41 protein-coding genes are annotated in these 47,707 nt (G+C 43.0%); 18 read left to right on the top strand and 23 right to left on the bottom strand.

All coding sequences use genetic code 11. The annotated features are described in order from the left end of the window. Window positions 1-581, top strand: a 581-nt coding sequence (locus JWQ85_RS11565; RefSeq protein ID WP_299468053.1) for a hypothetical protein, incomplete at its 5' end; no start/stop codon positions are given. A gap of 6 nt (window positions 582-587) precedes the next feature. On the opposite strand, the gene JWQ85_RS11570 is transcribed toward JWQ85_RS11565, so the two are convergent. The 4 genes from JWQ85_RS11570 to JWQ85_RS11585 form a co-directional block, all read right to left on the bottom strand. Beyond that, on the bottom strand, window positions 588-1,073 hold the full coding sequence (locus JWQ85_RS11570) for a hypothetical protein (RefSeq protein WP_299468055.1): 486 nt from the start codon (window positions 1,071-1,073) through the stop codon (window positions 588-590). A gap of 44 nt (window positions 1,074-1,117) precedes the next feature. Continuing rightward, window positions 1,118-3,304, bottom strand: coding sequence for a penicillin acylase family protein (locus tag JWQ85_RS11575; RefSeq protein WP_299468057.1), 2,187 nt, complete (start codon window positions 3,302-3,304; stop codon window positions 1,118-1,120). A gap of 840 nt (window positions 3,305-4,144) precedes the next feature. Next, window positions 4,145-5,227: a DUF3810 domain-containing protein gene (locus JWQ85_RS11580; RefSeq protein WP_299468059.1), complete on the bottom strand. Its 1,083-nt coding sequence runs from the start codon at window positions 5,225-5,227 to the stop codon at window positions 4,145-4,147. A gap of 121 nt (window positions 5,228-5,348) precedes the next feature. Continuing rightward, a complete protein-coding gene (locus JWQ85_RS11585; RefSeq protein WP_299468061.1) occupies window positions 5,349-5,864 on the bottom strand; it encodes a DUF2911 domain-containing protein in 516 nt (171 codons plus the stop codon). 260 nt (window positions 5,865-6,124) lie between these two features. On the opposite strand from JWQ85_RS11585, the gene JWQ85_RS11590 reads away from it, so the two are divergent. Beyond that, the gene (locus tag JWQ85_RS11590; RefSeq protein ID WP_299468063.1) at window positions 6,125-7,777 is read left to right on the top strand and encodes a glycosyltransferase family 39 protein; all 1,653 of its coding nucleotides are present in this window, start codon (window positions 6,125-6,127) and stop codon (window positions 7,775-7,777) included. A gap of 11 nt (window positions 7,778-7,788) precedes the next feature. Here JWQ85_RS11590 and JWQ85_RS11595 read toward each other — a convergent pair whose 3' ends face one another. The 4 genes from JWQ85_RS11595 to JWQ85_RS11610 form a co-directional block, all read right to left on the bottom strand. Continuing rightward, window positions 7,789-10,200 carry an MG2 domain-containing protein gene (locus JWQ85_RS11595; RefSeq protein WP_299468065.1) on the bottom strand — a complete coding sequence of 804 codons (2,412 nt, stop codon included), beginning with the start codon at window positions 10,198-10,200 and terminating at the stop codon, window positions 7,789-7,791. A gap of 387 nt (window positions 10,201-10,587) precedes the next feature. Continuing rightward, window positions 10,588-10,779, bottom strand: coding sequence for a hypothetical protein (locus JWQ85_RS11600; RefSeq protein WP_299468067.1), 192 nt, complete (start codon window positions 10,777-10,779; stop codon window positions 10,588-10,590). 58 nt (window positions 10,780-10,837) lie between these two features. Further along, window positions 10,838-13,315, bottom strand: a complete 2,478-nt coding sequence (locus JWQ85_RS11605; RefSeq protein ID WP_299468069.1) for an outer membrane beta-barrel family protein — start codon at window positions 13,313-13,315, stop codon at window positions 10,838-10,840. Between the two features lie 105 nt (window positions 13,316-13,420). Further along, window positions 13,421-13,834, bottom strand: a complete 414-nt coding sequence (locus JWQ85_RS11610) for an EamA family transporter (protein ID WP_299468071.1) — start codon at window positions 13,832-13,834, stop codon at window positions 13,421-13,423. Between the two features lie 177 nt (window positions 13,835-14,011). Between JWQ85_RS11610 and JWQ85_RS11615 the strand changes: the two genes are divergently transcribed. Then, window positions 14,012-15,040, top strand: coding sequence for a fatty acid desaturase (locus tag JWQ85_RS11615; protein WP_299468073.1), 1,029 nt, complete (start codon window positions 14,012-14,014; stop codon window positions 15,038-15,040). Between the two features lie 72 nt (window positions 15,041-15,112). After that, window positions 15,113-16,021, top strand: a complete 909-nt coding sequence (locus tag JWQ85_RS11620) for a hypothetical protein (RefSeq protein ID WP_299468075.1) — start codon at window positions 15,113-15,115, stop codon at window positions 16,019-16,021. 49 nt (window positions 16,022-16,070) lie between these two features. Here JWQ85_RS11620 and JWQ85_RS11625 read toward each other — a convergent pair whose 3' ends face one another. Further along, window positions 16,071-16,790 (bottom strand): hypothetical protein, encoded by a 720-nt coding sequence (locus JWQ85_RS11625; protein ID WP_299468077.1) that lies wholly within the window; start codon window positions 16,788-16,790, stop codon window positions 16,071-16,073. Between the two features lie 13 nt (window positions 16,791-16,803). Continuing rightward, entirely contained in the window at window positions 16,804-17,700 is an 897-nt protein-coding gene (locus JWQ85_RS11630) for an AraC family transcriptional regulator (RefSeq protein ID WP_299468079.1), read from the bottom strand. Between the two features lie 211 nt (window positions 17,701-17,911). On the opposite strand from JWQ85_RS11630, the gene JWQ85_RS11635 reads away from it, so the two are divergent. From JWQ85_RS11635 to JWQ85_RS11655, 5 genes are read left to right on the top strand one after another with little or no spacing between them, the layout of a single operon-like run. Further along, a complete protein-coding gene (locus JWQ85_RS11635; RefSeq protein ID WP_299468081.1) occupies window positions 17,912-18,565 on the top strand; it encodes a sigma-70 family RNA polymerase sigma factor in 654 nt (217 codons plus the stop codon). Next, a complete protein-coding gene (locus JWQ85_RS11640; protein WP_299468083.1) occupies window positions 18,562-19,869 on the top strand; it encodes a hypothetical protein in 1,308 nt (435 codons plus the stop codon). The genes JWQ85_RS11635 and JWQ85_RS11640 overlap by 4 nt, the downstream gene beginning before the upstream one ends. A 7-nt stretch (window positions 19,870-19,876) precedes the next feature. Continuing rightward, window positions 19,877-20,419: a YceI family protein gene (locus JWQ85_RS11645; protein WP_299468085.1), complete on the top strand. Its 543-nt coding sequence runs from the start codon at window positions 19,877-19,879 to the stop codon at window positions 20,417-20,419. Between the two features lie 22 nt (window positions 20,420-20,441). Next, complete coding sequence (locus JWQ85_RS11650; RefSeq protein WP_299468087.1) at window positions 20,442-21,386, top strand: DUF5777 family beta-barrel protein; 945 nt, start codon at window positions 20,442-20,444, stop codon at window positions 21,384-21,386. Between the two features lie 22 nt (window positions 21,387-21,408). Then, complete coding sequence (locus JWQ85_RS11655; protein WP_299468089.1) at window positions 21,409-21,852, top strand: ubiquinol-cytochrome c reductase iron-sulfur subunit; 444 nt, start codon at window positions 21,409-21,411, stop codon at window positions 21,850-21,852. Window positions 21,853-21,952: 100 nt separating this feature from the next. On the opposite strand, the gene JWQ85_RS11660 is transcribed toward JWQ85_RS11655, so the two are convergent. From JWQ85_RS11660 to JWQ85_RS11680, 5 genes are all read right to left on the bottom strand, one after another. After that, window positions 21,953-23,200, bottom strand: a complete 1,248-nt coding sequence (locus JWQ85_RS11660; RefSeq protein ID WP_299468091.1) for an FAD-binding oxidoreductase — start codon at window positions 23,198-23,200, stop codon at window positions 21,953-21,955. A gap of 77 nt (window positions 23,201-23,277) precedes the next feature. Continuing rightward, window positions 23,278-24,279 carry a 4-hydroxyproline epimerase gene (locus JWQ85_RS11665; RefSeq protein WP_299468093.1) on the bottom strand — a complete coding sequence of 334 codons (1,002 nt, stop codon included), beginning with the start codon at window positions 24,277-24,279 and terminating at the stop codon, window positions 23,278-23,280. A gap of 69 nt (window positions 24,280-24,348) precedes the next feature. Then, a complete protein-coding gene (locus tag JWQ85_RS11670; RefSeq protein WP_299468095.1) occupies window positions 24,349-25,920 on the bottom strand; it encodes an aldehyde dehydrogenase (NADP(+)) in 1,572 nt (523 codons plus the stop codon). Between the two features lie 238 nt (window positions 25,921-26,158). Beyond that, the gene (locus JWQ85_RS11675) at window positions 26,159-27,106 is read right to left on the bottom strand and encodes a dihydrodipicolinate synthase family protein (RefSeq protein ID WP_299468097.1); all 948 of its coding nucleotides are present in this window, start codon (window positions 27,104-27,106) and stop codon (window positions 26,159-26,161) included. A gap of 74 nt (window positions 27,107-27,180) precedes the next feature. Then, window positions 27,181-29,187, bottom strand: a complete 2,007-nt coding sequence (locus JWQ85_RS11680; RefSeq protein ID WP_299468099.1) for a glycoside hydrolase family 127 protein — start codon at window positions 29,185-29,187, stop codon at window positions 27,181-27,183. 316 nt (window positions 29,188-29,503) lie between these two features. Between JWQ85_RS11680 and JWQ85_RS11685 the strand changes: the two genes are divergently transcribed. The 6 genes from JWQ85_RS11685 (at window position 29,504) to JWQ85_RS11710 (ending at window position 35,071) form a co-directional block, all read left to right on the top strand. Continuing rightward, window positions 29,504-29,941, top strand: a complete 438-nt coding sequence (locus JWQ85_RS11685) for a hypothetical protein (protein WP_299468101.1) — start codon at window positions 29,504-29,506, stop codon at window positions 29,939-29,941. Between the two features lie 173 nt (window positions 29,942-30,114). Next, window positions 30,115-30,474, top strand: coding sequence for a hypothetical protein (locus JWQ85_RS11690; RefSeq protein WP_299468103.1), 360 nt, complete (start codon window positions 30,115-30,117; stop codon window positions 30,472-30,474). Window positions 30,475-30,585: 111 nt separating this feature from the next. After that, window positions 30,586-30,957: a hypothetical protein gene (locus tag JWQ85_RS11695; protein ID WP_299468105.1), complete on the top strand. Its 372-nt coding sequence runs from the start codon at window positions 30,586-30,588 to the stop codon at window positions 30,955-30,957. Between the two features lie 116 nt (window positions 30,958-31,073). Beyond that, a complete protein-coding gene (locus tag JWQ85_RS11700) occupies window positions 31,074-33,422 on the top strand; it encodes a TonB-dependent receptor (protein WP_299468107.1) in 2,349 nt (782 codons plus the stop codon). A gap of 2 nt (window positions 33,423-33,424) precedes the next feature. After that, window positions 33,425-34,858 (top strand): PepSY domain-containing protein, encoded by a 1,434-nt coding sequence (locus JWQ85_RS11705; RefSeq protein WP_299468109.1) that lies wholly within the window; start codon window positions 33,425-33,427, stop codon window positions 34,856-34,858. A 3-nt stretch (window positions 34,859-34,861) separates the two neighbouring features. Next, window positions 34,862-35,071: a heavy metal-binding domain-containing protein gene (locus JWQ85_RS11710; RefSeq protein WP_299468111.1), complete on the top strand. Its 210-nt coding sequence runs from the start codon at window positions 34,862-34,864 to the stop codon at window positions 35,069-35,071. A gap of 66 nt (window positions 35,072-35,137) precedes the next feature. Here JWQ85_RS11710 and JWQ85_RS11715 read toward each other — a convergent pair whose 3' ends face one another. Beyond that, window positions 35,138-36,457 carry a PQQ-binding-like beta-propeller repeat protein gene (locus JWQ85_RS11715; protein ID WP_299468113.1) on the bottom strand — a complete coding sequence of 440 codons (1,320 nt, stop codon included), beginning with the start codon at window positions 36,455-36,457 and terminating at the stop codon, window positions 35,138-35,140. A gap of 109 nt (window positions 36,458-36,566) precedes the next feature. Here JWQ85_RS11715 and JWQ85_RS11720 point away from each other — a divergent pair, with 109 nt between their 5' ends. From JWQ85_RS11720 to JWQ85_RS11730, 3 genes are all read left to right on the top strand, one after another. Further along, window positions 36,567-37,274: a DsbA family oxidoreductase gene (locus JWQ85_RS11720; RefSeq protein ID WP_299468115.1), complete on the top strand. Its 708-nt coding sequence runs from the start codon at window positions 36,567-36,569 to the stop codon at window positions 37,272-37,274. Between the two features lie 140 nt (window positions 37,275-37,414). Further along, on the top strand, window positions 37,415-37,894 hold the full coding sequence (locus JWQ85_RS11725; protein ID WP_299468117.1) for a hypothetical protein: 480 nt from the start codon (window positions 37,415-37,417) through the stop codon (window positions 37,892-37,894). Between the two features lie 93 nt (window positions 37,895-37,987). Then, entirely contained in the window at window positions 37,988-39,136 is a 1,149-nt protein-coding gene (locus tag JWQ85_RS11730; RefSeq protein WP_299468119.1) for an MFS transporter, read from the top strand. A 1-nt stretch (window position 39,137) separates the two neighbouring features. Here the strand turns inward: JWQ85_RS11730 and JWQ85_RS11735 are convergent, their stop codons facing one another. The 7 genes from JWQ85_RS11735 to JWQ85_RS11765 all read right to left on the bottom strand — a co-directional run. Continuing rightward, window positions 39,138-39,407 carry a hypothetical protein gene (locus JWQ85_RS11735; protein WP_299468121.1) on the bottom strand — a complete coding sequence of 90 codons (270 nt, stop codon included), beginning with the start codon at window positions 39,405-39,407 and terminating at the stop codon, window positions 39,138-39,140. A 193-nt stretch (window positions 39,408-39,600) separates the two neighbouring features. After that, window positions 39,601-40,722: a glycoside hydrolase family 26 protein gene (locus tag JWQ85_RS11740; RefSeq protein ID WP_299468123.1), complete on the bottom strand. Its 1,122-nt coding sequence runs from the start codon at window positions 40,720-40,722 to the stop codon at window positions 39,601-39,603. 11 nt (window positions 40,723-40,733) lie between these two features. Next, window positions 40,734-42,002 carry a glycoside hydrolase family 27 protein gene (locus JWQ85_RS11745; protein WP_299468125.1) on the bottom strand — a complete coding sequence of 423 codons (1,269 nt, stop codon included), beginning with the start codon at window positions 42,000-42,002 and terminating at the stop codon, window positions 40,734-40,736. 6 nt (window positions 42,003-42,008) lie between these two features. Continuing rightward, the gene (locus tag JWQ85_RS11750; RefSeq protein ID WP_299468127.1) at window positions 42,009-43,784 is read right to left on the bottom strand and encodes an alpha-L-arabinofuranosidase; all 1,776 of its coding nucleotides are present in this window, start codon (window positions 43,782-43,784) and stop codon (window positions 42,009-42,011) included. Window positions 43,785-43,789: 5 nt separating this feature from the next. Beyond that, complete coding sequence (locus JWQ85_RS11755; RefSeq protein WP_299468129.1) at window positions 43,790-45,010, bottom strand: AGE family epimerase/isomerase; 1,221 nt, start codon at window positions 45,008-45,010, stop codon at window positions 43,790-43,792. 6 nt (window positions 45,011-45,016) lie between these two features. Next, window positions 45,017-46,201, bottom strand: a complete 1,185-nt coding sequence (locus JWQ85_RS11760; protein WP_299468131.1) for a glycosidase — start codon at window positions 46,199-46,201, stop codon at window positions 45,017-45,019. Between the two features lie 8 nt (window positions 46,202-46,209). Further along, window positions 46,210-47,707 (bottom strand): sodium:solute symporter (locus JWQ85_RS11765; protein ID WP_299468133.1); only part of this gene is annotated, 1,498 nt, incomplete at its 5' end.

The following is a 47,707-nucleotide window of genomic DNA, read 5'->3' on the forward strand; positions in this document are numbered from 1 at the left end:
TCTATCTAATGAAAAAAAGATTTCTTTTATGGCTCCGTTTTTGGTTTTGGATAGATTTTCTGGGGGTATTCTTATCCCTGACCTTAACAATTACTTACTTAGTTTGGGGGAACTACGCCTCAGAACATTTACAAAATTTATGGAGCAACCTTGCTGTTGAAATTGCAGGCGTTTGGATAAGCGTCCGTATAATTGATTTCCTTTTGCAGCGTAGTAAAAGCTTCCGGAAATCGAGGTTCCAAACGTTAGATAATTTAAATTTCTTTTACCGTAAGGTTCAGGACATTATAATATTCAGCACCCTGCATGAAGCTGATGTCCAAGTGCTTGGAAAAGAGGTTGTATACTTTGATAAAAGATGGGGCAACAGAAAGAAACAATTTTATAAAGACGAAAAAGAGCAAATTGATTTGTTAATGATAGAAATGAATAACATTTATCAATTTATTAAATCACAGCAGGACAAAACTGATCCCGATGTGGATTTTAAGAATAGATTGAAGGAAAAGGCATATTCTTTTTCTGAAAAATTAGAAGTTTTAAGATTAAATATCTGGGAAGAAACAAATCCTGATAATTGATCACAATTAATACTCCACAAACTCTTTTTGTGTAACCACTACCTGGCCTTTATTTTCGGTGGTGCTTATCAGCATGGTAATAAAGTAAAATTCGTTATCAAACTTGTAGATGTTGTTGTAGGCATCCTGCCCCTGAAACTTCATAATAAGTTTTGACCTGCGGGCCTGGGCAATTAAATTAACAATATGCTGAGGGTCGGTAGTATTGTATGTTACAGTGCGTAAAATTGTACCGTTAGATAGTTTGGCATTTTCGCCTATTGTTATGCTTTGCTCCTTAACTTTATTAGATATCGAACGGAAATGTTCTATCTTTTTCCCGTCTATCTCTTGTACATACTGATGCTTAAAAACATTCCCCAGGGTTAAATAGGTATGCGCCTGCCCATCGCTAAGGTTGGTAAGATTGGTGAGGTCAAAAAAAGAAATACTTTGCCCGTAGGTTTTTAGGCAAAGGCAAAACAGTAATACTACTAAACAGTACTTTTTCATTTACTTTGGTAAAGCGAATATAATATTTAATCGCTCACTATTGCCTACGGCTGATACGTTTTTTCGGCATGCTTCAGCACATCCCCCTTATAAAAAAGCACATTTTTAAATTCGCCGGTAATGTACCCCTGTGCCTGGTCTGTAAAATGTTTAGATGCCGCGTTAAACGATTGGCCGCCTGTTATAATGGTTTTTGCTTTTACCCTTGGCCCAAATTCAATTGCAGCGATAAAGCTATTACCAGAGTATCCGTAACGCTTGTTGGTTTCCATAGTTCGGCTCACGTAAGATGGCAACTGCCCAAAAAGCGACGAAGTTGAACCAACCGGCAAACTTGGTTGTTCATCGCTAAAGGTTAGCCCATCCGCCGGGCGCTGGTACCGGTTTATATCACCCCAGACCATTTTCCAGGTGCCAAATTTTTTCTGCAGGTTTTGCAATGCCGTGTTAAGAAATTCCAGCTGCTGGTTTGCCGGCAAGGTTTGCAGCATTTCCTTAGCCCTTTTTACCTGGTAACTGCCTTCGCCGGGTTTTGCAGCAGTAATAGCCCTAAACATTAATGTACCCCAGTCTACCGCTATAGTGGTAGCTACAGATGATGCAGCTGTACGCCTGTCCCATTGTTTTAATAAAGCTATGGGCTCTGCGAGTTTTGCCTTAGTGCTATCCGGTGCACCGTTATAAGCAGCAAATAAGGAAGGCAGCAGATCGTCAAACGCAGCCAGGTACTTGTCATACCCTTTCGCTATCAGGCCATCTAAGGTAATACCCTTTGCATTGCTCAATAAGTTTATGGCATTTATGCCCCTGTAATTTTCACCATCGGGCGCCATGTAGGCCGGGTATTTAGTTTTATCGGGACTGGCGGCACCTGATGATGTAAACGGCGTGGAATTGCAATTTTGTATGTAACCGGTAACTGGGTTATATACGTGTACTACTTCATCTACCCCGTGCAGGCCTTTCCATTCGGTAGCGGGTGTGGTACCATCAACCGGGAGGTTCCAGTTAAATTTTGGATCGCGTTTGGGCATAAAATTACCATACCAAAAAGCAATGTTGCCCTTATCATCGGCATAAACGGTATTGTTGCTGGTATTGGCCAGTAAACCCATCGCTTTTTTATATTGGGCCATGTTGTTTGCTTTGGTAATAAGCCACGATTCCAGCAGGGCATTATAGGAACGGTTATTATGTTTCAGCGCCAGCCATTTCCCATCCCTGCTTGCTATTACCGGGCCATGATGGGTATAATAAGCTGTTATACTATGGGGACTATATTTGCCCCCCTGTTTTACATTTAATTTAAGCTGCCGGATAATTACGGGTTTAAGTTTCCCATCATACTCATAAAACCATTTGCCATCCTTTTCGGTCATTTTTTCGGCATACAGGTCGCCCACATCGGCATAGCTGCTGGTATGCATCCATCCGCAATGGCTGTTAAAACCCTGGTAAATGAAAAACTGCCCCCAGGTAACCGCGCCATACGCCTGTAACCCTTCCTCGCTGTTCAACCCCACCTCGCTTCTGAAATAAAACGGGACATGTGGATTAATGTAAAGCAGCGCGTGGCCCGATGCAGAGCGCGAGGGCGCAATGGCAAACCCGTTAGATCCTATTTCCCTTTCCGCATCGTCCTTAATAAGCGGCTTTGATTCGTAAACAGATCCTGTTTTATTATCGGCACTGTAAAACGCTTGGGTTTCACGTGGCGAAACCCCTCCTGTTTCAGTAGCAGCTACACTGCCATCAGTAAACATCAAAGCATACCAGGGCTTAAACTTCGTAAATACAAGTGGCTTTACCTCGGGGTGTTTATATAGATAATAATTTATACCATCGGCAAAGGCATCCATCAGCTTTTTAAAATACGGCGGGCTTTGGTTATAATCTTTTATAGCATCGGCACTATCGGCTATAAGCTGTAGTTGTACATCTTCAAACAGGCGGCTTTCACCATCAGCTTCGCTTTGCCTGCCCAACTGATAAAGATAATTACGTTCAATACCTTTAAAATTATCTTCGCACTGGGTGTACATTAAGCCAAAAACTACTACCGCGTCTGTTTTGCCGTAAATATGCGGCACGCCGTAATTATCACGTATAATAGTAACTGCCTTAGCCTGCTGTTTATACCGGGTAATTTCGGTAGTTGAAAATTTTTGCGCCTGCGTATTAACATTAGCGCCCAACATATAAAGTAAAAACAGGGTGTATAATTTTTTCAAAACGATAAGTTAACGTTTGTAATTTAAATTAAAATTCTTCTCAATTTAAAACGATTTGCTAAAAGCCATTTTCATTACACCAATAAATCACTAAAACTCTTATTAAAAGCGGCTTAACAAAAACTGTCTATAATATAGTTCAGACTGCCTTACTGTTTTTAACGATAGCTCACCCTAATAATACGATCTGCGCTGTAGCACTCTGGTAAAATGATGCGTATAAGTTAAAAAATAAACAAACATATTTCTGTAACATTTATGTGTTTGAAGCGACTTATAACATAATATGTTTTAAAGACAGCTATTCAGCATGTATCTTTGCCGCTTAATTAAGCTTTAAAAAGTTTAGGAACACTTATTGCTGTGTAACTTACACATAAAGAATACATTAAAGGATTATTGAGCAAACCGCAACGGATTGCTATAAAGAACTTAGGTAATAAAACATGTTATCTGAGGTTTAGTTGATCAACATTATTTGAATGATGTTGTGTGCGTTCCGGGGTGAGATACGGAACGCATTTTTTTGTCAAATTCTTTTTTTAGAGGAGCCCCTGATTCACCAGGGATTTGGTATCTATCTCATCTTCATCATTAATGTTAATGGCGTTCCCTTCGGTCGGGCTTTACACTCATACTGCACAGGCATTAATCACAGGCCGGTATCCATTCCAATCCCTAACGCGAATAAACAACTGGTCATCCCGAATTTGTTTCGGGATCCCACAGGACAAGCCTCCCCGCATGTCGAGAATAGCATGAGAGGTGCCCAAATAAATTCGGCATGATAGTCTGAGGGATTATGCATCCCTAACGCGAAAACTAATTAATAGCTTCTTCTCAGATCTGCTTCCTGTACATGGCCATCACCAGCAATACCATGCGGTTATAGGTTTCCAATCCTTCGGGTTGATTGTTCACCTTCAAAAAGTTATCGTAAAATATGCTTGTAATGGTGTTTATTTTATTTTGGTACGAGAGCCAATAAAGGCGTTCGGTTTTAAAATCGGCCAAAACTGCCGGGGAGATCCGTGTTTTTAGTTGTTTAAACAGCACTGTATCGGTGTAACGTACAGTATGCATAAACTCGTTAACCGCCAGGTTATAGGCCGAGTAGCGTAACAACCTATCTCGCGAACCTGTGGCGGCCATAAAACCTACAAAATTCGCTTCATCCTCGGCACCGTAACCCATCTGGTGCGACATTTCATGGCAGGCTACAAAAGGGCGGTTAAATACCGGCATCTGGTAATTGATTTGCGCTTCGCTGGTAAAGGGGTTGTAATAACCAGATGTGCCAATGTAGTTAAGCAAGGGGGTAAGTAACGATGGTTTTATTTCGGGGCTGTAGGTTTGATATTCTTTTGATGTGTCCGAGAGTTTAAGCACCGCCCTGATAGCCGTTTTGTATATAGAATCGTTGCCCTGCTTTAGATCCTGCGCTGTTACCCTGGCCCTGCTGGCGTTTGCACTATCAATAAGTATGGCAGTAACCTTTTGCAGTTGGGCGGTAGTGAAAGAGCTATCGCGCAAGTTTAACCGCTCCCCTGCCGACGGGCGAAAATAATTTAGCCCCCAAAACAGGTAAAATATTAATACGCCCGCCATTACACTAATTACAATGCCGGCTGTAAAAATGCCTGCCTGCATAAATCTCCTCTTAAAACATAATGCAATAAGCCTTACCAGTGCATATATGATATAGCCTATTACTACAAGGTATATTACATCGCCAAAGCTGAACGGGAAGATGTTAAAAACAGGATGAAGTACGTGGCAAATGAACAGGTAAAGCCCTTCGGAGTAATACTTTTCAACCGCCTGGGGATGGTCAGAGAATACCATTAACAGGTTAACAGCCAATATAAGGGCGAGTATAATTAACCCTCTTTTTATAAAAGCCTTACCTTGCTGTTTTTGCATGTATGGTGGTAAATATAATGTTAAAATACCGGCAAATATTGTTCTTTATTTTAATATAGCCCAACAAAAAACCCCGGCATAGCCAGGGTTTTTATATAATTTTTACAAATAGCAGCCGAAATTATTTTACAGCTACCGGCACCGAAAGTTTATCCCAGTTTAATGAGAAACCTTTTGCGTTTATTTTATAAACCAAACGCTCGTTCATTGCAGATTTTACAGGCTTAACGGTTACACGCAATGCATCCTTTGTTTTATCGTACTTGTAAGCACCCCATTGTTTGGCTACTTTATTAAAAATAACGGTCCAGGTGGTTGCAGTTGGTATAACAAAAAACCCATAGGTACCTGCGGGCAGTTTCTTACCCTGTACGGTAATATCTTTGCTGGTAGTAAACACGGTAGCCTCGTTTGCACCGGCACGCCAAACCGAATCTAAAGGCACCAGTCCGCCATATACTTTACGGCCTTTTACCGATGGGCTGCCATAATTAATGCTTATTGTAGCACCGTTAACTTTGCCGCTTACGCTATCGCGCGGACTTGCAACAGGCTTATCTTGCGCGAATGTAATAACAGAAAACAGCATAGCGAATGCAAACAGCACAGCCGCTTTTAATTGAATAGTTTTTTTCATGATAGTATTACTTGTGGTTTATCTGCAATAAAGATAAATGAATTAACCTAAAACATTTGAAAAATTTGCTTAATGAGTTGAAGGCAATAAAACTTTCACGCAATCAGTACGTTATATATGTATAATTCACATTGCAGTTAGGAATTGACCGAAAGGTTAAACAATTGTTGTGAGTTTTTGGCCCCTGCCGAAAGGCGGGGGTTTTTTTGTGAAATTACCTCATAAGTTTTCGTTCCCATTAAACTTATATTTGTGTCGGGATGACCAATAATTACAAGCCTTTTTACCTGTTACTATTTATACTGGCACTGTTAGTTAGTTTTGTTGGTATTACTACCGATTTTTTTACCGACGACCCGGGGCTTTACGCGTCTATCTCTAAAAATATGCTGTACAAGCACGATATGCTACAGCTATTTACCTACAACCGCGACTGGCTGGATAAACCACACTTCCCCTTTTGGGCGGCTATGGTAAGCTTTAAATTGTTTGGCGTTAGCGTTTGGGCATACCGCTTACCTGCCCTGCTATTCTTTTTGTTGACTGCGCTTTATACTTACTTGTTTGCCCGCAGGTTTTACGCCAAAGAAATTGCCTTAACTGCTGTTTTGATATTTATGACAGCCCAGCACATCTTGCTATCTAACCTTGATGTTAGGGCCGAGCCTTATTTAATGGCCCTGCTAATTGGCAGCATTTACCACATTGCCCGGTATAACGATAAGCCGGTATTTAAGCATTTGCTGTTAGCCGCCCTGCTTACAGCCTGCGCTATCATGACCAAGGGCGTATTTGTGATAGTGGCAATTTACGGCAGCCTACTGGGCCAGCTTATTTATCAGAAAAAGTTTTTGCAAATATTTTATGGCAAGTGGCTGTTATTGTACCTGCTTACTTTTGTTTTTACCCTGCCCGAGTTTTATGCGCTGTACATACAGTTTGATCTGCACCCGGAGAAAATCGTTTTCGACAGGCATAATGTGAGCGGTATACGTTGGTTTTTGTGGGACAGCCAGTTTGGCCGTTTTGTAAACAATGGCCCTATTAAACAAAAAGCATCCGGCGACCCATTCTTTTTTATACATACCATGCTCTGGGCTTTTTTACCATGGTGCCTGCTGTTTTATTACGCTGTTTATAAAAGCCTGAAAAACATCTGGCAAAAAGTTAAACTCCCGGAATACTACACCTTAAGTGGTGGCTTGCTTTTGTTAGTATTGTTCTCGCTTTCGCGTTTTCAGCTGCCTTTTTATACCAATATATTGTTCCCGCTGTTTGCCATAATAACTGCACCCTATTGCTTTAAACAACTAAGCCGTGCCGGTGAATATTACAGAAAGATAGTGCTCCTGATATTTGCGGTGTTACTACCGGTAATTATTATTGTGATACACATTTATCTTAAACCTGTATCTAACCTACCGTTTGTTATTGATTGTTTATTGTTTGGGTTGATGGCCGCGCTCATCATTATAAAAGTAAAGGCACATGCCTATCGGGTTTTTATGCTTACCTGCTGCGCGGTGTTATTTGCCAATTTTTATTTGAACACCGTTCTTTTCCCAACTATCGCGTCGTATAACGGCCAGGTAAGTGCGGGCAAATATGTTAATCGGCCCGAATTTGACGATGCCCATATTTACTCGCTGAGGATGGCAAACAATATATTCCAGTTTTATAGCAACAAACCCGTTGATTTTATATTTCCCGAAGATTTTAACGCATTTAAGCCAACAGGCAAGGCCATCTTTTTTGTAAGTCAGCCCACGCTGGATTATCTTACAAATACCCATGCCGATTTTGAGATCGTTAAAACCTTTACCGATTATCCGCAGGAAAACATTTTACCCGCTTTTATAAACAATGCCACCCGCCATAAGGTACTGGCCAAAGTATACCTAATAAGTAAATAGCCAATAATAACTTACTGCACATTATACTTATAAACCGCCCTGCCAATATTCCCGGCATTATCAATACCCTCAATTACTATACGGTACTTGCCGGGGCCATCGTTAAAATAATTAAACATGGCATTGCCTGCATCATTGGTTATTAGGTTGGGTTTCCAAAATATTGTTGTGCGGCCTTCTGCAGAGCCTTTTTTTGTTGCCTCGTAAACCGGCGAATAAAACTCACGCGCCCGGTAAAACCCTTGTGGGGTTATGGACAGTATCCCGGGCGACATTTCTTTGCTTATTTCGCCCGTACTGCCACCCTGTTTTGTATTGATAACAATAACACCCGCACCGGCCCCCAGGCCATAGATGGCGGCATTAGCTCCCTTTAAAATCTCAACCGACTCTACATCGCCGGGGTTTATATTATCAATATCCCCCGAAGTAATTGCCCCATCAACAACTACCATCATAGGCTCTAATACTGTTGCGCCGCCCGATATTGCAGCACTTGTTATTAAATAGGCTTTGCCATTGGTAAACTGAATGTTACGGGCTATGCCGGTTAAGCCCTGCGAAAGCGTGGGGTGATTTTTAAACTGTTTATTAAATATGATCTGATCGGCATTGCCGGCACCGGCAAGGCTTGCGGTTTTATAATTCAGCTTCTCTTTTATGTAAACAGGTTTCAAAGCCCTTGGCTTATCGGCACCAGGCTGGTCAACAATTGCACCGATATACTCAGGCAGCTTTTCATTCACTTTTCCCTCCGACAAATTATTCGGGCTTAGCGGTAATGCTGTGTTGGTTTTATCTAACAGAATTTTTGCTTTATTCCGGAGCGATTTATTTTCGATATTCAACAAAAACTGCGTCCCACTTGCATATTCCATGTTGGTGAAACTGAACTTACCGGCAGCATCGGTTGTTACCGTCGTACTTTGCCCGGTTGCCGGCAGCATAAGGGTAACCTTTTCATTTGGTGCCGGGGTGCCTGCCTTGGTTATCATGGTGCCTTTTATCGGCATACCAAATTCAGGCTTGTAAGCCATTGGGGCAGGCGTCTCATTTAAAAGTTCTTTCCATTGAAAGCGGCGGTAACCCTGGGTGAGCATTAAAATATCCAGGTTGTTGCGCGTATCGGTGTTTACATTGTTAAAATAATAGCCGGGCTGTTCAACATATCCGCGCAGGTCTGATGTAAGCAGCAGGTCTGAAAATATAGAGCTTTCTTTATCCTCATTTGCGGGCACTTTGCTTTCATCAATAACCGATACCGAGAAATTCCCTACCGATGCCTTATTCTCCGACAGTTTGGCGTTAAGTGTGATATGTGCTTTATCCTGGCTGGCATACGTTATTTTATCACTGTTTACAGTAAAGACAAGATCATCTGCATTTTGTATAAATACCAGGCGTTCGCTTAATGGTACCCCGCTTTCCGAAAACAAGGTGATTTGGGTGATGCCCGATTTAAGGTCCTTCTTTGGCAGATCGAACCCTATTACCTGGTTGTCTAATACCGTTTTCACGGTTTTCACCACACCGGCCGAATAGATAACCACCGATATTTCTTTGTTCTTATTTTCTAAATAATAAGGTTTATTGGCGTTAATATCTATCGATAGCTTATTCAGGTCGCTGTTGTTAACGGATAGCGACATGCCTTTTGCCTCGGGTTTTGGCAAGTCTATAGTATTAGCTGATCCATCCGGATAGGTTATTTTAGCTTTATAGGTTTTGCCATCCTCGGGCGTAATATATACTTGCCCCATGCCCAGGTGTGTCGAGGTGAATTTAGCAACGGCTACATTATTATTATCAACTACAATGCCTTTTATATAGACACCCATGCCATTACTACCCACTGCTTTAAAAGCTATCCTGCCCGGTACTGCTGTTACAAAGGTACCGCCTTCAGGAAAAAACTGCACATCGGTTTTATTATCGGTGGCCTTTGCCGGCGATACCTGTGCTATACTTTTACCGTTAACCGCTATTGTTTTATTAAAGAAATAAGCATTCCCCTCGTTTTGCATCCACTGTGTGTACGCCCTTACCCTATAATTGCCCTTCGACAAATAGTTAGGCAAGGCAAAATCGCCCCAGGCCAGCCCGTTTTTAAGCTGCAAAATCAGCGATTCCATAATGGAATCATTCTTGCTTACCAGATCTACATGCAGCACACCGCTAATTTTCGACAGCTCGTGGCCCTCGCCTGCGGTTACATAGGCTTTAAAATAGATGGTATCGCCGGGGTTATAATAAGGTTTATCGAAATGTAAGTATGCTTTTTCTATAACCCTGTCTGTTGATAGTGTTTGCAGCCGGTTTACTACATTTTTTATAGTACCCTCGTTTTTTACAGGCACAACCTGGGCATGCAACGCGGCATTAAAGCAGCCCGTTGCAAACAACATTAAAAAAAGCTTTTTCATAATGTGAGATATTTATAACGATAAAAAACGGAGGTGTAACCCGCTTATAAATGGTATATAAATATACTGATATTCAGAGGAATAGTACAAACGAAAAATGGCCGCTGATAGTTATGAAAAATATTCCGCGTTAGGGATTGGAACGGATACCGGCACTTCGACTGGCTCAGTGTGACAGCCGTGGCTAAGGCCCGCAGGCGTATGAGTGTGAAGCCCGGCCAAAGGCAACGCTATGATGTAGCTTAAAAAGTACTACAAACGAAAGTATATGGCAAACCCATGCGGCGGGATTAGTAATATCTTGAATATTATTCAAGGTATTAATCCCCCGAATAACCAGCTGTCTGCACTATTTCCCGCACATAAAGTAGATTAGGATTATTTTACCTACTCGTCCTTTATTTCTTCCCAATAAACGGTTCCCTGGTAAATGCAATTTTTAGTTGCAACCTGTGCTTTTATTTTATCCAGCTCGGCCTTCACCTCATCGGGGCTTAGATCTTTTTTTAATGATGAATAGAAAATTACATAACCAGTCTTACTGTTTATGAATTTATAATGTTTGCCAGCAGCATTCATAATGATAATGCTTAATACCATTATATTAACACTATTTAACGGCAAATTGTTTTTAAAATTACTTGCCTGCCGGCTCGGTTGGCATTCCCTGATTGCCCTCGTCGCGCCCTTCTTTATCTTTATCCTTCGAGAACTCCAGTTTGCCAAATTTATAGCTAAGTGTTATACCAAACGAGCGGAACGGCAGTTGCCTTAAGCTTGATTGATTAAACGTAGGGCCCGATGTGGTTGCGTATTGGTCAATGTACTTGCTAAAGGGGTTACTTGCCACTAAACCAATGCTGGCTTTTTTATCCCAAAACTGCTTGCGTACAGCAATATTGTACCAGAAAAATTTGGGGCGTGTACCCTGTAAGGTACGCGATGAAGAATTGTAATTACCAAAAGCCTCAGCCATAAAATTAGACGGGAACTGGTAGCTGGCATTCAAATTAAAACGATACTGAAATGCCGTTATATTGTTAATACCCGGAGCATTATTGTTTCGGCTCACTAAAAAGATGTTACTACGCAGGTTAAGCTTGCTTGTTACAGGTACCGATGCGAAAATATTACCACCAATACTTGTTTGCGTACCCAAATTGGCGCGCTGGCTAAGCAGTACGTTTGTATATTCTTTACCGTTAACGGTTAAAACATCATAAGGCGTTGTAAACTGCTGGATATCATCGTTGTTACGGCGGTAAAAACTACCTATATAAAAATTGGCGCCGCTATTAAACGATTGATTGTAGCCTAACTCAAAACTGTTGCTTTTTTCGGGCTTTAAATTAGGGTTACCTGTGCTAATGTTGTTAGGGTCGCTAATATTATAGAAAGGGTTTATCTCGCCATAATCCGGCCGCTCGATACGGTAGGAGTAGCTTAACCTAACGCTTTGCGTAGGACTAATTTTATGTGATATAACTGCCGACGGGGCAAGGGTGTTGTAACCCGGAATTACCACACCGCCATAATCGGTACTGGTAGTAGTATACTCATTACGCAGCCCAAGTTTAACATCTAAAAAGTTTTTAAATAACGATGCCGAAGTTGACAGGTAAACAGCGTAGATGTTACGTTTGTAATTGAACGCGTAGCTTTGATCGGCATTATTAATATAAGAACCATCGGCCAGCAAGCTATCTGTTTTGGTAACGTTCTTTAAATTTTCTAATACCGCTTTTGCACCACCTTCAATAGTAAAGGTTTTGGTTACCGGGTGCGTATAATCTACAGATATATTGGTTTCCCTATCGTTACCCGGGTTATTGCCCCTAATACCGGTAGTTATGGCATCGTTGTTTAAATAATCTTGCTGCTGAAAATAGTTTGATGTGTTTTTGCTGTTGCTGGTGGTAACCAATACTTCAAGTTCCTGGCCCTCTTTTTTAAATGTCTTTTTATAATCCAGGCTCAAATCGGTTGAGTAAGCACTGAATTTACTATCAGAATTACGCAGGCTCAAAATATCTGAAAGTATATTGCCGGCTCCATCGGTTATGGTTTGCTGTTGATTAGTTAAGCCGTTGTTATGGTTACCAAAATGATCAAAACCAACAGAAGCGGTTAATTCATCTTTAGGCGTAATGCTCCAGTTAAAGTTTATCCCCGATTGATAGCCGCTTCTTTTAGAGTCGCTGCTGCCTTTCTGAAACAGGTGGGTTACATCGCCGGCGGTATTGGTTGATGTACGATCATTAGTAGTTAGCACCGTTGAATTAAGCATGGCATTGCCGCTAAAAAAGGCGTTCACCCCAAAGTTGCCTTTACGGGCATTTAAGTTGAGCGAGCCGTTTTCCTGCCTGGTGCCCGCGGTAAGATTAACGCTGCCGTTTATACCCTGTACCTTGCTGTCTTTTAATATAATATTGATAATGCCACCCGTACCTGCCGCGTCATACTTGGCACCCGGGCTGGTTATTACTTCAATACTTTTTATTTGGCTGCCGGGTATAGCCTGTAAAGCATCGGCCAGGCTTGCGCCAAAAATGCTGCTTGGTTTACCGTTTATAAGGAAACGGATATTGGAATTGCCCTGCAGCTCCACATTACCATCAATATCTACAGTAACCTGTGGTACTTTCTTTAATACATCAATAGCCGCCCCGCTTTGCGCGGTTAAATCATTAGCAGCATTGTAAACCATTTTATCGATGCGGTTTTCAATGATCGGCGCTTTGGCAACAATGTCTACCCCTTTTAATTGATTTTGAACAGGCTCTAACAAAATATTGCCTAAAGCCACGTTATCGCCACCGGTAATAATTACATGCTCTATTGTATGGCGTTTGTAGCCTAAAAAGTCAATGGTTAATCTATAATCGCCGGCGGCAATATTATTTAAAGAAAAATTCCCTTTAGGGTCGGTGCTCATTCCATTGAACGGGCTTGTGCTGCCTTGTTTAAATATAGATACGGTGGCATAGTCAACCGGCTGTTTACTAACAGCATCGGTAACCTTACCATTTATTTTACCCTTACCGGCATCTGCCATTTGGGCCTTAATATTTAAGGTGGTAATTAATAGAATAACAAGAATAAAAAACGATCGCATAGTAAACCTCTTTAACTTTAGAGGTACAAAACTGGCAAGAAACTTTGGATTAATACTGATTTTTTACTAAGGTTTCGTAATTGTTACATATACACTATGTAACAATTAAAATATTAAAACCAGCGTACCTCCAATTATCAGCAATGCCCCCGTGGCCGTTTTTAGAGTGAGTGGTTCACCCAAAAATACAACAGATAATATAATGGCTAATGCCACACTCAGCTTATCTACCGGGGCTACCTGCGATACTTTACCTAACTGTAAAGCCTTAAAATAAAAGATCCATGACAAGCCGGTAGCACACCCGGAGAGTACCAGGAAGGTCCAGTTTAGTTTGCTAAGGCCGCTTATGCCGTGGTTAGTACCTTTGTACAACACAATTGCCCAGGCTATTAGCAAAATAACCACAGTACGTATAGCGGTAGCCAGGTCTGTATCAACCCCTTTTATACCAATTTTTGCAAAAATTGCAGTTAAAGCGGCAAACAGTGCCGATAATAGAGCATATATCCACCACATAAATAAATTTCTAAAAATTTAAATAATTATTGAGCTGATTGATTTAATAACCCGCTAGAAGAAAATATTTTCTCAAAAGTTAATATTACCAACTATTTTTCCACAAAAATTGGAAAAATTTTACAAGAAATTCATTTTTTTAACACGTTATTCTTATCTTCATCGTTTTAACCTAATATGATGAAAACTGATTTTGTTTATTCCCAGGAATCGGAACCGCACCGCATACGTACTAAGAAGATACTAAAGCAGTTTCCACAATTGCGGAATTTAATAGGAAAAAACCCTAAAACCATTTGGGCCATAGTTGGCCTGGTGGCCTTTCAGGTAACACTGGCCTGGTTTCTACGCGACCAATCGTGGTGGCTGATATTTGGCGCTGCTTATTTATTAGGCGCCTTTGCAGACCATGCCCTGTTTGTGATGATACACGAGTGTACCCACCAATTATTGTTTAAAAACCGTAATGCCAACCGCTGGGCATCCATGTTTGCTAACTTACCGCAAATATTGCCAAGCGCTATATCATTCGAAAAATATCACATTAAACACCACTCTTTTCAAGGTGTACACGAGCTGGATGCCGATTTGCCTAACCGTTGGGAAGCAAAGCTGATCAGCAATTCTTTTTTGGGTAAAGCATTATGGCTATTGTTTTTCCCGGTGTTTCAACTGTTCCGTTTATCGCGCTTACGCGAAATACACCCTTTTGATGGCTGGATATTAACTAACTGGATACTACAGGCAGTATTTACCGCTGTAATCTACTACTTTATGGGATGGCCTGCGGTAGCGTTCCTGTTGTTAAGCTTCTCGTTCTCGGTTGGCCTGCACCCGCTTGGAGCCCGCTGGATACAAGAACATTACTTAACCCACAGTGTTGAGCAAGAAACATACAGCTACTACGGCAACTTAAATGCGGTAGCTTTTAACGTAGGTTACCATAACGAGCACCACGATTTTCCATCAATACCCTGGAACAAACTGCCGCTAATTAAAAAAACCGCGCCAGAGTATTATGAAACTTTATACTACCACACTTCGTGGACAAAGCTATTCTTCCAGTTTTTGTTTGATAGGGAAATATCATTATTCAACAGAATATTGCGTAGGGAAAGAGGTAAAGTAGCTATAACAGATGTGTCTAAGCCAGATGCAGAAATGAGCTTTACCAAAGAAGGCGATTTAGCCCCTCAAAACTCTTAATTGTCAATTTAAAAGCATTAAAAAAAACGGTCCATAATAATATGGGCCGTTTTTTGTTTTATAAGCTTAACTATGTTTAAAAGTAAAGCGTTAAAAATATTTGTTCCGATGGTAAGCCTGTTGTTTATAGCTGCGTTTACCAAGCACCGTTTGTATGATAAGAAGCATTTGCCCGAAAGCCACCTGTATTCTAAACTGATGGATGAAACTTCGGGGCTGGTGGCCTCGGATTTAAACCCTGATATTTATTATGGCCACAATGATAGCGGCGACACCAGCCGTTTCTTTGCTATTACTCCTGATGGTAAACTAAAAACAATAATAAATTATACCGGAGATACCACCACGAGATTAGGCGTTCGCGATTGTGAAGATATAGCTGTTGGCCCCGGCCCTGTAAAAGGCAAAAGCTATGTTTATATAGGCGACATTGGCGACAATAGTGCCAATAGAAAATTCATCACCGTTTATCGCGCCGAAGAAAAAAGCTCATGGGGAAAAGATAGTGTTGCCCACGCTGTACCTGTACCACTTCACTTAAAGTATCCGGATGGTGCAAAAGACGCGGAAGCCATGATGATAGACCCTATAGAAAAACTGTTATATATTGTTACCAAACGGGGCGATAGTGTTGGGGTGTATACATCGCCCATTAAATATAAAGCTAATGATACGCTTACCCTCACCTTTAGGGGCAGGCTGTTTTTTGAGGGCATAAAACCTTTTAAATGGGTAACCGCGGCCGATATATCGCACAATGGCAAACAAATTTTGGTTAAAAGCTACGAGAGGGTTTACTATTGGCAGCGCACAGCAAACGAAACTATTTGGCAAACCCTGCATAAAGCCCCGCGCGAACTTCCCTATAAGCAGGAAAGACAAGGTGAAGCAATTGCCTTTACACCCGATGGCAAAGGTTATTACACCACCAGCGAGGGCGTGTATGCCCCTATTTATTATTATAAAACGCCGGAGAATTAATTTACGCCGTTAAGCTACGCCAAGTCAAACGTCTACACTTAAATGGGCATTACTTGCCTTTCAATAATGCTTTAAAATCTATTTTATCAAATTGATATTCGGGCAGTTTGGTATTAACAGACTGGTTAATCACCATATCAAAATTGCCCGCGCTTTCTCTTGCAACATATAGCTTGTACCTATACGCTTCGGGCAAGGTTTTATCTTCCCATACGGCAATCATTTTTTCAGGGTCGACAATATATATAGTAATGTTTGATGACTTAACGAACTGATAAATTGGAAGTGATTTTAGTGTGTATTTATTCGTATTAAGCTTTTTAAAATCGAGTATTGGTTTAGGCTCGGGGCCATCCATACTATAATAGACCAGGGTACTATCTGTAAGCACCCGCATACCTATATTAGCCGTATTACATGGCGAATAGAGGTAATAATTGCCTTTATAAAGATAAAGCGGTAACCATTCTTTTGGTAATCCGGTAATATTATATTTCTTAAGTGGTTTACTATAGCGCACTTTTAAAACTTTATAACCCGCATTATAAGCTATGCTATCATTATGGTCATACTTAAAGTCCTGCAACGCTTTATAGGCCTTTGCCCATCTATCCTTTTCAATATAAACGGTATGGTAATAATCTTGGGTCGTATCTTTTTCTATAAAAACAGTATCAATAGGTTTAGCTTCTTTTACAGTTGTACCTACTTTTTTCTCCGGGCTTTTACAAGCCGAGAACAGGAGCAATATGTATATCAGCTTTTTCATCACCTAAATATAGCTAATTTATCCCGCCTTTGATCTTTACCGTTCCCACATAATCATTCACATAATCTCGCGGTGCTTTACCCGTAATATTCTTAAATGTATAATTAAAATTAGTTATACTGCTAAAGCCGCAGTTATAAGCAACATCGGCAATGTTATTAAGATTGCCGTTTACCAATAATTTGCAGGCCTGGTTTACCCGTACTTTGTTTACAAAGGCAGTGAAGGTAAGCCGGGTATGTTTTTTAAAATACCTGCAAAAAGCATTTGGCGTTAAATGGGCCTGGCGGGCAACTTCTTCAAGGGTTAAGGCGCTGCCATAATTGTGCATAATATAGTTGTATACCGATGCAATGCGCATCCCCTCCGGGTCTGTCATAGAATGGGTGTAACTGCCGGCCGATAAGGGTTGTATATCTGTTAACCCACACATCGCGTTTAGCATCTCAATAAATACCGACATTTGCAAAGCACCCCTGCTGTGCTGAATACGATCAATAAACCCCGAAAATACCGACCGCATTTGCATTGGTATTTTAAACCCTGTTTGCCATTGTTCAAAAAAAGAGCGTACGGCCTCCATCTCCGGTAAGTTAAACATGGCAGCCAGTTTCCCCACCGGGTCAAAGAAAACAGTTAATGCCTCTATCACCAGGGTGCTATCATCATCAAAATATTCGGGGTTGCTTTTAAATAAATGCGGCAGATTTGCGCCCAGCACATATACTTCGCCGGCCTTAAAAGCATGCATGCTATTCCCTGCAAGCAAAGTACCTTCTCCTCTCTTTATCCAGGTTATTTGCACTTCGGCGTGGCGGTGCAAATGCGGATAAAAATGCGACATTATCTCTTCCTGCACTATAATAGTTTTGCCATGTGGTACAGGAATGGTAAAGGGAAGTACTTTCATGCGGCAGTTACTGATTTATTAAATTACTGATTTAGTGATGGCCATGATTTGAATATCATTAATTATAGCTAAATTTCTTCAACATTTAATTCTATAAATCATTAAATCAATAATTCTATAATTTTTTCACATCCGTGGCAACCTTTACGTAACATTTACCGTGATGTATGCAGATAAGGTAGCAATTTAAGGATAAACAGGGAACCCTAATATGGGCGAAGAAGAACTAAATCAACTGGTAAGGGGCTGTTTAAAAGATGACAGGTTGAGTCAGAAGCTGTTGTATAAGGCTTTTTATGGCTTTGCTATGGGCATCTGTTTACGGTATGCTACAAACAGGTATGAGGCTTCAGAGATCATGAACCAGGGGTTTTATAAAGTCTTCAAAAACTTAACTAAATATGATATTACTAAGCCTTTTAAGGCTTGGCTTGGCCGCATTATGGTAAATACATCAATAGATTATTACCGGTCAAACTTAAAAATAGCCTATACAGAAGAATTGGAAAAGGCCGAACACATTAACGATACAGAGCTTGCAGACAGAAATTTAAATTACAACGAGTTACTGGATATGATAGGTCAGTTACCACGTGCATACCGCACCATATTTAACTTATTTGCCATTGAAGGTTACACACACGAGGAAATAGGCGACATGCTGAACATCAGCACAGGCACATCAAAATCAAACTTGCATAAGGCAAGAGAAAAATTAAAAATAATGATAGCTAAAAGCAATAAAATGCCGGGCTTAGATAATACAGGCTTAGATAACAGACAACAATCAAATTCAAATAATATAGTATCAATAACCCACACAGACTTATCCCCATCTTTTGTGAAAAACATTAGCAAACAATGAAAGACGAAAAAGAAGATAGTATTGATAAATTGTTTAGCCAAGGGTTAAATGACCCTGGAAGCAATGCATCGTACAGGGAAGAGGACTGGGACGCGCTGGAGAGCATGCTGGAGGGCAAGAAGCCCAAGGGTATCATTTACAGGTTAGCGTATATAATAAGTGGTATTGCCGCGCTGCTATTGCTTGTTCTTGGTTGGTTGTTTTTAAACCCTGCAGAAAAACCTGATAAAACAACCCCGCAAGTGGTTAAAACAAAACCGCAGGCAAAACAAGATTCCGGTAAGTACGGCACGCCCGTTCAGCAACTGGCAGATCGCAAAACACAAACGCCTTCGGCAGGTACCGACAGTGCAAATAACGCACCCGGTAAAAATCGCCCGGGCAAATCGTTCTTTACCTTATCTGCTGATGCGGGCGGCCGTAATACTGCCGGCCAGATTGCAAAAACAGATGCCGCACCTAAATCGCCGGCCATAAAAACACCATCTGATACCATTATTATCACCGATAAAGCGGTTAACAACATGGCTGTTAATAATGCAAAGGTTGATACCATTATTACAGATAAAGCTGCGGCTAACCTGGCAAATAATAATGTGAAGGTTGATACTATTATTGTACCCAAAGCACCTGTATTGGCATCGGTAGTGGATGATATTAAGCCGAAGAAAAAGTCAACAAAAACAACAACATCATCAGGTGGCTTTAGGCCGGCATTTGCTTTAAGCTTTATTGCATCACCGGATATTAACAGCGTGAAAGGGTTTTCGCAAAACAAGGTGGGTACTAATGCCGGGCTTTTGCTAACATTGGGCGTATCAAAAAAATGGAGTATATCTACAGGTGCTGTTTATTCTGATAAACCTTACTTAACTGATTTTGCCAATTACTCCAGCGCTTACAAATTCAATACAAACCCTACAAGTGTAAGTGCAAGCTGTATTGTATTAGATATCCCTTTAAATGTTGGTTACCAGCTTTATAACAGCGGTGGCAATAAGTTTAGTTTGGGCACTGGCCTTTCGTCATACTTTATGCTGCGCGAAAATTACACGTTCAATTATGCAGGCGAGTATCCGGGCGGGCCAACAAGCTATAATATCAGGAACAAAAACAAACATATAATGGGTGTGCTCAATCTAAACGCGACTTATCAGCGCGAGATAAGCTCAAAATTTGGTGTGGGCATTCAGCCCTATTTTAAAGTACCGCTTACTGGTATTGGTTATGGGCAGGTTAATCTTAAATCGGCAGGAGTTGCCGTGGCTGTAACGTGGAACATTAATACGAGAATAAAACCTTAGTAAAAACATGAAATATATCGGCTTAATTTTACTCGCCTGGTTTAGTATAAATCAGGCGGGACAGGACATCTATGCCTGTAAAAATGCAGTAGTAACCATTTATTCAAAGGCGCCAATAGAAGATATTGATGCCCGGTCTGACAAGGGAACATCAGTTTTTAATGCCGCGACCGGCGAGCTGGCCTTTAGTGTGCCCATACGATCCTTTAAGTTTGATAAAGCCAGGATGCAGGAGCACTTTAACGAAAATTATATGGAGAGCGATAAGTATCCGCAGGCAACTTTTAAAGGCAAAATTAACGAGAAACCCGACGTAACTAAAGATGGCACCTACCCGGTAACCGCTGCCGGCATATTTGAGGTGCATGGCGTAAAACAAACCCGCACAATTGCTGGTAAGCTCACGGTAAACGGTGGCGCTATCAGCCTGTCGTCGGAGTTTATGGTAGCCTGTAAAGATCATAAAATTGATATCCCTCAACTGGTGTTTCACAACATTGCCGAAACCATAAGGGTGCAAGTAAATGCAACATACACACCTTATAAATAAAAATCCCTAACACAATAATCATATGAAAAAATCCCTCTTATTCATCGCGCTGTTTTTAACAGCAGGCTTACTAAAAGCCCAAAACCCAACTACTGATACAACCGCCAGTAGTACCGATGCACTAATGAAAACTCTTAGCGCACCCGAAAAAGGAGAACCGGTTATCGCCACATTTAAGGCCACCCGCCTTATACTATCGCAAACCACCGAAACCGTTAAAAAGAAAGAACTGAACTTTTTGGTGATACACCGCTTTGGTGATATTGCAGGTGCGAACGGCGGCGGTAAAACAATGTGGGGACTTGACAACTCAACAGATATTTACATTGGATTTGAATACGGCCTTACAGATAACCTGAACATTGATTTTGGCCGCAGTAAGTTTGAATCGTTACTTGAGCTGGGTTTAAAATACAATATACTGCATCAAAAATTAGATAACAGCGTACCCGTGGCCGTTACTTTAATTGGCAAAACAGGTTTCAAAACCTATCATGCAAACACGCCTATATTTGATAATTATGCCAACCGTTTCTCTTACCTGGCACAGGCTGTTATCGCACGTAAATTTTCATCTGCCTTATCGTTGCAGGTATCTCCAATGTACCTTATTAACAATGCACCCTATCCCTTTTTGTATGGCAACGAAAAGAAGTTTTTCTCGCTATCTGCCGCAGGTCGTTTAAAAATCACCAAACGCATGGGTATTGTGCTTGATTATGTTCACCCATTCTCTAACTTTAGAGATAACAATGTTGACCCCAGGTTTTATGACGGACTTGGTGTAGGCCTCGAAATTGAGACAGGCGGGCACGTGTTCACCATAAACTTTACTAACGCGCAGGCTATATCCGAATTTAATTACCTGAACGATACCGAATCAAAATGGAGCAAAGGACAATTCCGTTTAGGTTTTACCATTTCAAGAATATTCGATTTCAACAAAAAACATAAATCAAACTATTAACCCTTATTAACCCCTACTACAAATGGAAAGACATGAATTTTTAGCAAAATTTGGTATAAGCATGGCTGCGGTATGTGCAGGCTGCAGTTTAATAGGTTGCGGCTCTAAAGGTAACGACCCGGCACCGGGCGGCGGCACACCACCTCCTAAACCGGGCAGCGGCAATGTATTCTCTGTTAATTTGGACACCGAGATGCAAAGCATAGGCAGCTCTAAAATATCAAACGGAATTATACTGGTGCGTTTAGCCGCAGGCGTAGCTGCAAGCGCGTTTACAGCGGTACAGGTTGCCTGCACGCACGAAGGCACAAGCATCAACTACAACACCAACCAGGGCATTTTTATATGCCCTAATCATGGCAGCGAGTTTAATACATCGGGTGGGGTAGTTTTAGGGCCGGCAACTTCGGCGCTTAAAAAATATACGGTAACTGTTGCGGGAAGCACTTTAACAGTTACGGCGTAATTAATTTTGAATTATTGATTTAGTGAATTAGTGATTGAAAAGCAGCTCCTGAAAATCAATCAATCACTAATTCACTAAATCAATAATTCACTAATTAGCATTAAGCGTAGCGATCCGGCGAAAACTGGCTGATACCTGTTGATGGTGTGGCCTGGTTTAGCAGATCGTCTATCAGCTTACCTGTTGCGGGTGCAAGGCTTAATCCCATCATGCCGTGCCCGGTGGCAACAGCCAGGTTTTTGTATTTGCCCGATAAGCCAATATATGGCAAACCATCCGGCGAACATGGGCGAAAACCAAACCATATATCTTTTTGCCGTGGTAAGGCAGGCGTAAAATCTGGAAAATATTGAGGGATTGATTCCACGATGCCTGCCACCCGGTTCATATTAACCTGCTGGTTTATCTTGCCTATTTCCATGGTACCGCCAAAGCGGATACTGCCGTTCATAGGGGTTACCGATACCCTTGCCTCGCAAAGCAGCGCTGGGATGGTCATTCGTTTTTGCGGCTCATCTACCATAAAAGAATAACCCTTGCCCGGCATTAACGGAACGTTTAACCCGGCCAGTTTTGCTATCCCCGGCGACCATGCGCCACCCGCTAACAGGTAAGCATCACCCGTAAAGCTTTTATCATTGCTGATAACCTGGGTTATTTGGCCACCGGCATGTTCCATATTGGTAACAGGTGTATTCCTGTGGATCTTAACCCCTGCTTTTTCTAAATGCTTTACCAGCCCGGCTATCAATTTATTAGGATACAAATGCGCATCACAGTGGTAATGTACAGCGCCCAACACATCCAGTTCAATATCCGGCTGTAGCTTGCGGCATTCATCGGCAGTAAGGTACTGCGCGTCGAGGCCTAAATGGGTAGCTTTTTCGGCGGTGTGGCGTTCTTCCTCTTCAAACTTTGGGGTTTTAAAAAGCATTAGTATGCCTTTATCGGCAAAGCCGAAATCAAAATCCGCGTCCTGTTCCAAATCCAGGTAAAGTTTTTTGCTGAGCATTGACAGATCCCGCAATGCCCCTGCCGATCGCTCGACATGGTGTTTATTGGCCGCTTTAAGGAATTTCCATCCCCAGCCTATCAGTTCGGGGTTTAAGGACGGCTTTACATAAAACGGACTTTTGCTATTAAACATCCACCTAATGCCCTGCTCTATCATACCCGGCGCTGCCAGTGGTATAAAATGGCTGGGCACTATCATCCCGGCATTACCGAAGGATGCATTATCGGTAAGGTCGCCCTGTTCCAGTATCTCCACTTCCCAACCCGATTTGTTCAGGTAATACGCCGAGAACAGCCCTATTATTCCACCACCTATTATTATTGCTTTACTCATTTGTTATTCTGTTATTCTAACCCGTCATTGCTTCGTACCTCGCAATGACGGTCTTGTTCTATATTCGCTATCGAAAATTATATCACCTGAAACCCAAACGCGTACGGGTCATCCTCATCATCAATTTTGATGGTGTTGTAGCCGTAAACCTTTGCCCAGCCTTCAATACCGGGTACAATGGCCGGTTTGCCGCCAAGTGTTACTTCATCCTCTACCGTGCCAATAAACTGACTGCCTATGATACTTTCATGGATAAATTTATCACCCTTCTTTAATAACCCTTTGGCATGCCATTGCGCCATACGGGCTGATGTACCTGTACCACATGGTGATCTATCAATCGCTTTATCGCCATAAAAAACAGCGTTGCGGGCGGTTGCCTCCGGCGATATGGTTTTGCCCGCCCACAAAATATGCGAACAGCCGTTTATGGTTGGGTTTTCGGGGTGGATGAAAGTATATTGCTCATTTATCCTTTGGCGTAAAACTCTGCTCCATGATATCAGCTGATCGGCAGTATGGTTTTCCAGTCCTTTAAAGTTTTCCTGCGGATCAACAATGGCGTAGAAATTCCCTCCATAGCTCACATCAATAGTTAACATACCCAGGTCAGGGCATTCTACTTGCAAGTTTTCGGCAGCCAGGTAGCTTGGCACATTAACCAGCTTTACCGACCTCACTTTTTTACCTTCCTGTTTGTAGGAGATCAAAACCAATCCTGCGGGCGCCTCCATACGCACAATGCCGGGTATTTTTGGCGTGATCAATCCTTCCTCAATAGCGATAGTTATAGTGCCGATAGTACCATGCCCGCACATAGGCAGGCAGCCGCTGGTTTCAATGAATAGCACAGCCACATCGTTCTGTGGGTTGTGAGGCGGATACAATATACTACCCGACATCATATCATGCCCCCTTGGTTCAAACATCAAACCTTTACGGATCCAGTCGTATTCTTTTAAAAAATGCTGGCGTTTTTCGCTCATGTTGCTGCCCACCAAGTTAGGCCCGCCACCGGCAACCAGCCTTACGGGGTTACCGCAGGTATGCGCATCTATGCAGAAGAATGTTTTATTCATGTTTTTCAAGTTGAAAGTAAAAAGTTTAAGGTTCAAAGTCACATTCAACTTTAAACCTTGAACTTTCAACTATTTACTGTGCTCCCCATTAAACAACCGCCATATGTTTAGCGGGTTGCCGTCTTTTAATTCATCGGGTAACAGATCGTTATCCCAGTTTTGCCAGCATACCGGGCGCACAAAACGTTTTATAGCGCCTGTACCAACCGATGTAAATCTACTATCCGACGTTGCCGGATAAGGGCCGCCATGCTGCATGGCATTACCTACTTCAACACCTGTTGGCGGGCCGTTCAGTATCACCCTGCCTGCCAACTTAGCCAGTTTATTAGTAATGCTTTTATACTGCGCAAGCTCTTCTTTTTCGGCCATTACGGTGGCGGTTAGTTGCCCGTGTAATGAATCTACCACTTGCTCCAGCTGCGCAACATCATCCGCTACTATCAGCATAGAATATGGGCCGAAGATCTCTTCCTTAAATTTTTTATCAGCCAAAAAGGCTGATGCGGTTATTTCGGTAACTACGGCAACACCCTGGTTTAAATTACCGGTATCAAGCTTATCTGATTTTGCTATTACACTAACGGCGTCATCGGCTATTACACTGCTTGATAATTTGTTAAAATTGGCACAAATGCCCGGCGTAAGCATGGTTGCTGAATTAACATCAGCTATCGCGATTGCAAGCGCTTTCTTAAATTTTTCTAACGCTTCAGACTTGACAGCCAACAGTAAACCCGGCTGTGTACAAAACTGCCCGGCGTTAGTGGTTATAGATGCTGATAACTTCGCCAGTTCTTCCGCACGGTTTTCAAGCGCTTTGGGTAATAATATAATTGGGTTAACGCTGCCCATTTCGGCAAATACCGGGATAGGCTCATCGCGTTCCCGCGCCATTTTCACCAGGGCCATACCGCCTTTAAGCGACCCGGTAAAGGTTACTATTTTAGTTTTGGGGTGTTTCACCAATGCTTCGCCAACGGTGTAACCGTCATCAAACAAAAGGGAGAAAACACCCTCGGGCAGGTTATGCGTTTGAGCGGCCTTTTTAATAGCTTCACCAACCAATGCACTGGTACCCGGATGTGCCGGATGCGCCTTTACCACTACAGGGCAACCCGCCGCCAAAGCAGAACAGGTATCGCCACCGGCAACAGAAAAAGCCATAGGGAAATTGCTTGCCCCGAACACTACTGCAGGGCCAATTGCGGTCAGCATTTTACGGATATCTATACGCGGCAAAGGTGTGCGGTCGGGTATGGCGGTATCAATAACGGCTTCCACCCAACTTCCTTCTTCCAGCAAATTAGCATACATATTTAGCTGACCGGTTGTACGCCCGCGTTCGCCTTGCAGGCGTTGCGCAGGTAAGCCGCTTTCGGCCATAGCACACTCGATCAGCGTATCGCCAATGGCGTTTATCTCATCGGCTATGCTGCGTAAAAAGGCTGCTTTGGTTCTCCCATCCGTTAGGCTATAAGTGGCAAATGCCTTATCGGCCAATTGCATGGTTTTATCAACATCAGCTAAACTGGCGGCATTAAACTCTGCTTCCAGTTCTTTCCCTGTTGCGGGGCTTATCGCTCTAAAGGTTTTGCTACCCTTTATATATTGATAACCAATTAAATTTTGTGTTTCCATAGTATTTTTATATTGTCAAGCCTTCGACAAGCGCAGACTTACAATTTAATGTTCGGTGCTTGTTATGGCAAAAGTGTTCACGTTCACTGCCGTGAACGCCTGTGAACATAAATAAATTATTAATAATCAGTAATTTAAAAATAAGCTACTGACAAAACATCGCCACCATTCATAAAGATAATGTCATTTCACATTTATTAGGTCGCTGATTTTAAAAATCAGACTGACAATTTAAGTATTAGCTAACCCCTGTCACATCAACCTCTGCCTCTACGCCCCAGCTACCTGCAGGCAGTTCCGGGCGGTTTTTAACCGCGTGGTTTATAATACCCAAAACCACATCGCGCTCTTTACCCGTAATTTTTAAACGCGGCAGGCGTACGGTTTCTGTCCCTAAACCGGTAACAGATTCGGCCAGTTTAATGTATTGCACCAGTTTTGGGTGGATATCCAGCTCCAGCACCGGTAAAAACCAGCGGTATATTTTAAGCGCCTCTTGCATACGCCCTTCTTTAGCCAAACGGAAGATGGCAACAGTTTCTTTAGGAAAGGCATCAACCAAACCGGCTACCCAGCCATCAGCACCCATAAACAGGCTTTCCAGCGCCAGCGTATCTACTCCGCAAAGTATAGCAAACCTATCGCCAAAACGGTTGATCATACGGGTCACATTACTCACATCGCGGGTTGATTCTTTAACCGCCTGGATATTCTTGTAGGCAGATAGTTGCTCAAACATATCCAGTGTAACCTCTATTTTATAATCGTAAGGGTTGTTGTAGATCATTATGGGCAGTTTAGTGCTTTTGGCCACATCTGTAAAATATTTTACAGTTTCCTCCACATCGGCCTTGTAGCGCAAAGGTGGCAACATCATTAATCCGTCGGCGCCATATTTTTCGGCATTGGCAGCACAAAGCAAGGCTGCTTTTGTAGTTTGCTCCGCGATGTTCAGCACCACGTAAGCACGCTTGGCAACCACTTTTACGGTGTGTTTCAACAACTCTATCTTTTCGTCGTCGGTTAAAACGCTTGCTTCACCTAACGATCCACCGATGATAATACCGCTTGCACCGGCTTCTATTTGTGCCTCAATGTTTTTATCAAAGGCATCAAAATCAAATTCATCGTTTTCGGTAAACTTTGTTGTTACCGCAGGGAATACCCCTTTCCATTGTACGCTCATAAAAAATATTTAATGGTATAAGTATGTTATTGCGAGAACCCTAACACCGCCCGCGATAACATGTTGTTAAATAATTATTGGGTTAACAGATCTACATATTTTACCTGCTGCGGAAACCATACCGTCATTTCACCCTTGCCCCGGTTGGCCCACGAATAGTACGGAATAGCAGTCAAGGTTTTATTAGCCGTGCTGATGTTTTGCCCGTTGCTATCAACTTTCACCCCTCTTACTTCGGATTTTAAAACGGTTACGCCATTTAGCAGATCAGCTTTATATTCGGATGTACAAGTTGTGGTTTTAGGAACAATGATATTGGCAGCCTTGCCGTCATTATCCTTCCATTCGGCGCAGTACATAATGGGGCCACGCTGTAGGGCAATTTTGCCGCCATCTTCCGGTAACTTATCATTAGCAATAACACGCTGCACATCCATCGGCAGGTTCATTTCTACCTTATCGCCTTTTTTCCATTTTTTGCTGATCACCGCGTAGCCGTTCTGCATTTGGTAATCAACCGGTTTGCCATTCAATTTTATAACTACCTTTTGGGTGGATGCCTGCTGATAAGCATACAGATCTGACGGGATAGCCTTGTTCTGCGCCCAACCCGGGATACGGACCTTCAGGTTCATATCCATGCTGCTTGCCGGGTTAACGGTAAATGCCAGCGCGCCATCCCAGGGGTAATTATTTTGCTGGGTTATCTGTAAAGTTTTGTTGTTTACTTTAATATCCCCGGTGCCGCTGATAAACAGGTTCACAAAAACATCGTTGCCGTTTTGCGCGTAAATATAACCGGGAATTGATGGCATTAGCCTAACCACATTAGTTGGGCAGCACGAACAGGTGAACCAACCCGCACGCTCACGCTCAATATCCGGGTGGTTAAATCCATCGTGTATCTGCATAGCGTTGGTGTAGAAGAACGATTTGCCATCCAACCCCACGCCCGAAATTAAACCGTTATACAGGGTTTTCTCCAGCACATCAATGTATTTTGAATCGCCATGCAGTAAAAACATACGCTGGTTCCAGAATACATTGCCAATGGCCGCGCAGGTTTCGTTATAGGCAGTGGCGTTTGGCAATTCGTAGTTAGCGCCAAAACGTTCGCCATCGCCAACAGCACCTATGCTGCCTTGCACATACATCTTTTTACCCACCATGTTATCCCAGATCTTATCAATGGCGGCCAAATATTCTTTATCGCCGGTTAAGGCGGCAACATCTGCCATACCCGAGTACAGGTACATGGCGCGCACAGCATGCCCCTCGGCTTCGTCCTGCTCAATAACAGGTTTATCATCCTGCCAGTAAACGCCGTTCTCGTAAACACTTTTGCTCTTTTTGTTATATTCTTTGTGGCCGCGTTCATCAATAAAAAACTTAGCCAGGTCCAGGTATTCTTTTTTACCGGTAATGCGGTACAGTTTCACCAAACCCATCTCTACCACCTGATGCCCGGGCGCCACATGCCTTTTGCCCGGCCCAAAGGTACGGACCAGCAGATCAGCATTTTTAAGGGCTATATTGAGGAAGTTGCGCTTACCGGTAGCCATAAAGTGCGCGGCGGCACCTTCATACATATGGCCGGCGTTGTATAATTCGTGGCTATTTTCCTGTTCTTTTACCCAACGCTCGGTGCCCAACCACGGACCAACATGCGCCGGGTCGATAGTGCGGGCGGTGTACAGGTAGCCGTCGGGTTCTTGCGCGCGGCCTATTATGGTGATCATTGAATCTACATAATGATCCAGCTTTTTATCGGGGTGCAGGGCAAGTGAATAGGATGCCCCTTCTATGGTTTTATAAATATCGGTATCGTCAAACGGGTAGGTGGTACAGAACTTGCCTTTGCGCTCGGCGGCCATCTGGAAGTTTTTTACCCTGCCTGTACTCTCGCAACGCTCAAATGAAGCCGGGATAGTTACCGTGCGGTTGGTTTCGATGCGGGATGTCCAGAAATGGTCGCTTAATTTCACGTTGGTGAACGCAACCGGTTGTATGGGATAATCCTGCTTTTGCGCGAGGGCGGAAAGACTGCAACTAATGAAAACTATTAAACAAAGCTTTTTCATGGATGAATGGTTGAAATTTTAAGCTAATCAAAAGTACAGGAAAATGTACCGATTGTTAATGGATTTTTACCTGATATTACCCATATATTACCCTAATTTACTACATATTGGCTGGCATAATGGTAATATACCGTATATCTCTTTTTGCTTCTTGCCAAAATGACGTAATCTCATTGATAAGCAAGTTAAACCCTAAATTATGTTTATATAAAATTATCACCCTCATTATCAGTATAATATACTTATTAATAGTACTATGTATTGCATAATACTATATTAAACATATATCTTTACAGAAATTAAAACAATTACTAAGATGAAAACTAAATTTAACTTCAAAACCACCATACTGGCCCTGCTCCTTTTGGTAGCAGGCAGTACCGCAACTTTCGCGCAATGCGATAAAACAGCAACCCTTACCTCATCAACCACAAATTACGTGGATGACAAGGGCGTTGTACAAAGAAGCAAAGAGGAGAATGTTATTATTACCATTACTCCAACCGACTTAACCATTGTTCCGGGTGATGATGATCATAAAATGACCGGCAAGATCACCTCTAAAACATGCGATTGGAAAGTGCCCTTTAAAGAAGGTAAATCAGTTATTAAAAGCACCGTTAGCGGCAATGGCGGAGATGAAAAACACGCTACTGTTACAATTGAAGGTAAGGACGGTAAAGTAACCTTAACCTTTGAAACCGAAGAAACGGTTGGTAAAAAAATACAAGTAGTAGCCGATAGGTTTGAATAGTTAATTATTTGGTATTGCTTTTTTGGATGGCGGGACGATGTGGTGCATCTCCCGCTATTTTTATATTAGGGTTAAGCAGTTACCCTCGTTAATACGATGTTGAAAATTAACACATTAATAACAACTTGTTTTAATAAAAATCCTATATTTAGGACTATAAACTAACCCCATATATGAAAAGAAAGATTTTTACTACAGCCCTATTATCCTGCTGCTTCATGATATGTATGGCAGCTGTATTTGCTGACCTGAACGGTAAATGGAAAGGTGCTATCACCACTCCAGACGGCAATGCTATTGATGTAGCTTACACCTTTAAGGTTGATGGCGAAAAACTTACTGGTACCGCGGTGTCGCAAATGGGCGAAGTTCCTATTGATAACGGTAAAATTAAAGGAGATGATTTTACATTCAGTGTAAATGTGTCAGGAACCGAGTATCCGCATAAAGGTAAAGCCTATGCTGATTCATGCGCTATAGATATTGATTTTGGCGGAAGCAGCTCACACTTTGTTGTAAAGCGCGCTCAATAAGTAAACACTATCAGTAAATATTTAAAACCCTGCCCAACCCGGCGGGGTTTTTTAGCGTATAGTGAGTATAATCATTTTTTATATAACGCGCAACGCTTACCTTTGCACCGCATGTTACAACGTTTAACCGCATATCTTTTAATTGTATCCCTGGTATCGGCCAACTTTACCCGCTTTTTTATATACGCGGGTTTTGAGCTGAACAGGAATTACATCGCGACGAAACTTTGTGAGAATCGTAATAAACCGCAGCTGCATTGCAACGGCAAGTGTTACTTTATGAAAAAAGTAAAACAAGCCGAAGAAAAGCAGAACACCGAGGACAGGCAGGCACAAAAAAACCTGTTCCAGGAGGCTAATTACAATCAGCCTGCCAAGGTTAAGTTTTACTCGGTTTTATTATCGGTAACCAAGGTTCCTAACTACCGTATCCACCTGCCAGAGCAAGCGGCAACCATCTTCCAGCCCCCACAGCTCGCATAAAAACGCCCTTTTATTCATACAGTTTTGATACCGGCCTAAAGCCTTTATCTGCTATGCTTTTGCATGCGCTGTAATTTATTTATGCCCCAACAGTTTGGGGTAACCTATACGTTTTTATGAAACTACTTACACTATTATATATCCTGCTGTGTTTTGCGCCTGCCCTGTGTTTTGGCCAAAGCAACAACCTGCATGGAACTGTTACCGATGCCCGCACCCACGAAGCTGTACCGGGTGTACTGATCAGCAATGCTGATGATGGCAAAACCCTTACTACTACCAATGCCAAAGGCAAATTTGAATTAGAAACAACTGGCATTAAAAACCTGCGTTTTAGCATGATAGGTTTTAATGATAAGATCTATCTGCTTACAGGCACATCTTCCATAGAGATAGCAATGGAACCTTCCACTATCGATCTGCAGCAGGTGGTGATATCTGCCAGCAGGGAGCGGCAGGCCCGGCAGGATGCACCTATCGCCATCAGCAAAATAAATGCTACCCAGATCCATGACACCAAAGCCACTGCACTTTACCAATTACTAAACAAGGTAACCGGCGTTTACATGGTAGATCTGGGGAACGAGCAGCATACCATGGCCATTCGCCAACCTATTACCTATAACGCGCTGTATTTATATATGGAAGATGGTTTACCTATTCGCCCTACGGGGATCTTTAACCACAACTCGCTTTACGAGATCAATATGAGCGGTGTGCGGGATATAGAAGTGATAAAAGGGCCTGCCTCTTCGCTTTATGGCAGTAATGCTATTGGCGGTGCAATTAACTTTATCACACAGGGGCCACCAGCCGGCTATGCAGGCAATGTATCTGTACAGGGCGATAATTATCACTACCGTAGGGTTGATGCCGATGGCGGTTTCAGCGCGGGCAAATTTGGTTTATACGTAGGTGGTTATATAGCCAAACAGCGTGATGGCTGGCAGGACTATACCGACTTTGACAAATACTCGGGCAATTTTAAAACCACCTACGATTTTGATGCCGCTACGAGATTAACCACATCTGTAGCTTATAATTATCTGAATACCCAAACACCCGGCAGCCTGGATAGCGCCAAATTTTATAGCCGCACCTATGGTGCAAATCAGCGTTTTACCTATCGTAAGGTTAAAGCCTTTAGGGCGAATACCAAATTGGAGCATGCCTGGAACGATAAAAGCAGCAGCTTTCTTACCCTATTCTACCGCAACAACTCTACCGCGCAGCTGCCAAGTTATTATATAGCCGATGTGAGAGATAACGCCGGTAATTATGTAAGTTCTAACGGGCAGGAAAACGACCAGAGCTTTCACAGCCTTGGTTTGCTGGCGCAGCACAGGCAGGATCTGGACTTTCTGCATTCCCGGTTGATTGTTGGTATTTATGCTGATAACAGCCCAAGTTCTTATTATGCTAAGTTTCTGGATATCCAAAAGGATGTAACCAACAACTTCTATACAGGCTATACCAATACCGGTAATTATATTGATAACTACCGCATTAAGCTGTTTAACACTGCCGCTTATGCCCAGTACGAGATAAAACCTGCCGAGCCTTTGCGCATTGTAATGGGCTTACGGTACGATCGCATCCATTACAACTTTACCAACGGTATCGCCCCCGGTAACACCAAGTACAAGCAGCAGGAAATAAACGATTTTAACATTGTCGCCCCCAAATTAGGGCTGACCTATAATTTTGGTAACAATAAAGGTTTGTACGCCAATTACAGCGTAGGCTTTCAGCCACCCGAAACAGGCGACTTGTATAACGCACGCCAGTTAACCCCGTTAAAGCAAGCCACATTTAATAATTACGAAGCAGGTGGCTGGTTCACCGCTCTAAATAAAAAAATGTACGTAGAAGTGACCTTTTACGATCTGGAAGGCCGCAACGAGATCATTAATCAATTACTGCCGGATAATACCACCCAAAACCAAAACGCGGGCGCTACCCGCCACCGTGGTATAGAGTATTCTGTAGCTTATGCGCCGGTGAGCGAGCTAAGCTTTAGGTTTAGCGGCACCAATGCCAAACATACTTATGTTGATTATAGCGAGGTAGCCACCAACTTTAGCACAGGGGCAAGCACCGTTACGGTTTACAATGGCAACCGTATGAATAATGCACCAAGCTGGATAGCCAACTCCGAGCTTACCTACAAACCGGCATACCTTAACGGTTTTAGGATAGCGGGCGAATGGCAGCACATCAACTCGTACTTTACCAATCCGGCAAATACCAAAACCTATGCAGGCTATGATATTTTCAACTTCCGTACCGGTTTTGATATAAAAAGTGGTGTACTAAAAGGAGCGGGTATTTGGTTCAACGTACTAAATGTTGCCAATAAGCTTTACGCTACAACGGTAACCAGCAACCAGTACGGCGATACTTATAATGCGGCCCCGCCACGGGTGTATACTTTGGGCATCAGTTATTCATTTGCAAAACATTAACCATGGCAACAGCAAAACAAAACTTTTATAAATGGCATCGGATCTTGGGCTTAACAGCCCTTATCCCTGTTATGATGTGGACGCTAAGTGGCCTGTCGCACCCGTTCATGTCAAATTGGTTTAGGCCAACCATTGCAAATGAGGTGTATAAACCCGATCAGAAAGGCATAAAACCCGCTTTATCTATACAACAGGTTTTAGATAAAAATGACATAAGCGAATTGGTAAATTTTGGACTGATCGCTTTTAATAAGCAGACTTACTATCAAATAACAGGAAAGGACAGTATTGCTAATTATTACTCGGCCACAAACGGCGAATTACTAAAAGATGGCGATAAGCAATATGCCACCTACCTTGCGCGCTATTTTACGCAGGATAGCACATCTAAAGTAAAAAGCACCACCCTGCAAAAAACCTTCGATGGGCATTACCAGCCTATTAACCACCTGCTGCCGGTTTGGAAGATAGCTTTCGACAGGCCCGATGGTATGGATACCTATATAGAAACCAGCCAAAGCCGAATGGGGACATTTAATAATCATACCCGCAAGGCCATGCTTACTGTATTTGAGCAATTGCATACCTGGGCTTTTTTAGCAGATATTGGCGGCGAACAGTTCCGCATTGTAGTATTGCTGATCATTGTTAGTATAATGTTTTTGTCGCTACTAAGCGGGTTAACCATTTATGGCTTGTTCTGGAAAAAATTCAAGGTCGCGCAGCAAAACCGGAAGGCTGATAACCGGAAAGATACCCGCTTTGTGCACCGCTTTCACCGGCAAATAGGTTTGATAGTATCTTTTGTGATGCTCACCTTTGTTACGAGCGGCGCTTTCCATTTAATAGTTCAGCTGCATAATATCGATCCGCAGGGCAAAACGTATACCCAGCTAATTAACCGTAAAGAACTGGCTTTTTCTAACCTGCAATTACCAGCCGATAGTATAAAGAACATTGAACTGGTAAGGTATAACGACAGTACTTATTACCAGGTTAGTGATACTAAAAAGAACGTGAATTATTTTAACGCGTTAAGCGGCGGCAAGCTGCCGGATGGTGATGTACAATATGCCTGGCAACTTGCAAATTTTTACAATGACGAACACAAGCCCGATAAAGTTTATCGCCGGGTAAATGTTACCCAAATTCGCCAGTTTGATAACGAGTACGGCTTTATAAACAAACGCCTGCCGGTACAAAAAGTGAGTTACCCCAATGGCGAAAACTGGTACATAGAAACTACCACATCGCAATTAGCCACAAAAGTTGCCGGCATTGACCGCGCCGAAGGTTTATCTTTTATATTTTTACACAAGTACTTCGGCATGAGCTGGGCCGGTAAAAACATCCGCGATATAGTGAGCATGCTGGCTGCATTAGGTGTATTGGTTGTATCTTTATTCGGCTTTGCCGCATTTATTAAAAACAAATAAACAATGAAAAAAACATTTATCATACTATCATTCGCGGGCTTGCTGTTAGGAACAGCCGCCTGCAATAACAGCGCTAAAAAAGATAACAAGGAAGCCGCAAAACCAAAAGGCAAATATTATTGCACCATGCACCCCGAGGTTACATCTGACAAGCCCGGTACCTGCTCTAAATGCGGCATGGATCTGACAGAACGAGATACAACGGGTAAATAGCAAAGCCCAGCGTGGACGCTGATTATGTTAAAAGTCAAGCGTGGACGCTTGACTTGGCGGCTCCGGTTATTTTAAATTAACGGCATACAAATAACCATCGGCACTGCCAAAATAAATAACGCCATTACTTATTGCAGGCGATGAAACAATAGGCCCCAGGGTATAAAACCTATCCATGGTATTTACACTGGTGCTGTAAAGCGCGTTATCTTTATCTTTTGTGAGATAACTATAGTCGAGGGTATCGCTCCGTAGAACAGTTGACGCGTTCTTCAGCCTGTTAGGTACGGCATAAGTAGCGTTTGGTTGGCCGGTTTTTAAATCGACAGCAAACATTTTACCTGTAAAGTCGCCAAAAAAAGCGGTGCTTACCGTTAACGCGGGCGATGAATATAAGTACCCATTGGCTTTATATTTAAACAGTTGTCTGCCCGTTTTGGCATCAAAAGCCAGAAACAAATAGGTATCAGACGTGCCTATATATACCTTTCCGTTTTGTATAGCGGCGGTAGTTAAGATCCACGAATTATCGGCAGCGTATTTCCAGTTGAGTTTGCCGGTTACGGCATTCAACGCGTAAAAAAAGCCGTCGCGGGCGCCAAAATAAACCATGCCGTTACTGCACGTTGCCGATGCCTGTATCCCTTCCAGCACATGATAATCGGGTTGTATACCCGTTTTAAACTTCCACGATAATTTGCCCGTTGCGGCATCTATTGCATAAAAATAAGTATCCCAGCTACCAATATACAGCTTGCCGTTATACAGTGACGGGGTAGTATGGATCAGTCCGCTAGTTTTAAAGCTCCATTTTAATTTGCCTGTGATGGCGCTTACCGCATACAATTTACCATCGCTGCTGCCAAAATATACCGTTGAAGCGTTCGCGCTGAATATGGGCGATGACAGGAAAAAATCGTACAGGTCGTCCATATATTCATCCTTTGGCTGCATGGTCCACAAACCCTTTGCGCCCACCTTTTTTTCGCCACCTGTTTTAAACTTCCATAACAGTTTGCCAGTACGGGCATTCAAGGCATAATAGTATCCGTCATAACTGCCAAAGCAAACCACATTTTTGTTTACCGATGGTGATGAATGCACTGCCCCTCCCGTACAAAATTCCCAGATCTTTTTACCCGTTTTAGTATCAATGGCGTACAGACTGTGGTCTTCACTGCCAATATAGGCTATGCCATTACTTATGGCCGGCGACGAAAACACCTTTCCATTGGTTTTAAACTTCCATTTTAATCCAGCAAAAGCGCTGTAATTTTTGATTGTATATACACCGGTATGTTTAACATCGGCATGGAAAGTTGCGGGTAATATTTGGCCAAATGCCACAAAGGGCAGCAGCAATATCAGGAAAGATAACTTCTTCATAGAAAAGGTTTGGGTGGTTCAATTTAACTATAATTTCCCGGATCAGCATTTTTGACTTTATGCTTACGCGAATGATGGCCGATTGGCGTAGTTTTATACCAAATTTTAGATGATGAAAATTGAGATCTGGTCTGACGTGATGTGCCCCTTTTGTTATATTGGCAAACGCCGTTTTGAAGATGCTTTACAACAATTCGCGCATAAAGATAGCGTGGAAATAGAATGGAAAAGCTTTCAGCTTAACCCCGATATGGTGACAGATCCATCGGTTAATATTAATCAATACCTTGCCGATGCCAAAGGCTGGACATTGGAGTATGCCCAGCAAATGAACAACCACGTTACCGAAATGGCGGCCGAAGTTGGCCTTACCTACCACATGGATAACGCCATTGTTGCCAATAGCTTTAACGCCCACAGGTTTACTCACCTGGCCAAAAAGCATAGTCTTGGCGCCAATGCCGAAGAAGCTTTATTTAAAGCTTACTTTACCGATGGTAAAAACGTTGACGATACCGATACCCTTATAGATTTAGGCACCTCAATTGGCCTAAATGCCGAAGAGGTTAAGCAAACCCTTGCCACCGATACATATGCCGATGATGTAAAACACGACATTGCCGAGGCTCAATATTTAGGTATAAAAGGTGTTCCGTTTTTTGTGATGAACAGCAAATATGGCGTATCTGGCGCACAGGCCGTGCCCGTATTTATCCAAACACTCGAAAAAGCTTTTGAAGAGTGGAATGCGGAGCAGGCTAAACCAAAACTCGATATTATTGAAGGTCCAACCTGCGGCCCGGATGGTGATTGCTGATAGGCATTAAATTTCCCTGATCATACCCCTAACTTATATGCTAATCAGCCGTATAAGTATAAAATATTTAGTGTTGTGTTTGGCTTCATCAACGCTAAATATATTATATATTTATATCCTGATTAATGCAATAAAACTATATGAATAAACTCTACTATAAGCTATTTATGATCCTGATTCTCGCAGTGGCGATAAGCGGCTGTAAGCTGGATCCACCGATTTATCCGGAAGGAACCGTTGCTAACCCCGATGGTGGTGCCATTACAACCGGCGGCACTATAACTTATATGATGGATGGTAAAACAACTACAGTTAAACCCGCGTTTTTCCAGGTAATATCTTCGACGCAGCTCCCGCCGAATGGAAACACGCAAATAGGTGCTGGCTCCGATCCTCAGAATATGTTTTCGTTGACGGCCGAAACCACCGTTGCCGGTACATTTGATGCTGGGATTATAATGGTGGGATCTTTAATAGGTGAAGGTACGGTAACGTTTACCGAAATAAATGCGCCAAGTGGACTTAAAGGAACGGTAAAGGGCACATTTACAGGCAAAGTGTCTGATCTTTCCGGTGAGGGAGAAAAAGATATTACAGGGTCGTTTAATATTACTATGTAATTGTACTTGCTTAGGGCGTTACAAAAGCTTTAAGTTTATAGTAAAAAATATTTTATACCTTAGTGTCTGCCAAACACTAAGAATTAACTGATATTGGAAGCTGTAACCCCTTCTTACAATTTTGCAAGAACTACCCTGCGTATTGCGGTGGGCGCTATGTTTTTTATGGCAGGGATATGCTTTGCCAGTTGGGCATCGCGTATTGCAACTATACAGCAAAACCTTAATTTAAGCGATGCTGGGCTTGGCGGTGTATTGTTTGCATTACCCGTAGGTTTAATGTGCTCGCTACCATTCTCGGGCTGGGTAATTACCCGCATTGGTAGCCGTAACTTACTTATTAGCGCATTGGTGGTTTACAGCTTATCGCTGGTTTCGTTAGGCATAGCACAAAATACTATTCAGTTAATTGCATGTTTACTGCTGTTTGGTTTCTCCAGCAACGCGGTAAATATTTCTGTAAACACCCAGGCAGTAGCCGCCGAAGAACTTTATAAAAGGCCCATACTGGCATCGTTTCACGGTTTGTGGAGCCTGGCCGGGTTTGCAGGGGCTGCGATTGGCACATTCATGATAGGTAACCATGTTATCCCGTTTCAGCATTTTAGTTTGATAATGGCTATTGTTATTGTCTCGGTAATTTTCACTTCGCGATATTTAAAGAACGATAAACCAACCAGTTCAGGGCCGGTATTTGTAATGCCCGATAGCTCTTTAATAAAGCTTGGTGTAATAGCATTTTGTTCGATGATCTGCGAAGGCGCTATGTTTGACTGGAGCGTTATCTACTTCAAAAAAGTAGTGCTTGCCCAAAACGCCTGGATGGGTGCAGGTTACACGGCCTTTATGTTTACCATGGCCACCGGCCGCTTCATTGCCGATAAATTCGCCCATCGTTTTGGATTAAAACGCACCCTGCAGATAAGCGGTATGCTCACAGCTTCGGGGTTGCTAATCGCGGTGGTATTCCCTTATTTATCTACCGCCTTGCTGGGTTTCTTATTGGTGGGTTTTGGCGTATCATCCGTGGTTCCGTTGGTTTATAGCGCGGCAGGGCGGTCAAAAACCATGTCGCCGGGGGTGGCGTTGGCTGCTGTATCAACCATTGGCTTTATGGGCTTTTTAATAGGGCCGCCGGTTATTGGTTTTGTGGCGGGCATTGCCACACTAAGGGCATCATTCACATTGATAGCAGCCATGGGCATTTGCGTAACCATTTTTGCTACCAAGGCAAAGATCTGATCTAACCCTTGTTCAAATCGGCTGCATTTGGGTTCAAAACGTACTCAAAATTCTCGTACCCATTATGGAAGATAAACTTTAACCGTTCGTGCGGCAGGTTAATATCCAGTGAAATTGCACCTAAGGTAGTTGGCAGGTTATCTCTTATTAATTTCAGGTCTGTTACGTGGGGCATCTCAATCGCGATATCGTCGCCCTGAGCTTCAATTTTCCAATTTTTAAGGCCTACGCCCCGCAATACGTCTAACCATTTTTGCTGATACGCGTTCATACTGTTCTAATTTGAATGTAGAACAGGTGGGGTGGAATTAAGTTTTAGAGTTGTTTGAAGGTTCTTTTACTATTCCCTCCTTTGGGAGGGGAGCGATGGAATGCGTAATGGCAGGGAGGGGTTTAAACGCTTTGCTAATTATCCATTCATTAACCCCTCCCTACCCTCCCGTGGGGAGGGAATTTATCTTTATTTACCGGCCTATACGCCTGCCATACACCCCAAGCGGTGCTAATCTGTTCTCGAACAGGGTTTGCGGGCTGGCAAAAAACTTCTTAAAATCCGGCTCACTTACCTGCCCGGGATATGGGGCATAGTAATGATCGGTCCGGCCGTTGCGCCAGGCCATTACGTATGAGGTTTTATGCTTGGCCAGGGTTGGTAATAAAACTTTTGTCCACCAGTCGGCTTGTGGGATTTGCTCATAGCCGGTTTCGGGCAGGCAGGCAAGCTTATGGGTTTTGGCAGCGATGGCATCTAAGATCCCCAAACGCATGTCGAGTTTCTTTTGATAATCGGGTACGCTTTTGTAACAGTAATTATCAAAGCCAATAAAATCGGCATAATCATTCCCCGGATAACGCAGCATAAAATCAGCCTCGCTGTTAAAATCAGCCACCGAAAATACAATGAGCAGGTTATGCAACTTTTTAGTAACGCGCATATAATCGACCGTGAAACGCCATAGCTCTTTAAATTCTTCGGGGGTGCTGGTATTGGCGCACCACCAAAACCAATTCCCTGTAAGCTCATGAAATGGCCTGAACAAAATTGGGATCTGTTCGCCGTTCTCTCCTTTTAAACCGGCCATGTAATTAGCGCCCTTTTTCAGCCATTTTACATAAACATCGTGGTAAGCACCGCCGGGTAACAAATCTTTAACCGTACGATTGGTAGTATCCCAGGCGGTTTTGCCATTTGTAGGGTTATCCATGTGCCAGCAAAAAGTATTGATGCCGCCACGGTCATATGCCTCGCGTACCAGTTTTTTTTGCAGTTTAAAAGGGATGCCGTTAATATCGCGCACGCTATCGTGCTCTATCTTTGCCAAATCCCATCCGTACATTGCCGGGTAAGAACCGGTAACACTTTTCACATCAGACCGGTTTGGCTCATATTGCCAGCCAACACCATAAGCGGTGGCATCATGATGCCCGAAAATTACGCCTGCATCGACCAAACGCTGCATACTATAAAACAGTTGTTTGGTTTCGTAAGTGGCCTGCTTATCGCAGGGGTTATATAGTTGTGCCATAACCGGGATGCTGCAATTTAACAGAAGAGCGGTAACAACGCAGCGATAAATATTTTTCATGTATCTGTTTATTATTGTTTTGTAAGCTTCACCATAATTACATCGTGCGAAGCAAGATCTTGCTTGAATGTGCCTTTTGTTGTGCCCGCAGCCTTTTTAAGCCATAGATCGCGCAGCGCGTATTTATTTTCGGCGAACTTTATATTGATGCCTGCCTCGGCGTTGCTTATATCCAGATCGCTCCATTTGATATTTAATTTTTGCGGATGCGATGCCCGGTTTAAAAAACAAACCGCCAGCTCATAATTCTTTAATGGTTTTACCCAAAGCTCAAGGCTGTCGGCTATTTTTATGCGATAGGCGGCAATCCCCAATTCGTCCTGATCAATGGCTATAGCTTCTTTATTGGTAAGGATAGACCGGGTTTTATCAGACATCTTCCTCAGATCGTTACCGGCGGCAAGCGGTGCAGCCAGCATACACCAAAGCGAGAAATGTGCTTTATCTTCATTATAGCTCATGCCATTGCCAACTTCCAGCATATCCGGATCGTTCCAATGATTTGGGCCATTGTACTTACGGATGTTTACCTGCTTATCTAATATATTCATTACGCTTAACGCGCTCCAGGTACCCATGTGCTTATCCTTATCAAAATTCGCGGTGATATCGCCCGTGGTACGATACTGCTCGCCCACGCCTTTTGCCCACAGCCATGGTTGGTGACCGCCCCATTCGCACAGGCTAAATACAATTGGCCTGCCGGTAGCTTTCAATGCCGAACTCATAGTAATGTAAGCTTCCCGAGCGTTCAAGCTATCGGTATTGCACCAGTCATATTTTAAAAAGTCGACACCCCATGAGGCATACAGCCGGGCATCCTGATATTCGTGACCACGTGTACCAGGGTAGCCTGCACAGGTTTTGTTACCTGCGCAATTGTAAATGCCAAACTTTAAACCTTTACTGTGTACATAATCGGCAAAGGCTTTCATCCCGTTAGGGAATTTCTTTGGGTCGGCTACTAAATTGCCGTTATTGTCGCGATCCATGGCCATCCAGCCATCATCCAAAACAAAGTAACGATAACCCGCATCGCGCATGCCCGATGATACATACGCATTAACCATACCTTTTAGCAAAGGTTCGTCAATATTGGTTTGGAAAGTATTCCAGGTGTTCCAGCCCATTGGCGGGGTTGGTGCCAGGTTACCCGTTTCCAGTTTTATCTTTTCTACCGCTACCGGTGCAGCACCGTCAGTTGTTTGTGCCCACGCATTAATGCTGCCTGCTACAAGCATAGCAGCAACAAGGCATCTGTTTAAATATCTTGTTTTCATATCTCGTTATTTTTTTCCTTCGACTACTAAAAATACGCTTCCCCTGGCAGGTACGGTAACAATTATGCCGCCTGCTATGGCTGCCGAATTTGCAGCAATGGTTTTATAGGTTGCCGGCCCTCCCGAATCTCCTGCCGGGCCAGCGCCATTTACATATACTTTGCGCGAGAATGGTACATTGTCCGTCCCACCGTTAAGCGTGTAGTAGTAATAGTTTGCGCCCGCTGCAAAGTTTTTGATGTTAACCGTAACAGCCCTGTCTAAACCACTGCGGTTAACCAGAACCACACCGGCCTGGCCAGACTGGAAGGACGAGCCGTAACTGATAATATCGGGGCTACCCGTTACTGATGAACTCACCATGCGATCACCAAAATATTTTTGGAAAAAATACATGTAATAAAATGCTGGCCTCGCGTTCCAGGCTGGTGCACCAGGTTCTACATTACTACTATTCATGCTATTATTAAACAAGCCATGGTCATCGCCGTTATCCCATGCGTTGGCCAGATCCCAGCGGCTGGCCATACTGTATTGGTTTTTTAATAACTCGCCTAACACCATAACCGCGTGCAACCCGGCTATGTTTGATACCATTTGTTTAGACCCGGTAGAAAATATATTCCATTCATCCAGCGCGACGGGCTTTTGGGAAAGTCCAGCTTTTTGGAGCGATGTTTTTACCCAACTCATCATATTAGCGGTTACCGGTTTCGGGGTGGCTAATATTACATCGGGCGTTGAATTTTGCATATACGGCGTATAATAATTGTGCACTACATAATAATCTGGCGATGCGCCAGATGTTGTCATAGCACCACTATTCCAGCCTTGTATAATGGTTGATGTATTATCCTTTTCATCAGCTTCGGTGGTTACCATACCAATTTTAATGCCCGTATTGCCCACTTCTGCCGCGGCTTTCCGCATAGAATCGGCAAATATTTTAAAGTGGATGCCGTACATGGCGCCGTTTAGTATGGCGGGTTGCCCATCTTTATTAGTCGCTAAATTTATACGGTAGCCTGCTTCCCAGTTACCATAATTCTCGTTACCTATTTCCCAGTATTTGGTGCGCCCTTTATCATAACGTACCCAGTCGGCAGCCAGGTGGGCAGCAGTTTCGGCAGGTTTATCGCTTGTACCATAACGGGCGTAACCGTAGTTAACTGTAATTAGCCCCGTGCTGTTGGTTTGTTGTAAAACTTTGTAATAATTATCGAGTGTAAATGTCCAGTTGGCGGTATTGTTGCCATACCAGTAACCTGCATCTGCAGATGTGCCTGCATAATTTACTAATTGCGCGGGGGCATCTGCAGGCGCTTTATTACTTCCATTCCAAAAGTAAATATCAGATAAGCTACCACCAGGGAAGCGCAGGATATTTGGCGACAGATCTGTTAGCTGTTGCATTAAAACAGGCTGATCTACATATTGCCCCATAAACGGATTGGTATTATTGCCGAACAGGTTTTTTGATACTTTGGTTATTACCTGGCTAATATCAACCGTTGCAGTTACCGTGCCCGCTGCCGGTTTTGCAACTATTTTTGGCGATGTGGGTTTAGCGAATGTTTTGGCCTGCCATCCATCTAAAAAGAAGCCCTGCGTGGCAGCAAGATCCGGGTTATTGGGTGGGGTTATAACGGTTGAACCGCCATTATCTATACCGCCGCCGTTGTTATCTCCTCCGCTTTTGGGGGCGCCATCCTTTTTACATGATTGCAGGAGGGCCAGGGCGACTAATGCCGCCATGCCTGTTTTCAAGAAATGTTTTTTCATTTGGTTTACTGTCTGCTTATTCGTTTAATTAATTCGATACATGCCCTGCTGTTATGATAAGGGCATTTCCAGATACCGACTTTGTCTTCGGTTTGCATAACATCGCCATTGGCGTATACACCCCAAAACCATTCACCGTTCTTAATATCTAATAGATGTTGCTTAACGAAAGCCCAATTTCGGAGCGACAGATCAAGATATTCCTCGTTATTATTTATTTGCCAGGTGTTGTAAAAGCCTACCATGGCTTCGGCCTGTACCCACCAGTGTTTTTCTTTTATCAGGTGATCTTCGGCTGGTTCGTACTCGTACCAAAGGCCACCATCTGTATCCAATCCACTTATTGTTGCATCGGATATTTTGACGCATTGTTGTTTTACTTTTTCAATTAGTTCGTGATGATCAATAGCCTCTGCTGCTTCCAGTAAAAGCCAGGTGGCTTCAATATCGTGCCCGTACGAAACCGTGTCTGATCTTTTATTCCAGTCCTCATCAAAAAACAGGACCAAATGATTTGTTTCACTATCTATGATATGATCAAGGAAATTATTGATCAGGGTTTCTATCTGCCGGCGCAATTCTTCTTCCGGCCATATGCTGTAAAGCGTTGTATACGCTTCCAGCACATGCAGATGGGTATTCATGCTCTTTTTTTCGTTGGCATCTTTCGCGCTCAGGCGCAGGTCGCCCATTGGCTGCCACTCTTTGGTAAAAGCCTCCAGGTAACCGGTTCTTTCCTTATCGTAGCTTTTATCAACCAGTAAATGATAAAGATCAACTGCCTTTTGTTTAGATTCTCCTATGCCCGATGCTTTATAATATTCGCTTAACGCATAAATAGTAAAGGCCGAAGCGTAAACCTGTTTTTTAGTATCCAGCGGATTACCCAAATGGTCAACCGTCCAGTACACACCGCCAAACTCGGCATCAATAAAATATTTAATAATGTATTGATAAGCGCGTTCTGCCATTTGCAGATAGTGCTCATCCGGGTTTTGATTATAAGCTGCCGAGAAACTCCACAAGATCCGCGCGTTTAAAACAGAACCTTTTGGAGAGGCCGGTATAACGTTATTATCGTTATCTATTTTACCGTAAAAACCACCATCCTGTTCATCAACAGTATTGGCCATCCAATAATTAAGAATATTGCCCAATTCATTGGTCAATTCCTTTTTATAAGTATCCAGTTGGTGTTTTATGGTATGCTCCGCCGTCGTTTCCATCTCCTGTTATTGATCTTGTAAAAGATTTTTATTTTTATTGATGATGCTGTTAATGGTATTCACCGATGTTGCCGAACGCAGGCCATCAGCAGGGGTGTTCATTACATAATCCACCAGTTTATCAACCGTAGTTGTTGCCACATGCATGCGGGTATCTGAGGATGCGTAATAGATAAATACCTTGTCATCTTCATCCCGGATCCAACCGTTGCAAAATGCCACGTTTGATACATCGCCAATACGCTCTATACCTTCGGGCGCTAAAAAATAGCCCGCCGGTTTGTATGTGACCTTTGTCAGGTCGTTCAGATCGGTCATGAACATATATAACGTGTAGCGCAGGCCTGCTGCCGTATTACGTACGCCATGAGCCAGATGCAGCCAACCCCTTTCGGTTTTAATGGGTGTTGGGCCTTGCCCGTTCTTAGCTTCATAAACGGTATGGTATTGTTTGTTGTCGATGATAGTTTCTTCATCAACTACGGCATTTTCCATACTATCGCAAAGGCCAAAGCCAATGCCACCTCCTTTACCAGCACTTATAAAGCCATCTTGCGGGCGCGTATATAAGGCATATTTACCATTAACAAACTCCGGGTGTAAAACCACGTTACGTTGCTGCGGCGATTGTGTTTTCAGATCTGCCAGTCGTTCCCATGTAAGCAGGTCTTTTGTGCGGGCAATACCACAGGCAGCAATGGCCATGCTTTGGTCGTGGGCCGGTGCCGCAGGGTCGCGTCTTTCGGTGCAGAACAGACCATAGATCCAACCATCTTCGTGTGCGGTTAGGCGCATATCGTACAGGTTGGTATCAGGCTCATCGGTTTCGGGCATGGTGATGGGGCGTTCCCAAAATTCGAAATGGTCTAACCCGTTAGGACTTTCGGCTACCGCGAAAAATGATTTACGGTCGGCCCCTTCTACCCTTACCACCATTATATATTTACCGTTGAACTTTATAGCCCCCGCGTTAAAAGCGGCATTGATACCGAAACGCTCCATCAGGTAGGGGTTGGTCGCAGGATCAAGGTCATACTTCCAGGTTATTGGTGCATGTTGTGCAGTAATTACAGGGTATTTATAACGGTCGAAAACACCGTTGCCAAGTCCGTCTATCTCATTATTTATATTGATCAGCTGTGCGTGCGCTTCCTCTAAACCCGCTAATCTCTCTTTAAATTGCTGTGTCATTTTTATCTTTAGTATTCTTTTAATTTATCCCACCAGGTTCTTTTCAATATCACCATCATCACGGCCAAAATGGCTATGGTAATTAACAGCGGCGCTTTTTGCCATAGCACCAGGTACATAGGCAGTATGGTTAAGCAGCATTGGGCTATTGTGCCAATTACCACGTTAAACATGTTTAGCTTGAAGTTTTTATTGGGCTGAAACGATGGGTCTTTTGCTATCGCGATCTGCTTAACCGGTTCCCAAAAACCCCATGGCCTTACGTTCGTGTAAAACGATTGCAGCACAGCCATATCTGTTGGCGGCGTTGCGTAGGAGCCAAATACCGAGCCTGCCAGCGACACCAGGAACAGCGCAGGGAACCAGAACAACAGTTGCCCCTGGGGGATATATCCAAAACTCACCAGTAACGACAGCGCCATCGCAGCTACGATACCGGCAAGCATCCCCCAAAAAAAGCCGCTCGCGTTAAAGCGCCACCAATGCCATTTAAGCACGTTGGCAGCTATGTAGCCACCATACAAGGCTGATACTATCCATTGCAATACGCTGTTTATATCCTTTACAAAAAAGCCAAGTATTACGCCCACTGCTACCACAATAACCCCTACCAGGTAATTCATGGTGATGATCTTCTTAGTAGATGCCGCCGGGTTAACATACTTGAGGTAGATATCGTTAACAATATAAGCTTGCGCGGCGTTCATGGTGCCGCTAAAAGTGCTCATGAAAGCGCCCAATAAACCCGCAAGCAGCAAGCCTACCAAACCTACCGGCAAAAAGTTATTAATAACGGCAGGCAGGATCCGCTCAAAATCGATAGCACCGGTGCCATCTGTAAGGTTCATTTGGCGGTAATAGATCAACCCCAAAGTGGTTAAACTGATAATTAAGGTATAGCGGATTGGCAATAAAATAACGCTTACAAAACCGTTCATTTTGCTGGCTTCCTCGGGCGAGCGGGTAGAAAGGATCTTTTGCATATCGTAATTTGGTGCGGGGCCTGCCAGCGCTGCGAAGAAACCTTTGAAGGTCATCATCATAAAGAAATAAGCGAACAGCGAGTAACCGTCGCTTTCTATTTTTTTATTCACTTCGGTTATTATGCCCGTCCAGTTTAGGCCCAAATGTTTACCAAAAAACGGACTATACCAGCCACCGGGTACATTTAAATGGTGACTGCTTACCTGATCTGCAGCTATAAAGCCTATCCAGATGCAGGCCACCGTCATGATGCCGTATTTGACCATATCACCGGTAACGATACTATGCATACCGCCTATAATGGAATAAAACATAGCAAAAAGGGTGAAGATGATGCCGTATATATGCGGCACGTATTGCGGCGCAACATCAAAAGGAATATAACCTTTGATCAAATCCCAGGGAACAAATATTTCGATAAATTTTCCTAAACCTATAAAACCGTAAGCCATAAAACCCAGGCAGCTTAACAAGGCAAAAGCGATAACCACCAAATGCGAACTTGTTACCCCTGCCCCGGTC

The organism is Mucilaginibacter sp., from assembly GCF_028288105.1.
Taxonomy (GTDB): Bacteria; Bacteroidota; Bacteroidia; order Sphingobacteriales; family Sphingobacteriaceae; genus Mucilaginibacter.

Bases quoted from the DNA above. Each gene is read 5' to 3' on its own strand.
- JWQ85_RS11570 (WP_299468055.1), bottom strand. From the start codon at position 1,073: ATGAAAAAGTACTGTTTAGTAGTATTACTGTTTTGCCTTTGCCTAAAA.
- JWQ85_RS11580 (WP_299468059.1), bottom strand. From the start codon at position 5,227: ATGCAAAAACAGCAAGGTAAGGCTTTTATAAAAAGAGGGTTAATTATA.
- JWQ85_RS11585 (WP_299468061.1), bottom strand. From the start codon at position 5,864: ATGAAAAAAACTATTCAATTAAAAGCGGCTGTGCTGTTTGCATTCGCT.
- JWQ85_RS11590 (WP_299468063.1), top strand. From the start codon at position 6,125: ATGACCAATAATTACAAGCCTTTTTACCTGTTACTATTTATACTGGCA.
- JWQ85_RS11595 (WP_299468065.1), bottom strand. From the start codon at position 10,200: ATGAAAAAGCTTTTTTTAATGTTGTTTGCAACGGGCTGCTTTAATGCC.
- JWQ85_RS11600 (WP_299468067.1), bottom strand. From the start codon at position 10,779: ATGAATGCTGCTGGCAAACATTATAAATTCATAAACAGTAAGACTGGT.
- JWQ85_RS11605 (WP_299468069.1), bottom strand. From the start codon at position 13,315: ATGCGATCGTTTTTTATTCTTGTTATTCTATTAATTACCACCTTAAAT.
- JWQ85_RS11610 (WP_299468071.1), bottom strand. From the start codon at position 13,834: ATGTGGTGGATATATGCTCTATTATCGGCACTGTTTGCCGCTTTAACT.
- JWQ85_RS11615 (WP_299468073.1), top strand. From the start codon at position 14,012: ATGATGAAAACTGATTTTGTTTATTCCCAGGAATCGGAACCGCACCGC.
- JWQ85_RS11620 (WP_299468075.1), top strand. From the start codon at position 15,113: ATGTTTAAAAGTAAAGCGTTAAAAATATTTGTTCCGATGGTAAGCCTG.
- JWQ85_RS11625 (WP_299468077.1), bottom strand. From the start codon at position 16,790: ATGAAAAAGCTGATATACATATTGCTCCTGTTCTCGGCTTGTAAAAGC.
- JWQ85_RS11630 (WP_299468079.1), bottom strand. From the start codon at position 17,700: ATGAAAGTACTTCCCTTTACCATTCCTGTACCACATGGCAAAACTATT.
- JWQ85_RS11635 (WP_299468081.1), top strand. From the start codon at position 17,912: ATGGGCGAAGAAGAACTAAATCAACTGGTAAGGGGCTGTTTAAAAGAT.
- JWQ85_RS11640 (WP_299468083.1), top strand. From the start codon at position 18,562: ATGAAAGACGAAAAAGAAGATAGTATTGATAAATTGTTTAGCCAAGGG.
- JWQ85_RS11645 (WP_299468085.1), top strand. From the start codon at position 19,877: ATGAAATATATCGGCTTAATTTTACTCGCCTGGTTTAGTATAAATCAG.
- JWQ85_RS11650 (WP_299468087.1), top strand. From the start codon at position 20,442: ATGAAAAAATCCCTCTTATTCATCGCGCTGTTTTTAACAGCAGGCTTA.
- JWQ85_RS11655 (WP_299468089.1), top strand. From the start codon at position 21,409: ATGGAAAGACATGAATTTTTAGCAAAATTTGGTATAAGCATGGCTGCG.
- JWQ85_RS11660 (WP_299468091.1), bottom strand. From the start codon at position 23,200: ATGAGTAAAGCAATAATAATAGGTGGTGGAATAATAGGGCTGTTCTCG.
- JWQ85_RS11665 (WP_299468093.1), bottom strand. From the start codon at position 24,279: ATGAATAAAACATTCTTCTGCATAGATGCGCATACCTGCGGTAACCCC.
- JWQ85_RS11670 (WP_299468095.1), bottom strand. From the start codon at position 25,920: ATGGAAACACAAAATTTAATTGGTTATCAATATATAAAGGGTAGCAAA.
- JWQ85_RS11675 (WP_299468097.1), bottom strand. From the start codon at position 27,106: ATGAGCGTACAATGGAAAGGGGTATTCCCTGCGGTAACAACAAAGTTT.
- JWQ85_RS11680 (WP_299468099.1), bottom strand. From the start codon at position 29,187: ATGAAAAAGCTTTGTTTAATAGTTTTCATTAGTTGCAGTCTTTCCGCC.
- JWQ85_RS11685 (WP_299468101.1), top strand. From the start codon at position 29,504: ATGAAAACTAAATTTAACTTCAAAACCACCATACTGGCCCTGCTCCTT.
- JWQ85_RS11690 (WP_299468103.1), top strand. From the start codon at position 30,115: ATGAAAAGAAAGATTTTTACTACAGCCCTATTATCCTGCTGCTTCATG.
- JWQ85_RS11695 (WP_299468105.1), top strand. From the start codon at position 30,586: ATGTTACAACGTTTAACCGCATATCTTTTAATTGTATCCCTGGTATCG.
- JWQ85_RS11700 (WP_299468107.1), top strand. From the start codon at position 31,074: ATGAAACTACTTACACTATTATATATCCTGCTGTGTTTTGCGCCTGCC.
- JWQ85_RS11705 (WP_299468109.1), top strand. From the start codon at position 33,425: ATGGCAACAGCAAAACAAAACTTTTATAAATGGCATCGGATCTTGGGC.
- JWQ85_RS11710 (WP_299468111.1), top strand. From the start codon at position 34,862: ATGAAAAAAACATTTATCATACTATCATTCGCGGGCTTGCTGTTAGGA.
- JWQ85_RS11715 (WP_299468113.1), bottom strand. From the start codon at position 36,457: ATGAAGAAGTTATCTTTCCTGATATTGCTGCTGCCCTTTGTGGCATTT.
- JWQ85_RS11720 (WP_299468115.1), top strand. From the start codon at position 36,567: ATGATGAAAATTGAGATCTGGTCTGACGTGATGTGCCCCTTTTGTTAT.
- JWQ85_RS11725 (WP_299468117.1), top strand. From the start codon at position 37,415: ATGAATAAACTCTACTATAAGCTATTTATGATCCTGATTCTCGCAGTG.
- JWQ85_RS11735 (WP_299468121.1), bottom strand. From the start codon at position 39,407: ATGAACGCGTATCAGCAAAAATGGTTAGACGTATTGCGGGGCGTAGGC.
- JWQ85_RS11740 (WP_299468123.1), bottom strand. From the start codon at position 40,722: ATGAAAAATATTTATCGCTGCGTTGTTACCGCTCTTCTGTTAAATTGC.
- JWQ85_RS11745 (WP_299468125.1), bottom strand. From the start codon at position 42,002: ATGAAAACAAGATATTTAAACAGATGCCTTGTTGCTGCTATGCTTGTA.
- JWQ85_RS11750 (WP_299468127.1), bottom strand. From the start codon at position 43,784: ATGAAAAAACATTTCTTGAAAACAGGCATGGCGGCATTAGTCGCCCTG.
- JWQ85_RS11755 (WP_299468129.1), bottom strand. From the start codon at position 45,010: ATGGAAACGACGGCGGAGCATACCATAAAACACCAACTGGATACTTAT.
- JWQ85_RS11760 (WP_299468131.1), bottom strand. From the start codon at position 46,201: ATGACACAGCAATTTAAAGAGAGATTAGCGGGTTTAGAGGAAGCGCAC.